The following is a 56370-nucleotide window of genomic DNA, read 5'->3' as shown; positions in this document are numbered from 1 at the left end:
GCGGTGATCCTGCTCGACGGTAACCAGGATTGGCTCACACCCTGTCTGCGTAAGCCCCTCGATGTGCGCACACGAGTGGGTGCCGACCGAGCCTGCGCGAGTGTTGCGGCGGCCTCGGTGCGGGCGAAGGTTGAGAGGGATTCGCTCATGCGCGAGGCGCACGAGGCCCACCCCGAATACGCGTGGGGATCCAATAAGGGTTACGGGGCAAAGGCGCACTACGAGGGGATCGAGGCTCACGGACTTACGGAGCTGCACCGGCACACCTGGATCAAAACCTCGCGGTAGGCTTATCTAGTGCGTACACGCGAGCTTTCACCGGATGCGCCGATCGGTGTATTTGATTCTGGTGTTGGTGGGTTAACTGTCGCTCGTGCGATTCGGGATCAGCTTCCCGGCGAGTCGATGATCTACGTTGGCGATACCGCCCGCACACCCTACGGGCCGCGGCCTATCGCCGAGGTGCGACGCTTCGCGCTGGAGATTCTCGACGACCTGGTGAATCAGGGCGTCAAGATGCTCGTCATTGCCTGCAACACGGCCTCCGCTGCCGTGCTGCGCGACGCCCGCGAACGCTACGACGTGCCGGTGGTTGAGGTCATCGCCCCGACCGTACGCAGCGCCGCCTCGATTACTCGAAACGGCAAGGTTGGCCTCATCGGCACAACCGGCACGATCCAGTCCCGCGCTTACGACGACCTGTTCGCCGTGCGGCCCGAGATCACACTCAGCTCGGTCGCGTGCCCGCGCTTCGTGGAGCTCGTGGAGGCAGGCGAGACAAGTGGCCCAGAAGTGCTCGCCATTGCGGAGCAGTACCTCGCCCCGCTCATTGAACGCGGTGTTGACACGCTTGTGCTCGGCTGCACGCACTACCCGTTTTTGCGGGGTGCGATCGGCCAGGTGATGGGCCGCAGCGTTGCTCTTGTGTCGAGCGATATTGAAACCGCCAACGAGGTGTATCGCACCCTCACCGACCTTGACCTGCTGCGCACAGAAACGGGAGATCCCGTGCTGCGTTACGAGGCAACCGGCGCAGACACCGCTGAATTTGTCGATCTGGCCCAGCGCATGCTCGGCATTGGGATCGAAACCGTAGACCTGCTTTCAACCGGGGCGATTCATTTGCCCACGAATCTCGGAGGATCCGAATGACCAACAGTGTCCGCGCCGATGGGCGCAGCAACGGCCAGATGCGCCCCGTTACAATCGAGCGGGGCTGGAGCTCGCAGGCCGAGGGCAGCGCGCTCATCTCGTTCGGCAACACGCGTGTGCTCTGCACGGCGTCGTTTACCCCCGGTGTGCCGCGCTGGCTCAAGGGGCAGGGGACCGGCTGGGTCACCGCCGAGTACTCGATGCTGCCGCGATCCACAAATGAGCGCATGCAGCGCGAATCCGTGCGCGGCAAGATCGGTGGCCGCACACACGAGATCTCTCGCCTGATCGGCCGCAGCCTGCGCGCCGTGATCGACACGAAGGTGCTCGGCGAGAACACCATCGTTATTGACTGCGACGTGCTGCAGGCAGACGGCGGCACTCGCACCGCTTCGATCACGGGGGCCTACGTCGCTCTCGCCGATGCGATCGAGTGGGGCCGGTCCGCCGGGTTTATCGCGAAGAAGGCTGTGCCGCTGAAGGACAGCGTTGCTGCGGTGTCTGTTGGGATCGTCGACGGCGTTGCGATGAGCGATCTCGCATACGTCGAGGATTCGCGCGCCGAGACCGACATGAACGTTGTGGTCACCGGATCCGGCGACTTCATCGAGGTGCAGGGTACCGCCGAGGGCGCGCCGTTCAAGCGTGAAGAGCTTGACTCGCTTCTCGACCTGGCACTCGTCAGCGCGCGGGAACTGACCGTGCTGCAGGGTTCGACCCTTGCCCAAGCGCTGACCGAAGGGCGATAACCATGGCTGCCGCACGCACACTCGTACTGGCCTCGCACAATGCCCACAAGCTCGAGGAGCTGCGGCGGATTCTCGGACCGCTCATTCCCGGCATCGAACTCATCGGTTACGACGGCCCTGAGCCCATCGAGGACGGCCTGAGCTTCGCCGACAACGCTCTGCTGAAGGCGCGCGCCGCGGCCGCCCACACGGGTCTGCCCGCGATCGCCGACGACTCGGGAGTGTCGGTGGACGTGCTGGGCGGCATGCCCGGCATTTTCTCGGCTCGCTGGGGAGGCCCCGCGCGCAGCGACCGCGCCAATGTTGACCTGCTGCTGTGGCAACTCACCGACGTGCACGATGACCACCGCGCAGCGGGGTTTGTGTGTGCAGCGGCCCTCGTGATCCCCGACGCAGACGACAGTGAGGTGTGCCGAGTCGCTGTCTGGCCCGGCAACATTGCACGCGAACCGCGCGGTGAGTACGGCTTTGGCTACGATCCTGTTTTCATCCCGGAGGGGGAGACCCGATCCGCCGCTGAACTGAGTTCAGAAGAGAAGGATCGGCTTTCGCACCGCACCCGGGCCTTTAGTGCGCTCGCGCCAGAGATCAGAGACCGGCTAACATAGGTCTCAGCAGTCTGGGCTTAACCAGATCTGAGCTTTGGCTTGTGGGCGTCAGCGCCCGGGCCTGTGTGCATTCGCAATTGCGAACCCGGCACCCAACACACGCTTGATTTCAATTTCACATCACGGAGATAGACGCCATGACGGAACAACAAGCGGGCGGTTTGGTGCGCCCTGAAGTATCTGAGACAGACGCGGTAACGATCGCGCGCGAGTGCTACGGGATCGAGGCAGAAGCCCACGAGCTCGGCAGCAACCAGGATCGCAACTTTGTGCTCCTTGAGGCAGATGGTCGGCGCAGTGTGCTGCGTGTCGACAACCCTGTGTTTGAGGACGCGGCGCGCGACGCGCAGCACGCCGCTCTTGACGCGTATCGCGCTGCGGGAGTTGCCGTGCCGAGTGTGTTGCCCGGTCTCGACGGCGCTCTGGTGCAGCGCTGGGGTGGCTTTGCGGTGCGCCGCAGCGAGTTCGCCGAGGGCGAGCCGATGGTTGATAGCGGGTACTTTGCGCCGGTGGTTATCGAAGAGTTTGGTGTGCTGGCGGCCGCGTCCGTAAACGCACTTGCAGGCCTGCGCCATGAGGGTCTCGAACGCGCCCAGATGTGGGACATGCGAGTCGCCTACGAGCAGACCGTGCAGCTCGCGCCGGCGATCACAGATGCTGAGCTGCGCGAGCAGGTTCTCGGGTGGGCCGCTGGTGCTCACGAGGCGCTTTCGCTCGTGAGCGCAGACCTGCCAGTGCAGGCGATTCACGGCGACCTCACCGACGACAACGTAATGGCGCGACTGGGGGATGACGCTCGCCTGCACCCGCACACCGTGCTCGATCTCGGTGATCTCGGTATGGGCTGGCGCGTCGCCGAGCTTGCTGTGACCGCCTCTTCGCTGCTGCACCACGACGCCGAGCGACCGTTGCGACTGCTCGACGCGATCGCTGCGTTCCACCGCGCGGCACCGCTCTCTGAAGCCGAGGCTCGGGCCGTGTGGCCGCTCATCGTGCTGCGCTCGACGCTGCTCGTGGCGAGCGGTTGGCGCCAGCTCGAGATCGACGGTGACAACGACTATGCGCGCGAGCGCATCGAGGGGGAGCAGGCCATCTTTGACGCCGCGACCTCGCTGCCGCTCGTCGAGGCAACCGAGCAGGTGCTCGCGCTGCTGGGGTTTGAGAGTGTTCACTTCGCGCCGCAGGCAGCCGCGGGGGATCCGCTTGTTTCGTTTTTGCCCGGCCTGTCCGGCGAGATTGTGGTGCTGGATCCCGGGGTCGAAAGCGAATACCTCGACGCAGGCCGCTGGCTTGAAGACAACGCTGAAGAAGAACTCATCGCTGATGCTCTCGCCGGTGGTGCAGACGCAGTTGTGCTGCCGTACGGTGTGTATCGCATGACTCGCACCGCCATCGACACAGCCGACGCCGCGGCAACCTGGCCGATCGCGAGTGAAATCTGGGTTGCGTCGGGTGCCGCTCGACCCGTCTTGTCGCCGGTTGCTGGTGAGATCGTCATGGTGACGGAGCGGGGTCTGCTCATTCAAGTGGACGGCACTTGTCTGTTCGCCCTCGATGGCGCCTCATCTGAGCTGACAGTCGGTGATCGTGTTGCCGTGGGAGCTGAGCTTGCGACGCTTGCCGAGAGCGCGGCCGCCAGGCCTGTCTCTGCCATGCTCGTCCGAGAGAACGCGCTCGTAGGCACCGACAGCCCCATTTTTTCGGTGGAGCTGTCTGAGCCGGGCCGCGCACAGCTTGTCACCCCCGAGCGTGTTCCGGCCTGGTCGCGCTTTACGCACGATCCGGCCGCGATCCTGGGCCTGCCCCAGCTTGCCGAGCGCGATGAATCCGTTGACGAGCTTTCGCGCCGCGAGCAGATCTTTGCGTCCGCTCAGGAACGTTACTACGACCGCCCGATGCAGATCGAGCGCGGCTGGAGGCACCACCTAGTTGACACCACGGCGCGCGCCTACATCGACATGGTGAACAACGTGACCGGGCTTGGACACGGCCACCCCGGCGTTGCAGACGCGGTAAACCGGCAGATCCGGATCCTCAACACCAACTCGCGTTTCCTGTACCGCGAACTCGCCGAGTACAGCGAGCGGTTGCTCGCGTTGCTGCCCCCGAACACCGAACTCGACACCGTACTACTGATCAATAGCGGCTCTGAGGCAGTGGATCTTGCGCTGCGGCTCGCCCAAGCCGCGACCGGGCGAAAGACCGTTGTCTCTCTGCGCGAGGCATACCACGGTTGGACAATGGCCTCGGATGCCGTGACGACCTCTGCCTACGACAACCCGTACGCGCTCGAAAACCGACCCGACTGGGTGCACGTTGCCGACGTGCCGAACCAGTTCCGCGGCACGTATCGTGGCGAGAACACTGGTGCGGCCTACGCGGCCGACCTGGGTCGAGATCTGGAACAGCTCGCCGCCGAGGGCCGCGAGGTCGCTGGTTTTATCTGCGAATCCGTTCTTGGCAACGCGGGTGGTGTTGTACTGCCTACGGGATATTTGGCCGACGCCTACGCCCGGGTTCGCGCGGCGGGTGGGCTCTGCATTGCCGATGAGGTGCAGGTCGGATTTGGCCGCATGGGCTCAAGCTTCTGGGGCTTTGAGCAGTCGGGTGTGGTGCCCGACATCATCACCATCGCGAAGCCCATGGGTAATGGCTTCCCGATCGGCGGTGTCATCACCTCGAAGAAGATCGCCGACGCGCTCGCCTCGCAGGGTCAGTTCTTCTCGTCGGCCGGCGGCAATCCGCTGAGCTGCCGCGTGGGCCTCGCCGTGCTCGACGCGATGGAAGAAGAAGGCCTGCAAGAGAACGCCCGCGTTGTTGGCGATCGACTCGCAAACGGCTTCCGCGAGCTCGCCACCCGCCACGACATAGTCGGCCCGGTCCACGGCGAGGGGCTGTACCTCGGGGTCGAGTTGGTTCGGGATCGCGAGACGATGGAACCTGCCAAGGCAGAGGCTGCCGCGATCTGCGAGCGCATGAAGGAACTCGGGGTTGTGGTGCTCACTACTTCCGAGCGTTCTAACGTGCTGAAGGTTAAGCCCCCGCTCTGCCTCACCGCAGAAAGTGCCGACTACGTGGTGTCGGCCTTGGACCGGGTGCTCACCGAGGGCTGGTAGTCACCCTTCTCCACTGTGCCCTTCCCTCCGAGTCCTTCCCACCCCGCCGAGAAGCTATGAACTCGTCGAGAGGCCATCGTGCAGGATGGCCTCCCGACGAGATGATGGCTTCTCGCGGGAAGGTGGGCCGGGGAACGTGGGACCGCGGATGGTGGGCCGGGAAACGGTGGGACCGCGGGATGGTGGGCTGGGGAGCGGTGGGACCGTGAGACCGTGGGACCGCGGGACCGCGGGCGGGCGCCGGGGCTACAGGTGCAGGATCGCGTGGGCGATCACGAAGTAGATGATCAGACCGGTGGCATCCACAAACGTGGTGATAAACGGGTTTGAGAACACCGCGGGGTCAACGTGGATCGCACGCGCCACCAGCGGCATCGCGCCGCCCACGGCCGCGGCCACCGTGCAGATAGCGAGCAGTGTCAGGCCGATCACGAGCCCAATCTCTGGGCTGAACACGATGCCCGCGATCCCGAACCCGATCAGCCCGAGCAGCATGCCGAGCAGGGCGCCCGTGCGCAGCTCTCGTGAGAGCACCAGCAATATGTCGCGTGGGCGAACATCACCGAGGGCCAGTGAGCGGGTCACCGTGGTCGCAGCCTGGTTGCCGGTATTGCCACCCGTGCCGATGAGCAGCGGCACAAAGAGTGCCAGCACGGTGACCTCGGCGAGCGTTGCCTCGAACGCGGAAAGCACCTGCACCGTGAGCGTCGCACCCACTGCGAGCACGAGCAACCAAACGACGCGCGAGCGAACGAGCGTGACAACCGGCGTTGAGAGGTAAGGGCGGTTCAGCGGCTCAGATCCACCCTGGCGAGCCGCGTCTTCGCTTTCCTCGTGTTCGAGGATCCGCACGGCATCATCGATGGTCAGCATGCCGAGCAAGCGTGACTCGCTGTCAACGATGGGCAGAGCGAGCAAACGCAGATCGGTGCACATGCGCGCCACCTTTTCTGCCTCGTCGGTGGCCTCGGCGGTGTACACCGGCTGCATGAAGGTCTCGACGAGAGCGTCCGGATCCTCCCCGAGCAGATCGCGCAGGCTGACAACACCTGCCACGTGTCGACTGTCGTCGAGTACGGGGATCGTGTACACGGTCTCGGCGTCTTTGAGACGTGCGCGCACTCGGTCGATCGACTCAGCGGCTGTCATGCCGATGTGGGTGGTGACGAACTCCGGCGTCATGCGACGGCCGACGCTGCCCTGCTTGTAGCCGAGCAGACCTGCGGTGAGGAGGCGTTCCTTTTCGGGGAGCCCGCGCAGCAGACGCGCCGCGAGTACAGCGGGCACCTCGTCGAGCAGCCACAGCCGATCGTCGGGGTCGAGTTCGGCAAACAAGGTCGATACGTCTGCGTCTTGCAGACCCGTCAGCAGGTCACTCTGCAGGGCAGGGGGCAGCATCTCGAAGACCTCGAGTGCGCGGTCCTTTGAGAGAAGTCGGTGAATAATGGCGCGTTCGCGCAGATTGAGTCGCTCAAGCACGTCGACGATGTCTGACGTGGTAAGCGGGGTGAGTTGCTCGGTGAGCGCGACGAGATCCTTGCGCGCAAGGAGCCCGTCAATGGTCTCGATAAGTTCGTTGAGATCGGCGATCTGCAGAGTCATGGCTTTGCTCTTTCAGCTGGTGCTCGCGGTATGGCGGGATAGCCGGGCAGCCACGAAGCAACAGCTCACCTCTTCGGCGAGCTAGCAAGCTAAAGCCTCAAAGAGAAAGATGAGCGACCGTGGTGACCGGCTGCGGACTGGTACTGTCACTTGACATTTCGGACACTCACCTCGCTTTCATCAACGCGGAACATTCATCACACGCACCATGAACTTAGCAGGCCAAGCTGCAAGTCACAAAGCAGAGCTCTTCATCAACCCGGTGGACGGTGCCCCATTCGGCCGGCGAAGAGCGCGTGGAGCAGAGGCAAAACCGATACCGACATGAGCACCGTGCCGAAGACCAGATCGTACCCGCGCAGCACAGCCCCCGCGATAAGCAGGGCGCCAAACAGCACCGCTGAGACGAGACGCCTGGCGGTGCGTTCGAGGTGCGAGATTCTGCGCTCAAGTTTGGGTGTCGAGACCGCCACCGAGCCGTCTTCGACTCGGTCGATGAGTGCGTCAACGCGCTTCGGAAGCCGCCAAGCAATGCTCGCGATTTGAACCGCCTCGCTCGCAAAGTCTTGGATGACGTTGCCGCCCTCTTCCTTCAAAAGCTGCGCGGCGTACGGTTCAACGGACTCCCAAAGATTGAATTCGGGATCGAGCGCGCTGCACACCCCCGAGGTGAGTGAGATAGCGCGCACCACAAGCAAGAAGTTCTCGGGTAACTGGAACGGGAGCGAACGAACGACCTCACCAAATTCGATGGCAAAGTCGTGGAACTCGCGCGGATCCACGTTGCGTAGCTCAGCGAAGCCCATGCCACCGAACCGCGAGAACAGCTGGGTCATGGCGCGCTCAAGTTCACTCGTGTCGGCGGACGGCATAAGAACACCAATATCGCGGATCGCGGAGACGAGCGCCTTGCCATCCCGCGATGCGATCGCGATGAGTAGTTTTCGCAGACCGCTTCGTGTGTTCGCCGGAACCTCACCCATCATGCCAAAATCGATGAAGGTGAGCTTCCACGCGGGGGAAGCCGCTGGGTCTTTCAACGGTGTGACGAAAATGTTGCCCGGGTGCGGATCCGCGTGAAAAAACCCGTTTGCGAACAGCTGGTCAAACATAACGTCGGCAAACGCCAGCGCAACCTGACGCGGATCGATCCCTGCCTCGCGCAGCGCGGCAAGATCGGTGATTTTGATCGCGGTAACATCTTCGAGCGTCAGAACACTACGAGTCGAGCGTTCCCACACGACCGCGGGCACACTCACTCGGGCGTCGTCCGCAAACTCCTGCGCGAAACGCTCGGAGCTCGCCGCCTCGTGCAGGTAGTCGATCTCTTCGTGGCTGGTCTGCGCGAACTCTTCGAGTAGCTGCGGCACGTCTACGCGCTTTGCGATGATCCTGACCCGGCTCAGCCATCCACCAACCTTGCGCAGCGCGGCGAGGTCGATGTCAACGATCACGTCGATGTCGGGCCGCTGCACCTTGACGACGACGTTCTTAAGACCTGTTTCTGCGGCATCGCTTGCGGTGAGCTGTGCACGATGCACCTGTCCCAGTGAGGCAGCCGCGATGGGCTGTTCATCGAACGAAGCAAACACGCGTTCGAGCGGCATGCCCAGCTCGGCCTCGGCGCGGGCGCGGATCGCTGCAAACGACTCCGCGGGCACCTCATCTTGCAGCCCCTCGAGTTCTTTAGTGATCTCGGGAGGCAGCACGTCGAGTCGAGACGACATGAACTGCCCGACCTTGATCATGAGGCCACCCAGCTCGATCGCGAGCACGTGGAATCGGCGAGCCACCTTTTGCATGCGGTTCGAGCGGGTGCGCTCGGCGACCTTGGCGAGGCCGATTCGAGGCAGAAAAAGCTCGAACCACCAGGTCACCACAAGATTCCAGGCCGCGAAGCGAAGTATGCGGCGATAGCGGCGCGATGCCGAGGCTGAACCTGACGACACGCGCGCTAGTCCTGGGCGAGGATTGAGTAGAGCCGCTTGCGGGCCTCGTCGATCACCTCGACAGCCTGCTCGATCTGCTCGGTAGAGCCCGAGCGGCCAATTTGGGTGGCCGCCTGAGCGAACTCAAACCCCGCTTTCGGGAGCGCGCCGAACCGCGGATCGTCGTTTGTGGGCGTCGATTCCCAGGGGGCGGTGCCAGCTTCTTCTTCGGCGACTTCGCGACCCGCCTCAGTGAGCATGTAGGTTTTGCGCCCGTTGGATTCTTCGGCCGAAATGAGCCCCTCATCGGCGAGCAGCTGCAGGGTGGGGTAGACGGAGCCTGCACTTGGCTTCCAGCTGCCACCGCTGCGCTCTTCGATCTCGCGGATGATCTGGTAGCCGTGCATGGGAGCCTCAAGAAGAAGGGTGAGCACCGCGGTACGGACATCGCCGCGGCCCATGCGGGATCCCGCGCGTTTTTCAAACTTCGAGCGCAGGTGGTCGAATGCCTGCCACATGTTTTCGGTGTGCATACCGCCGCCGAACGGACCGCCTGGGAAGGGGGTTCCGGGGAATGAACTGCTCATGATGTTCTCCACTTCGATTGTTCCAACGATACTTAACGATATATCGTCGAGTATCGTGAGCGATAGTGATTTCCGAAACTTTCAGGAAGCCCACAAGCTGTGACTGAGTGAGCCTAGGGGAGGTGGTGTTCGTGAATGGGTGAGCTCAGCGACGTATCGTTGAGCTCGAAATACATCTGCCCTTCAGTGACCGAGAGGCTGAGCGTGTTGCGACGTTCAAGCTTGGCAACTGCGTCGGAAATGAAGGCGGGCTCGAAACTGCGGAATCGGATCGCCTCGGCGTTGTAGATTGTCTTTCCCTCCCAGCTCGCGAGTAACTTCGCAGGATCTCGGTGCGTGTAGACCGCTGTGCGATCCGCGAGTTTGCTGCCGAAATGCAGCCGGGCGGCATCGGGGGCGCCAACTTCGATCCACGCGGTTATCTTGCCGGTGAGATCTCGCACAAGCACCGCCGGTTCGTCGGTGGTCGAGACGCCTCCACCAAATTCGATGCCTTCCTCGTACTCGAGGCAGTACGCGAGCAGCCGCGTCATCATAAACGCATCGGTCTCGGAGGGGTGGCGGGCCACGCGAATGTTGAAGTCTTCGTACACCCCGCGATCCACGTCTGCCAGTTGTACCGTAAATGTGTGCATCATTGAGCCGATTGCCATAGTGCTTGAATCCTATCTAGTAGGCGCCGGGGGCGGCGGGCCGGCCGCCTCCTCCCGCACACAAGCAAGCACAACCCCCACCGCCATCAGCCCAGACACCAGCGAGGTACCCCCGGCCGAGACAAACGGTAACGGCACACCCAAAACTGGAATAAACCCGAGCACCACCGCGATGTTGACGCATGCTTGCGCGCCAATCCACACGAGCAGTCCACCGAGAATCGAAGTGGCAAACGGTGTGGTGCAGCGCGCAAGCAACGCCAATAGAACAACGACGATCCCGACGATTAACAGGATCACCGCGACCGCCCCGAGAAAACCCATCTCTTCTCCGATGATCGCGAAGATAAAGTCGGTCTCAGATTCGGGTAACCACGACCACTTGGCCTTCGAATTGCCAACGCCAGCACCGAGCAGCCCGCCGTTCGAAAGTGCCCAGAATCCGTTGAGCGATTGCCAACACATACCGTGAGCGTGGGCGGCATCCGTAAGGCAATCAATCTCGAGAAATTGGATCACGCGGAACACCCGGTTTGGTTTCATCGCGGTCATGACCGCGACTCCAAGGGCGGCGAGTAGCGCGATCCCACCCAAAATTCGCCAGCGCACCTGAGAGAAATACAGACACCCAAAGACCAGGGCAGCAATGACCATGAGCGTGCCCAGGTCGCCGCCGAGCACATTGATGAACATAGACAGTGCCACAACTGGCAGGATCGGGATCGCCACGTGCTGCCACCGGGAAAGCAGCGGCTGCTTGTTGGCTATCACGGCAGAGACCCACACGAGCAGCACAACCTTCATAAACTCCGCAGGCTGCATAGACACTGGACCGACCCTGAGCCAGTTTCGATTGCCTCCAGCCTCATACCCGAGGGGTGTGTACACCAGTAGTTGCAGCGCGATCCCGAACAGCAGTGCGACCCACGAATACCGTCTGAGACGCGCTGTCGAAACTTGGCTGAGAAGGACCATGCAGCAGATCCCGATCAGGGCAAACCCGCCCTGCCGGAGCAGCCCGCTGAACGGGCTCCCGCCATTCGAAATTGCCACGACCTGGCCCGCCGACTGCACCATGATGACGCCCAAGCCGACGAGAAGCGTAATCATGGCGAGCAGCAAAATGGTGAGTCGCCGAAGTGGTGCTGGAGCAGCTGGAATGACCCTGAATCGAGCAGACCGTTCTGCGGGCAGCACAAACTTCGCCTTGGTAGGCGTTGACATCTGAACTCAGATCCTTGAACTCAGTTGACGCAGGGCATGGTGCCCGCCTGGATCGGATCGTCCGAAGATTCGTAGGTTGTAACCTCCGAGGCTCCCTTTTTCTTGGGAGCGGGAGTTGCGGGTGCCGGGGTAGCGGCCGGGGCTTCGGGATCCGTGGATGGCTCTGCAGCAGGATCCGTTGCGTCGGGGGTTGTCTCGGGATCCTCTGCGGGGGGAGCCTGGTTGAAGTAGCTGCCGTCAAGCACGGCGGCAACGATCCCTTGCACTTTTTCGACATCAACGATGTTCACCGAGGCGCCATCAATCGTGTCAAAAGTTTCGACCGGAAGTGTCACAAACTGCACGCCGTTTTCTGAGGCCTCGCGCGCAATGCCCAAGAACCCGATCGCGTCGAACCGCGTGTCGACAGCAACGTAGTTTTTCGTCACGTCCATGAGCGTGACCACTGTTTTCGGATTGGTGAGGGTGCTACGCTGCTTGATTTTGTCGGCCAGACTCACAAGGAACGCCTGCTGGCGGCGGGAGCGGTCGAGATCCGTGAGGTTTGGTCCATCAAAGCCGGTGTCGCGACGCTGACGCACGAAGCTAATTGCCTGCCTCGCATCAATTTCTTGAACGCCCGCGGCGAAGTCGGCACCAGAGTAGACGTCAGAGGTTGCCTGGTTCAGACACACCTGAATGGGCGCGACGGCCTCGGCGATGCTGTAAAAGCCGCCCATGGTCATCTCGACGAAGTGGTCAATGCGAATGTCGCCGAGAAAGTGTGAGACCGTTTCGATCTGCGCTTGGCGCCCCGCGGCGCGAGCCTGCTGATACGCGTCCTTCTCGGAGAGACCTTCTTCGCTGAGGAGCTCGTTCAGACGCACGTTCATGGCGCGCCCGTAAGCTTCCTTGATCTTGGCCTGTGTGCCGCCGACCAGGTCCCCGGACAGCTCCACGTAGTCATCGCGAGGGATCGCGATCCCGACCGCACGTGAACGGTCCGCGGGTATGTGCAGCAGAATGAGCACATTTGCGTTGTATCCGCCGTCGTCAGCGGTTCCTGCTTGGAGTGCGTCATACATCCAATCCGGAAGGGGATTGCCGTTCTGATCGAGACGGCTGTCCATGCCCATAATCAGAATATTTTGCTCGCCCGGGTCCAAATCCTCAGTGTCAACCTTGGGGAGTACAAAGTCTGAGCGAACGATGCTTCGCTCGAACTGGTGCAGCGCGATGGCCACAACGGCTACGGTCGAGGCAACAATGACCGCCATGCTGAGAGAGATTGTCGTGAGGAGCCGTCGGCGGCGTGAAATACGCTTTCTGTGCCGGAACGGCGGCGGGTCGTGAAGGGGGGTCAGTTGTGAGGGCATAGGTGCTCCAAATTCGTAAACGTGTAATCGTGCCCTGATGCGGGCGGAGTAGCGGCGCGGGGCGCCGCGCGTTCACGCTTGGGGTAACGGAGGGGTTGTCGGAACTTCTTGACTTGCCGAGGGAGGAAGTGCATCACGCAGATTGAAGTCGACCTGGGTAATTTGCATTGGTGGAGGCAGGATCACAGGATCCATTGACAGTGCCGTAGCGCTGAGCGGTACATGCGGTGGTGTCAGTGGAGTGAACGGGTCCAAATCATCGCTGCCCTCGTCTGCGACGCTCCAGGGCGCACCTGCAGCAGCAGAAGATGTCGATGGCTGATCCGAGGTGACGATCATGGCCTCGGGGGTCTGGGACTGAAAGACGTCGATCATCCAAAATGACGGCACAAACAGCGCAAAAGCCACTGTGAGCACAAGTGGGAGAATCACACTGCGTGTTCGCATGAGACCTCCTGAAGCTTGTGAAACGACCAACGAGGATCGAGCCTAACAGGGAAGGCTCTCTTGAAACGGGGTGGGTGCTGAGACAAAGGACAGGGCCCGCACCGTCGCGAACTGCGACGGCACGGGCCCCGAACTAAGCTGTGAATTAGGCCTCGGTGTTGCGACGGGTGAGTCGAGCGGCGACGAGGCCGCCCCCGACGAGCACAATGAGCGCAGAGGTGAAGGCGATCCACGACAGGTCTGGCGATCCTGTCTGAGCGAGCGACTGCGCAGCTACTGGCGTCACCTCGTTGGCCGTCGTGTTGTTGTCGCCGGGCTGTGGTGTCTCCGGGGTTACAGGGGCTGCGGGATCCACTGGATCTGTCGGCACGATCGGGTCAGTTGGATCCGTCGGGCCAACCGGTGCGGCAACGGACGACTGCGTGATGGTCCCGCTGAACGGACCGCTTGCAGCGCCGATGTTAAGTTCGGTCTCCCAGGTGAGCTCGTTTGTTCCTGCTGCGGTGTAGGTCCAGCTGTTGGCTGCCGCATCGACGGTTGCGGTCGTGGAACTCGGCGTAACGCCTGTGCCGTCGGACGACACAATCGGGTTGGCCTGAGGTTCGCCGACCGTGATATCTGGGAGACCAACGGTTTGCCCGTCAACATAGAGATCCTCGAGGGCGGAGAGCCCAGCAAGCCCGGAGACATTGCTGATGTGGTTGTTTGAAAGCTCAAGTTGCCACATCGTCGTGAGGCCCGAAAGCGGGGTCACATCGCTGATCGTGTTGTCGTTGAGCAGGAGCTGCTGCATGGCGGTTGCACCAGCGAGCGGGGTCAGGTCTGAGATGTGGTTTCCGTTGAGCACCAGCTGGCTCAGATTCGGCAGGCTCTCGACTCCTGAGAGCGAGGAAATCTTGCTGTCATCTGCCGCAAACTGCTGTAGCGAGGGGAGACCTGCCAGCGGCGTCAGATCGCTCAAGCCGGTGTTTCCAAGATAGAGGCCAAAGAGGCTTGGCAGATCTTTCAGGCCGCTGATGTCGTCAACTTCAGTGTTGTAGAGGAAGATTCGTGCCAGCTTCGAGTGTCCTTCGAGGCCAGCGGTGCTGCTTATCGGATTCTGCGCGAGTGAGACGTGGAGAAGCTCGTCGAGATCGGCGAAGGGTGTCGCATCGCTGATGCTGTTGTCGGTGAAGTGGGCGTACCGCAGTGAGGTGAGGTGCTCGGCACCAGCCAGCGACTCAATGCCCTGCGAACCGCAGGAGAGGTAGGTGATCGAGCCGGCTTGGGCCTCGGTGACAATCGAATCCGGAGCCTGGCCGATCTCGTTATTTACGCAGCTGCGCAGCTTGTCGTCTGCGAAGGCGACCTCATCGCCCGGCGCGGCCATCGCGGGAGCCCCGACAGCGAGTGAAAGTACAACTCCGGCAATACCGGAGGCAAAAAGTTTGTTCTTTGACGGACGACGGTTCATACAGCAGCTCCCCAAGATTCGTGTTGTATTCAGCACAAAGTAGGCGCGCATCTAAAAGTGATGCGCGCAGAACATCATTGATTCAGGCCTTGGTGACCGGCCAAGTTTCCCCAAGCGGCGGTCACAACGAAGACGTGATGAGACGAGGGCGCCCCTTGCACCCTCACAACAACCGTAGCTAAGCGGTCTGTGAGGGTGATGGAGTCTGCTGAGAATTCAGTGTGTGGTGCATCTACGAGCAGGAATCGAGCACACGAATCATCGCCGCCTTCTCCGCCTGTGTCACCCACAGCTTGTAGGCGGCCTTCACCGTAATCTGGCGGTCGACGTACTCGCATCGAAACGCCTTGTTCTCCGGCAGCCAGGTGGCAGCATCTCCGTCGCTCTTCTGCGCATTCGCTCTTCCAGACACGGCCTGCAGGTTGCGCGGATCGTTCGCGAAGGCGATGCGCTTATCCTGAGTGAGCTGCTGTGCGCCCTTCTGCCAAGCATCAGAGAGCGGGACGATGTGATCGATCTGCACCGCAGATGAGGTTTGCTGCCCGCGCACGAAGTTAATGGTTGAACCGGTAAGCGGATCCTCAAGTGTGCCCGACATGACCCTGCAGCTTCCGGAGAGCGTCACGTCGCTCAGATCCCTCGCCAGAATGTCGTTGCGGGTGTCGCACCCGTTCCGATCAACATCGGTCCAGGCCGCGCCGAACTGTGCGGTGCGATCGTAACCGGTCTTCGGTGCCCGGCCCTTGACCTCGAGCGTTTCGAGCACGTTTGCGGCGTTGCTCGTATCCGCAGCAGTGGCGGGTTTAGGATCAGCGCTTAGCGTCTCGTTGAACAGCGCCAGAATGCCCGATGCGGCAACGACGCACGCAACGAGAACGTACACAAACTTGTTGGTTTTCCGTTTTGTCACGTTGACCATTATGGCCGGACTGCGGTGTTGACCTCATGCCCGACCGAGTTCACCCAGCAGTTCGCACTCCTCGTCATCTGTCAGCCCAGAACGGGTCACGGTCGCAATGCCGCAGGAATTAGCCCAAGCGAGTGTGTCGCTCAGCGTGTCGGTGAGTGGTCTCAGAACGAGGCCGGTTGCGCGAGCGGACTCGTTTGAAAGCGCACCGATCCCACGTGCCTCAGGGTCGGCGAGCCAGAGAGGAAAGGACCGAGGCCCTGACCACTGCGCCACATCTTGCGAGGCAAGCCATTCCGGTGAAGCTCCGACGAGTGAACCTTTGTGGTCAGCGAGCCGCCGGGCGATAGCAAGGTGTTCTCCGAGTGGCGTTGGGTTGCCGGCGGCGTTGAAGATGCCGCTCACCGTCTGTTCAAGCAGCCGCATGATCCACGCTGCGAGATCCCGAACATCGATCACCGAGGTGAGTTGCTGAGCAGCGTCGGGAACCAGCACTTGGGCCTGCGGGTTTGACGGTCGAGCAAAGCGCAATGGCCAGTAGCTGCTGCGGCCAGTAGGATCTCCGGGCCCACCAATCAGCCCCGGTCTTATGATGATGGTGCGATCGGCGCCGAAGCCCGCGAGCACCGCTTCTTCGCAGGCCACCTTTGCGGCGCCGTATTCGTCAGGAGAAGCCATGACGTCCGAAGTCAGCGCGGTGTTCAGCGGCGCGGCTTCGTCAATTCCGTAGCTCGCAAGCGAGGCGTAAACGTTGCAAGATGAGATGTACACGTATCGCTCAGCGTGTGCCGCAAGATCATGAACGGCCCGCCGCACATACCCGGGTTGCCTGGCGACATCTATGACGGCATCCCAGCGCGCCGTGCCCGGTGCCGTGAGAGAAGCGAGTGCGTGATCCTCGTCACGATCCGCCTGCACGAGGGTTACACCCGCGGGCGCGTCCGTCCCTCGCGCCACGCACGACACATCGTGACCGGCCGCAACCGCGGTCTCAGCAATGGTGCGACCGAGCCAAGCCGTGCCGCCGAGGAGCAGGATATTCATGTGATCAGTCTCCCGAAAGAACTATCGGACTGCACGCCGTTCAGCTCGCAGGAAAAATCTGCCCGATCGGTTCGCGTTTTTCGGCCTGGAAACGGTCTTCTGAACGACCGCGAGCCCAATACCCCGACAGCGACAGCTGTGTGCGCGGCACTTCCAACTCGTTGACGAGCAGACGGCGCAGTGCCTTCATCGACTCACGCTCACCGTGAGCAAAAACCTGTACGGCTTCGTTTGGCCACGCATGGCTCCGCACGTGCTCCGCGAGGAGGTCGGGATCGGGGCTCGCGCTCACGATCCACTTCACATCAACGCCCGAGGGTGCGGCAAGGTCGAGAATCGCGTCGTCAGACTCGACCTCTATGAACGCAGCACCGACGGCATCGGCGGGGAGTGCCTCTAGCGCGGCCGCGATCGCGGGAACCGCTGATAGGTCTCCCGCAAAGAGATGCCAGGCTGCTTCAGGATCGGGCAAATAGCCGCCTCCCGGACCAACGAGGGTGATCTTGTCGCCGGGTTGTGCGGCCATGGCCCAGGGGCCCGCGAGACCGTCCGCGCCGTGCACAACGAAGTCGATATCGAGTGTGCGGCTCTTGGCGTCGACCTGACGAACCGTATACGTGCGAGTGACGGGGTGGGACTCTGGTGCAGGAGTAACGAACTTGAGCTTTACGTACTTGTCGGTTTCGGGTCGATCCTCAAACCCAGAAAAACCCTCGCCGCCAAGTCGAACCCGCACAAGATGGGGGCTTAAGAACTCCGTACTAAATACCTCAAGCTCGGTCGATGGGCGCGGGGCACGGGGAGTTTGGTTCATGGCCCAAAAAATATCGGGGCTACCTGATGGCTGGCGACTAGCAGGAATCGTCGAAACCGGGTAAGGGGCTGAGGCCCCGGGGGAGCGCAAAACCGTCACACGTGCGCGAGGGGGGACTTGAACCCCCACGTCCGAAGACACTGGAACCTAAATCCAGCGCGTCTGCCAATTCCGCCACTCGCGCGTGAGTGTGCCCGAAGGCACCGGTCTAGCTTAGCGGCAAAACTAGCGCGGGTGGTGCTCGACGACCTCGGCACCGTCGGGCAGTTGTGTGCCAGCGGGCAGCCGCACAGTAACAAAGCCATCCGCGGGGGCGGCCGGAGTGGCCGGTGCCGCGGCGACCGTCACGGCAACCTCGCGCGGGTGCATAAGCTCAGCCTCGATCCTGCCCGCCGTGACCTGCTCGTGGCTATCACCGGGGTGCTTTTTGCTCAGGTGATCGATCCAGGCGAGCGCGAGTGCCGAGACGATGAACGCGAGGTGGATCATGACCTCCCAGAACACGCCGGTGCTTGAGTAGATCACCGTTCCGGCTGAATCCTTCACGATGCCGTTATCCATGCGACCGACCTCGATAAAGGTCTTCAGAAGATGGATCGACGAAATCGAAATGATCGAGATCGCCAGCTTCACCTTCAGCAGGTTCGCGTTGACGTGGGAAAGCCAGTCGGGCTCGTCGTGGTGGCCGTCGACTCGGATCTTCGAAACGAAGGTCTCGTAGCCGCCGATAATTACCATGATCAGCAGGTTCGCGATCATCACGATGTCAATGAGCGCGAGCACACTGAGCATCACATCGGTTTCGTTGAACTTTCCGGTTTCGAAAATCTTCTCGAAGAGGTGCCAGAGTTCAACAAAGAACAACACGACATAGATGCCCTGCGCGATAATCAGCCCAAGATACAGCGGAGCCTGCAACCAACGACTCGCGAAGATAAACCCCGCGAGGGTGCGCGAAGCGAAACCCGGGCCGCGGTCGCCGCTGCGCTGAATGGAATTGTTGGATCGATTACTCACGGGTACCTCTCGTGGGTGGTCACGGTCGAGCCAATGCTAGCGCAGCGATCGAAACAGAAAACTGGATTCGGCGGCAAAACCAAGCGCGGCACAGTACACTTATTGCGAACGAGGGGGAGTATTCCTGCTTTCGTCAGTATCGTCAATACGCGTCGCTCAGTGGCGGCGCCGGTGCTGGCCGGTGTTGTGAAGGATCCGCGCGGATCCTCACCTCGCCGGGAAGAGACCTTCGGCAATCCGCGCACCCAAAAGTGCCTAGCCGAAAGAGTTACCGCAGTTGACTTCAGTTCTTCCTCTCGGGTTTGAAATTGGATCGATGGTCGTGCTGGTCGCGATCCTGATCCTCGACCTCGCCCTAATCATTCGTCGACCTCACGTGCCATCCATGCGCGAATCGAGTCTCTGGGTGGGTTTTTATGTCTTGCTCGCCCTTATCTTTGCGGGCATCATCTTCTTGCTGGGGGATGTGCAGCACGGCACCGAGTTCTTGGCGGGTTGGCTCACCGAGTACAGCCTGTCGATCGACAACCTGTTTGTGTTTGTGCTGATCCTTGGCGCCTTTAAGGTGCCGAGTGCCTACCAGCAGCGGGCTCTCATGATCGGCATCGTGCTCGCACTTATCTTCCGGGGCATCTTCATCCTCGCTGGTGCGGCACTTATCGAGCGCTTTATCTGGATCTTCTTCATCTTCGGTGCCTGGCTCGTGTGGACTGCTTGGCAGCAGGTCAAGCCGGGTGGACACGAGGATCAGGGCGACAGCTGGCTGATTCGTAAGGTGAAGCAGGTCTTGCCGTTCAGCGACGACTACGACGGCGGCAAGTTGCGCACGGTTGTTGACGGCAAGCGTATGTTCACTCCCTTCCTTCTGGTGCTCATTTCGCTCGGTGCGACCGACCTGCTGTTTGCGCTCGACTCGATCCCCGCGATCTTCGGTATCACCCAGAGCCCGTTCATTGTCTTTACCGCGAACGTGTTTGCGCTGATGGGTCTGCGCCAGCTCTACTTCTTGCTCGGTGGTCTGCTTGAGCGACTCGAGTACCTTAAGTACGGTATTGCTGCGATCCTCGCCTTCATTGGCGTGAAGCTGATCTTGCACGCTCTGCACGAAAACGAGCTGCCCTTTATTAACGGCGGTGAGCATGTCAACGTGCCCGACATCAGCACCATGATGTCTCTCGGGTTCATCGTGCTTGCGATGGCGGTAGCCACCATCGCGAGCGTCGTGAAGATGCGTCGCGAGGCTGCAAAGGCCGGCGAAACGCTGCATCTTGGAGCGAACGAGAAGGCTCACGGAGAGTAGCAGCGCCAATAGGTCCTTCGGCCAACACAGCCGTTGTCGGTGGTGCGGTGGTAGACTCCTTCGCATGCGTCAGTGGCAGCTACTTCTTCAAGGCCGCGACGGGGTTTAGCTTTAGGCCACCCGTCGCGGAGTGTTCACGTGGCCGTCCACCGCAGCACAATCCTCTGAAGCTGCGTGGAATTAACACCGCGCTATCGATGTTGAGAAACACGAGAGCGTCAAGACCTGAGAAGAGAACCACATGAGTGATCAAAACGCAGCTGGATCGAGTGCGCCACGCACCCTGGCTGAGAAGCTCTGGGACGACCACGTCGTCGTCAAGGGTGAGAACGGCGAGCCCGACCTGATTTACATTGACCTCCACCTGATTCACGAGGTCACGAGCCCGCAGGCTTTTGACGGCCTGCGGGTCGCAAACCGCCCGCTGCGCCGCGTTGACCTGATGATTGCAACGGAGGATCACAACACTCCGACGCTGAACATCACCAGGCAGATCGAGGATCCGACGAGCCGCCTGCAGATCGAGACCCTGCGTCACAACGTCGAAGAGTTTGGCGTGCGCTCGCACCCGCTCGGCGACAAGGAGCAGGGCATCGTGCACGTGGTTGGGCCGCAGCTCGGACTGACCATGCCGGGCATGACCGTTGTCTGTGGCGACAGCCACACATCAACTCACGGTGCATTTGGCTCGATTGCCTTCGGCATCGGTACCAGCGAGGTCGAGCACGTCATGGCGACGCAGACGCTGCCGCTGAAGCCGTTCAAGACCATGGCGATCAACGTTGAGGGTGAACTGCGCCCGGGTGTCACCGCAAAGGACATCATCCTCGCCGTGATCGCAAAGATTGGAACTGGTGGCGGGCAGGGCTACGTGCTCGAGTACCGCGGATCCGCGATCCGTGCGCTGTCGATGGACGGCCGCATGACCATTTGCAACATGTCGATCGAGGCCGGCGCTCGCGCGGGCATGGTCGCGCCTGACGAAACCACGTTTGAGTACGTTAAGGGACGCGAGCACGCCCCCAAGGGTGCGGACTGGGACGAGGCCGTTGCCTACTGGAAGACACTGCCGACCGATGAGGGCGCCGAGTTCGATGCCGAGGTCTTCATCGACGCCAGCGAGCTGGAACCGTTTGTGACCTGGGGGACCAACCCCGGCCAGGGTGTTGCCCTGAGTGAAAACGTGCCGGATCCCGCAGTCATTGCCGATCCCAACCAGCGTGCCGCCGCTGAGCGTGCGCTCGAGTACATGGACCTCACGGCCGGCACCCCGATGAAACAGATTCCAGTTGACGCGGTCTTCATGGGATCCTGCACCAACAGCCGCCTCGACGACCTGCGCACCTTCGCCAGCATCATCAAGGGCAAGCAGAAGGCCGACGGCGTTCGCCTGATGGTGGTACCCGGGTCAGCTCGGGTGCGCCTTGAAGCTGAAGCCGAGGGCATCGACAAGATCGTCGAAGAGTTTGGTGGCGAGTGGCGCTTCGCGGGCTGCTCGATGTGCCTGGGTATGAACCCGGATCAGCTCGCTCCCGGCGAGCGCTGCGCCTCCACGTCGAACCGTAACTTCGAGGGACGACAGGGTAAGGGCGGTCGCACGCACCTGGTGTCGCCGCTCGTCGCCGCCGCGACAGCGATCCGTGGCACTCTGTCGAGCCCGTGGGATCTGCAGACGGATGCCGCCAATGGAATCACGCACGAAGCTGTTGCTGCGCAGAAGGTCGAGGCCTAAATCATGGAAAAGTTCACCACGTTCACCGGCATCGCGGCACCGCTCAAGCGGTCAAACGTCGACACGGACCAGATCATCCCTGCCGTATTTCTGAAGCGCGTCACCAAGACCGGTTTTGAAGACGCGCTGTTCTACCACTGGCGACAGGATCCCGACTTTGTGCTGAATCAGCCGCAGTACGAGGGCGCTGAAATTCTCGTGGCTGGCGCCGATTTTGGCACCGGATCCTCGCGTGAGCACGCAGTTTGGGCTCTGCGCGACTACGGATTCCGTGTTGTGATCTCACCTCGCTTCGCAGACATCTTCCGGGGCAACTCGGGCAAGCAGGGGCTACTCGCGGCTCAGGTTGAGGAAGCTGACGTTGAGCGCCTCTGGGCGGCGATGGACTCAGCTCCAGGCGCTAAGCTAACTGTCAGTCTGGAAGACTGCACAGTCACGATTGGGGACTTGACCGTGCCTTTTCAGATCGACGACTACACACGTTGGCGTCTGACCGAGGGGCTTGACGATATTTCGTTGACGCTCCGTAGCGAAGACAAAATCACCGAGTTCGAGGCACATCGCCCGAGCTGGATGCCAACAACGACCCCGGTGGGAGCCGAGTGAATAATCAGAACACCCTTGAGGTTGATGAGCAGGAGCTGCAGGACATGAGCGTTTCGAAGAACGATGTGTTTGAGAGTGACGCTGAATTGCTGAAGCGTTCACCCGAGGAGCTCGAGGCCGAGGGGCGCAAACTCGACGCGCAGAAGGCTGGCGCTCGCGTCGGCCTGACCTCTGATGAGATCATCATCAACGGTGGTCGCCCCCTCAAGGGGCGTATCGAGGTGCGCGGTGCAAAGAACCTCGCGACCAAGGCAATGGTTGCGGCGCTGCTGGGCAAGACCCCCAGCGTGCTGCGCAACGTACCCAACATCTCGGACGTGCGTGTCGTCGCCGGGCTTCTGGCCCTGCACGGCGTGCTGATCACTCGCAACGAGGATCAGACCGAGTGGCGCCTCGACCCGTCAAACGTTGAGGTCGCCCACCAGGCCGACATCGATGCGCATGCCGGATCCTCGCGTATTCCGATCCTGTTCTGCGGCCCGCTGCTGCACCGTCTGGGTGAGGCTTTCATCCCCGATCTTGGTGGCTGCCGGATCGGCGATCGCCCCATCGACTTCCACCTCGATGCGCTGCGAAACTTCGGTGCGGTCATCGAAAAGCTGCCGAGTGGCATTAGCCTGACCGCCCCGAACGGGCTCAAGGGCGCGAACATCGAGCTACCTTACCCGTCTGTCGGGGCAACCGAGCAGGTGCTGCTGACCGCGGTGCTCGCCGAGGGCCAGACTGAGTTGCGCAACGCGGCCATCGAGCCCGAGATTATTGACCTCATCTGCATCCTGCAGAAGATGGGTGCGATCATCACGGTCGAGCCAAACCGCGTCATCTTCATCGAGGGTGTGCCTGAGCTTCGTGGTTACGACCACCGCGCCATCTTCGACCGCAACGAGGCCGCGAGCTGGGCTGCTGCCGCACTCGCGACCAAGGGCGACGTGTTTGTTGGCGGAGTGAAGCAGGAAGAGATGATGACCTTCCTCAACGTCTTCCGCAAGGTCGGCGGCGACTTCGACGTGCACGACGACGGCATCCGTTTCTGGCACCCGGGTGGTGCGCTCAAGCCGGTCACCATCGAGACCGACGTGCACCCCGGCTTCATGACCGACTGGCAGCAGCCGCTTGTTGTGGCGCTGACGCAGGCTGAGGGCACGTCAACGATTCACGAGACCGTCTACGAGAACCGCTTCGGCTTCACCGACGCACTCAACAAGATGGGCGCCGAGATTACCGTTTACAAGGACGGCCTCAACGGCGACACGCGCCGTGTCATGCGTCGTGAGTTCGAGCAGGCCGCTGTTATTACCGGCCCCACCCCGCTCACGGGTGCCGACATTGAGGTGCCGGATCTGCGCGGTGGCTTTAGCCACCTGATCGCTGCGCTGACGGCAGAGGGCCAGTCGAAGGTCACGAACCTCGGAATTATCTCGCGCGGGTACGAAAACTTCATCGAGAAGCTGCGACTTCTCGGCGCTGATTTTGTGTTCGAGAGCTAGGCCGCGGTCGAGCAATTCTGTGAGTTCCGACCTGTTATGCAGTTGCGGGACGCATGCTCCGAGATAATTGAGTTATGACTGAAACGGTGAAACTGCGGAGCCTGAACTCCGCGGAGAAACGACGCCCTAGCCTCTTCTGGGTGCTGGCCGGATTAATTCTTCCGGTGTGGTCGCTGATGGTGCGTTACCGCTTCACTCCTTCATCTCGCTTGCCGCAGTCGGGGCCGTTTATTATCGCGCCGAATCACTTCAGCGAGGTTGACCCGATTGCCATGGGCGCAGCCGTGTGGCATCTCGGGCGTGCACCTCGCTTTATGGCGAAGGCGAGCCTCTTTAAGGTGCCCGTGCTCGGTAGTCTCATGCGAGCCACAGGCCAGGTGCCCGTGGAGCGAGCAGGAACCATGCCAAGCCGCGACGGCCAGAAGAACCCGATGGGTGCCGCTGCGCAGCTGATTGAGCAGGAAGCCGCCGTTGTGGTGTACCCCGAGGGAACACTGACGCGCGATCCTGACCTCTGGCCCATGCGCGGAAAAAGCGGCGCGGTTCGTTTGGCGCTGGAGTCGGGTGTGCCGCTGATCCCGGCCGCGCACTGGGGCACGGAAAAGCTCATGCCCCGCTATGCGAAGCGGATCAAGCCGTTCCCGCGCAAAACCATTGAGGTTTCGATTGGTGAACCGATCGACCTGAGTAAGTTTAAGGATCGCCCGCTCGATCAGAAGACGATCAACGAGGCAACGAGTGTGCTCATGGACGCCATTACCGCACTGCTCGCTGAGTTGCGCGGTGAAACACCCCCTGCGGAACGCTGGGACCCGAGCAAACATCAGCAGAGTGAGACAGGGCGATTTTGAGTACCAGGTCGATTCCGGTCGTGACTTCTAGCAACGGGACCCGCAACCGCGGGCGCAAGGTGGCCGTGATCGGCTCGGGTAGTTGGGGGACTACCTTCGCGAAGGTACTGAGCGATGCCGGCTGCGACGTGACCGTGTGGGCCCGCAGGCCCGAGGTGGCGACCGAGATTCAGGTGGCGAAGCGTAATAGCCAGTACCTGCCCGGCATTAACCTGCCAAAGTCTCTAAAGGCGACGGACGATCTGGCGTTGGCCCTGAAGGGTGCGCAGCTCGTGTTTTTGGCGGTGCCGAGCCAGACGCTGCGGCAGAACCTGCTAGATCTTGAGCCGTTTCTCGACCGGCGCAGTGTGCTCGTCAGCCTTGTAAAGGGCGTCGAGCAGACCACCACCATGCGCATGTCTGAGGTGATTATCGACACACTCGACATTGGTCCGGAGCGTGTTGGTGTGATCTCGGGGCCAAACATTGCGCTCGAGATCGCGAAGGAGCAGCCGACGGGGGCTGTCGCCTCGTGCGTGGATCTGCAGGTCGCGCAGGAGATCGCGACGTCTTGTTCTGCTCCCTACTTTCGCACCTACGTCAACACCGACGTTGTTGGCACCGAGCTCGGTGGTGTGCTGAAGAACCTGATCGCACTCGCGATCGGCATCGTCGACGGTGTCGGCTACGGCGAAAACACCAAGGCCGCCATTATTACCCGCGGACTCGCCGAGATGACAGAGTTCGCTGTCGCCTCGGGGGCGGATCCCGTGACCCTTTCCGGCCTTGCCGGTCTCGGGGATCTGATCGCGACATGCCAGTCACCGCTCTCGCGCAACAACACCGCCGGGCGGCTGATCGGCCAGGGCTACTCGCAAGAGGAGACCCGCGAGCAGATGCAGCAGACCGCCGAGGGCATCACCTCGGTGCCGCCCGTGCTTGAGCTTGCCCATGAACGCGGCATTGTGATGCCGATCGTTGAGCAGGTGCAGATGGTGCTCAGCGGCACGATGGCACCAAAGAATCTTGGACCGCACCTCGCGACTGAAGACGATGTGCCCAGGCCGGAGCTTCGGCTCGGTGTGCCGCAGCCCGGTCGCTGGGAGCGGTTTGTAAACCTAATGAAGGGGAAATCGGCGTGACTTCTGTTGCCTCAGCCAAGAAGACCGTAGTGCTGCTGTTCGGCGGCCGTTCAAGCGAGCACGGCATCAGCTGCGTCACCGCGGCGGGTGTGCTGCGAGCGATTGACCGCTCACTGTTCGACGTGATTCTGGTGGGGCTCACCAAACAGGGCGCCACGGTGCTGATGCAGGAGAGCGACCTCGACGACTACAAGCTTGAAGCGGGTGCACTGCCCGAGGTGCACGACAACGGCACGCGCGTGCTGTGGCCCGCCTCAACCAATACTCGCGCTCTGACCGTGATTGATCAGAGCGGTTCACTGAGCACACTCGGACACGTCGATGCCGTCTTGCCGATGCTGCACGGACCCTACGGTGAAGACGGCACTGTGCAGGGCATGCTCGACCTGGTCGATGTGCCCTATGTTGGCAGCGGCGTGTTGGGCTCTGCTCTCTGCATGGATAAGCACGTGGTGAAGACGGTACTGGCTGATGCGGGGATCGCTGTTGCGCCCTGGAGAACCGTGACTCAGGATCAGATCTCGCGTGATCCCTCGCTGATTGATTCACTCGACGATGGCCTGCAGTACCCGCTGTTTGTGAAGCCTGCCCGCGCCGGGTCGAGTGTTGGCGTGACGAAGGTCTCCGAGGCCGCAGGCATTCCCGCCGCGCTCGAGGTGGCCTTTGCTGAGGATCGCACCGTGCTGATCGAGTCCGGGGTGACCGGACGCGAGGTTGAGATCGCGGTGCTTGAGGGCCGCGGCGATAGCGCACCGCGCACCAGCAGCGTGATCGGTGAGATTGTGTTCTCGGGGCGTGAGTTCTACGACTTCGAGGCGAAGTACCTGGGTGCTGCAGGTGTTGACCTCGAACTGCCGGCGAAGGTGACCGACGCCGAGTTTGCGGCGATCCGCGATGCTGCCGTGCTGGCCTTTGAGGTGGCGCAGTGTGCGGGCCTCTCGCGCATTGACTTCTTCTTGACAGAGGACGGCCCGGTGCTCAATGAGATCAATACGCTGCCTGGGTTCACACCGATTTCGATGTACCCGCGTCTGTGGGAGGCCTCCGGGGTCGGTTACACGGAGCTGATTACCGAGCTGATTGAGCTCGCGATTGAGCGGCCTGCGGCCTACTAGAGGCTCTGGGTGGTTTTCCAGTCGTTGGGTTTTCCAGCACTTGGGTGCCAGCAGTTAGGTTTTCCCATCTGGTCAGCCGGTACTGGCATGTCAGCCGGTTGAATAGGGCCATTTTGAGCCGGTTTGTGTGTGAATACCGGCTGGCTAGCGGGCCTTTGCCTCGCTCACAGGCTACGGATATTTTGCACTTTCCACAGATTCTCGCTTCGCCACCAAACGGTCGCGGGGGTGCGGCATGCTCGAAGCATGGTGGCAATCAGAAATCTATTGCGTGAGTGCGGCGGAATTGAGCGCACGACGCGGTTGCGTGAACGTGGAGTAACTCGAGCAGAGTTGGATCAGGCAATTGCGGCCAAAGCGATAGTTCAACCTCAACGCGGATGGATCGCACTCACTGATGCGGATTCTCTGCTCGTCCAAGCAGCCAAAGACCATGTAGTGCTGAGTTGCGTTACGCAAGCAAAACGTCTCGGTTTGTGGGTTCGTGAAACACCGAAGAACGTTCACGTGGCGCCACCGGGCAGAGGTGCGAAAGTGAGAAATAAGAGGCTGATCGTGCACTGGCGCTCTCCGCCGATGTTGAGGTCTCCGTTTCTGCTTGAGGATCCCATAGAGAATGTGCTCAACCACCTCGCTGAGTGCCAGCCTCGGGAGGATGCGCTGGTGATCTGGGAATCCGCGTTGAACAAACGAATGACTGACTACTCCAGCCTTGCGACGTTGCCGTTGAATGGTGCTGCGCGCCGACTGCTGGAGGTGTGCACGCCGTTCTCCGATTCGGGATTGGAGTCGTTAGTCTGCTCCCGTTTGAGTTGGCTTCCCTGTCCGATATCGCAGCAGTCGTTTGTCCTAGGTCACCGTGTGGACGTGCTGATCGGACAGCGTCTTGTTTTGCAGATTGATGGGGCAACCCACACGGGAGCGCAACGCACTGAAGACATCAAACACGACGCGGAGCTGAAACTGCGTGGCTATGAGGTGATTCGCGTGTCTTACGAGCAGGTGATGTTTCGATGGGAAGAAGTGGAACGGCAGATTCTGGGAGCGATTGCGCGAGGCAAGCACCTTGCACGGTGAGAGGAATCCTGACTGGGAATGGCTTAGTGGCTTAACGCGTCAGCGCTCTAACATGTCAGCCGGTGCGGGCAGCCCTGCCGGTTGAAAACAGTGAACTTCAACCGGCTGAGGTGTGAGTGCCGGTTGGCATGATGGCCTGAGTCAGGGCCTACAGCCCCAGCCCATCAGTAAGGCTCGTGCACTTGCGCTCCTGGGGGAGCTGCTTGGCGACCGCGCTGAGGTCGGTGACGACGTCGGTGCCGCTGACCTTCTTTGAGTCCACGAAGACCTCGAGCCCCGGGGTGCGGCCGTAGGCCTCGAAGCGGTAAATCGGGGCGGCCGACTCGTCGATTATCCAGTCGACACCGTTGACGTTGACGCAGGAATCGGTTGTTGGTCCGCTGGGCTTGATGCCGCACTTCAGCTGCACAGATGGGGGATCGCCCCAGGCTCCGGTCGCTTGCGCGTTCGTCGTGCGCTTGTCGAGACCGGCCACGGTCTTGGGCAGGCGAACCGTGACGTCGGCGCAGGCTGGGTTATTTGCGTCCTTCGCGGGTTCCATCGGAACCTCACCGGCGCAGCCTGTAAGCAGCGATGCAAGTGACACCGTGGCAAGTGACACGGCAACGGAGAGGATCAAACGACGGGACCTGGCCTTAGAGAAACTCACACTGCTAAGCCTAGCCCCGGGCAGTTGTGCGAACGGCGAACGCGCTGGGCGCGGTAGCGTTGACGCATGGGTAAAGATCCGTCGGTGACCGTGGGTGAGCTCGGCGAGGGCAGAGTATTGCAGCGAGTGCTTGCTCAGCTGCGGCCCGCCGAGACCGCGGTGCTGGGCCCGGGAGATGACTGCGCCGTGATGCGGGTGCAGGGAGATCTTGTCGTGACGAGCGACACGATGATCGAGGGCCCTGACTTTCGCCGGGCCTGGCACAGCGGATTTGAGCTCGGCTGGAAACTCGCGGCGACGAACCTCTCAGACGTCGCAGCGATGGGAGCCCGCCCGACAGGGCTGACCGTGTCGTTGGCCGTGCCGCGAGACACGCCCGTGATCCTGCTCGAGGAGATCGCCGCGGGTCTCACCGCGGCGTGTGACGCAATGGCTCCCGGCTGCGGTGTCGTTGGCGGTGACTTGGGTACCGCACCCGTCATTACCGCGGCTGTGACCGCCCTCGGAGACCTGGAGGGACGGCCCGCCATAACCCGGTCTGGTGCGAAGCCCGGAGACCAGCTTGCCTACGCGGGCGACCTCGGTCTCGCGGGGCTCGGTCTCTCGCTTCTCTTTGCAGAAGCCTGCGACGAGGGTGTTGCCCATAGCCGCACGCTCCCGGAACTCTGGCAACGGCAGCCCGAGATGCTCGCGGCTCAACTCGCACCCACTCCGCCTATCCCGCTCGGGATCGTCGCGGCTGGATCCGCAACCGCCATGATGGACGTGTCTGATTCGCTTTCCCTCGACGCAGAACGCCTCGCGAAGGCGAGCGGGGTCGCGATCCAGCTCGATTCCGCATTGCTCGCTGCAGCATTCGGTGACCAGGGGGGCGTGCCAGTGCCCGTCGCCGCGATGCTGACCGGAGGAGAAGACCACGGTTTGCTGGCGACGTTCCCGGCTGGGGCTGTGCTGCCCGCGGGCTTCCGTCGCATTGGTGTCGTGCAAGAGGTGACTGTCGGCGGAACAGCGTTGCAGCTCGACGCGGATGCCTACGAGGCAAAGGGCTGGGACCCCTACACTGTGCAGCTCCCCGGTCAGTAGTCCGCGGCGCTCAATGTCGCTTCGATGACCTCTGAGGAGTCGAGAATGCGGAAATGACCGGCATCAGAAACAGGAACGTTGGTGGCCCCGAGCAGGCTTGATCCGCTCGGAATATGCGGGTCAAACCTCGGAAATATTGAGACGATGCGGTCGTTCTGAACAGTTCGCGATGAAAGTCTGAGAATCGTGGGATCGCTGGGGCGCAACGCGCGAATTGTGCGTGAGGGAAACCAGGTCGCGAGCGAAGACCCAGCGTAGGGCGTCGCGATGGTGATCACCTTGCGCACGCGGTCGCTAGCTTCTCCCGACAGCAACTGTTTTGCGATCAATCCGCCTTTGCTGTGCGCAACGACAAGCACATCGCTCAGATTGTGGTCCCTGAGATAGTCCTCGGCAAGCTCCGCACCGGTCTCAATCGAAACGGTGTTGCGTTTGAGGGTGAGTAACACGTGAATCGGGTGCCCGTTTTTATTGAGCCTGTCTGCGATCGAGCGCATCATCGTCCAGTTCTCAAGCACTCCGGGGAGGATCAAAACGGGAGGCTTATTCCCGCGGCGGTATTCAGCCGGTACCTCATTGCGTGCCAGACCCTGAGTGATGGTGCGAATTGCCCACGCGTAATCAAGGCCACGGATCCCTAGATTTTGCAGGAGGCGGGGCCGCTCGAGAGTGACGTGTTCCACGCTGCGAGACTATCGCACGCATTATTGCTACTACAGAGCTCACCCGTCAAGTAGTCGCAGCGCGGCCCACAGCTCGGCTCGCGTGTCGGGGGAGTCGAGATCACTCTGCAGCAGGTTCGCTGCGGTCTGCACTCGCGCGCGCAGTGTGTGGCGGTGTACTCCCAGCTCGGCCGCCGCGGGACTGGTTTGGCCGTGGTGGGCCAGCCACGTACGCAGGCTTGCCTCGATACTGTCGCCGTGGCGTTGATCGTGGTTGCGGATGGGGGCCAGCAGCCCAGACGCCCGTTGCACCGCTTCCGGGTGATCCTCCAGTAGATGAAGCACTCCGTCGTGCAGCGCAGGCACATAATCAACCGGTGCATCGGCATCGTTGGCTAGGGAATGCTCGAGCGCGCGGTTCGCCTCGCTGAGCAACCGGGGGAGTTCGGTCAAAGGTCCGCGATCCGACACCCCGGTTGGCACGCGGTACGCGAGCAGCAATCGGCGCAAAGCGGGGAGATGTCTGGTCTCCGCGAGGATCACGGGGCCGTCTTCGAGGGTGGCGCGAATCAGCCCGGGGCTGCCCGCGTCGAGGGACTCGAGATCCTGCGCGAACGAAGAGGTCACGCCTTCCTGGGGTGCTAATCGGATCGCAACGACCGGCTCCCGTGGTACGCGCGCCAGCACCCCCGCGGCGAGTTTCTCGGCAAGTGGAAGATCCTGGGCGATGAGGAGCTGCACAATTGCCGTGCGTAGCGTGGCTGCGGCGGTGCCGATTCCACTCCTGTGTTCCAACTGCACGGTGGCGAGCGCGGCGACGAGGCCGAGCAGGGCGCGTTCCGCGTGATCTGGGGCACCATGGTCTTCGACAACAAGCACTCCGAGCACTCGGCCGTCTCGCCCGAGGGTTTGCATCTGGATGCCGGGCCCAGCCTCACCCTCATCTCCGCTCGCGGTGCCGATGCGCCCCGAGCTTACACCCCGCTCGATCAGGCGGCGGGTCTCGCGGCGAACCCACTCGGGCTGCACCCGTGATCTCGCCGATTGCGGCGCAAACTCGATGAGTCGGCCAGAGCGGTCCGTGATCCCGACCCACCTACCGAGGCGTGAAGCGGCCTCGCGGATCGCGGCACCAAGCCCGTTGCGGTGCATCGAGGCGTTGGTGACGGCGCGCTGCGAGTCGAGGGCCCAGATGTCACGCTCGCGCAGGCGAGCGTCAAGGAGCCTGGCGGCGGCCTGCACGACCGCGATGAACGAGGTGTCGTACGGGACGCGGAAGAGGGGGAGTCCGAGTCGGTCGCACGCGCTCACAAAGGTTGCGGGCACACGGTCCCAGTGCAGTCCGACGGCGATGCCGAGCGCCGTGGTGTCCGCGTCAATGAGGCGCTGGACGTAGGCATCGGCGGCCCGCTGATCGGCGATGTCGGAGAAGCGCGCGCCGGTGGTGAGCAACACTGTGCGAGGTGGCAGGAAGGGGGTGGGATCTTCGAGCTCGCTGCTGTGTACCCAGCGCACGGGGCGCGTCTCGGTGTCTTCGCCCGCGCCCGCGATAATCACGAGGCTCAGGGTGTATTGGTGCAGCAGCTCACCCAGCTCGATGGTGGGGTAAGTGGATCCGCTGAGGCTCGCGAGATGGGCTGCCTCTGTGCGCGGTGAAACCTGATCCATAATTCCCCTCGAATGTCGCAAAACACGCCGTGCCAGAGTGGTGAAACTCTTATCTGGTTGACTCCATTCTGGCACGGCTCGGGTTCAGTGTCTGCGGCTAGGCTGATCCGGTACCGCATTGGGTCGCATAACCGGCTCCGTGCTCACCCCCTCACTTAAAGGAGAACTCCATGACTGAACTTGTCGGCGGCCCCTCGCTTCCGCAGGAGCGCAAGCTCGTTACCTCGATCCCCGGCCCCAAGTCGCAGGAGATGATGGCCCGTAAGAACGCCGCCGTTGCAGCTGGTGTCGGTGTCGCACTTCCCGTTTCGATCGTTGCTGCTGGCGGTGGCGTCATGGTTGATGCTGACGGCAACTCGCTGATCGACCTCGGCTCCGGCATCGCCGTGACCGGTGTTGGCAACTCGGCTCCCGCCGTTGTTGAGGCCGTCATCAACCAGGTGCAGGCGTTCACGCACACCTGCTTCACCGTGACCCCCTACGACGGCTACGTTAAGGTTGCAGAGAAGCTCAACGAGCTGACCCCCGGCGATCACGAGAAGCGCTCGGCTCTCTTCAACTCGGGCGCCGAGGCTGTTGAGAACGCGATCAAGATCGCTCGCCACTTCACCAAGAAGAACGGCGTTGTTGTCTTCGACCACGCTTACCACGGTCGCACGAACCTGACCATGGGCATGACCGCGAAGAACATCCCCTACAAAGATGGTTTCGGTCCCTTCGCTCCCGAGGTCTACCGCGTTCCCACCTCGTACCCCTTCCGCGACGGACTCTCCGGCGCAGAGGCAGCCAAGGTTGCACTGACCCAGATCGAGAAGCAGGTCGGCGCGGGTAACCTCGCTGCGATCATCATCGAGCCCATCCAGGGTGAGGGTGGCTTCATTGCTCCCGCAGAGGGCTTCCTGCCCGCACTGCAGGCGTGGGCAACCGAGAACAACGTTGTCTTCATCCTCGACGAGGTGCAGACCGGCTTCGCTCGTACCGGCGACCTGTTCGCTGCGAACCACGAGGGTGTTGTGCCCGACATGGTCACCACCGCTAAGGGCATCGCTGGCGGCCTGCCGCTGTCGGCTGTGACCGGCCGCGCCGAGATCATGGACTCCGCACACGCGGGTGGCCTCGGTGGCACCTACGCGGGTAGCCCGATCGCCTGTGCAGCTGCACTCGCAACGATCGACACTTACGAGAAGGAAAACCTCACCGAGCGCGCCCGCGAGATCGGCGCGATCATCGATGAGTTTTTCGGCGAGATCGCAAAGAACGATGATCGCATCGGCGAGATCCGCGGTCGCGGTGCGCTGAAGGCGATTGAGTTCGTTGAGTCCGGTTCGAAGAACCCGAACGCTGCCCTCACCGGTGCAATCGCAAAGCAGGCTGGCGAGCAGGGTGTCATCGTGCTCACCTGTGGCACCTACGGCAACGTCGTGCGCTTCCTGCCGCCGCTCTCGATCTCCGACGAGCTGCTGCGCGAGGGCCTGCAGGTCGTCGCAGACGCACTGGCTGCCAACTGATCGACGACGTCGGTCATCCTGCGTGAGCGCTAGCGAGTCGCAGGATCCATTGAAGTTTTGAAAGGACATTGATCATGGCTTTGAAGCCCAACGAACAGGCGCTGCTCGACAGCGTGCAGTCCGGCCTCGGCATCGGCGGCAAGTGGGAGCCCTCCACCTCGGGGGCAACCCTTGACGTGCAGGATCCCGCAACCGGCGAGACCATCAAGTCGATCGCAGACGCGACCGTTGAAGACGCAGTGCGCGCCCTCGACGCAGCGGTTGCTGCTCAGGACGCCTGGGCAAACACCCCGACCCGCGAGCGCTCGAACATTCTGCGCCGCGCCTTCGACCTGCTCATGGAGCGCAAGGAAGACTTCGCGCTGCTGATGTCGATGGAGATGGGCAAGCCCATCGCCGAGGCACGCGGTGAGGTCAACTACGGTGGCGAGTTCTTGCGCTGGTTCTCGGAAGAGGCTGTGCGCGTGCGCGGCGACTACCGCGAGAACCCCGAGGGCACCGGCAACATGGTTGTCTCGCACATCCCGGTTGGTCCCTGCTACTTCATCACGCCGTGGAACTTCCCGCTCGCGATGGCAACCCGCAAGATTGCTCCGGCACTCGCAGCTGGCTGCACCGTCGTCATCAAGCCCGCAGCGCTCACCCCGTTGACCACCATCTTCTTCGCGCAGCTGCTCGAAGAGGCTGGCGTGCCGGCTGGTGTCGTGAACGTTGTCGCAACGTCGAAGTCGAGCGCTCAGTCGAGCGCGCTGCTCTCGGACTCGCGCCTGCGCAAGCTCTCGTTCACCGGCTCAACCCCGGTTGGCGTGAAGCTGCTCGAGGCAGCGGCTCAGAACGTGCTGCGCACCTCGATGGAGCTCGGTGGCAACGCCCCGTTCGTTGTCTTCGAAGACGCGGATCTCGACCGTGCGGTCGAGGGTGCGCTGCTCGCGAAGTTCCGCAACATCGGCCAGGCCTGCACCGCGGCAAACCGCATCATCGTGCACGAGTCGGTCGCTGACGAGTTCGCTCGTCGTGTTGGCGAGAAGGTCGCCGCCATGACCATCGGTCGCGGCGCTGAAGAGGGCAACGACATCGGCGCTCTCGTCGACGGCAAGGCAGTCTCGAACACCGCTCGTCTCGTGGCAGACGCCATCGAGACCGGCGCGACCATCGTCACCGGTGGCGAGACGATCGACGGACCCGGCAACTTCTTCCAGCCGACCGTCATCGACAAGCTCAGCCCGCAGTCGGCCATCATGCGCGAGGAGATCTTCGGACCCGTGCTCGGCATCATCCGCTTCTCGACAGAAGATGAAGCTGTCGAGATCGCGAATAACACCGAGTACGGTCTCGTGAGCTACGTGTTCACCGAGAACATCCACCGTGGTCAGCGCATGATCGAGAAGCTCGAGAGCGGCATGATGGGCCTCAACACGGGCCTCGTCTCGAACGCTGCGGCTCCCTTCGGTGGCCTCAAGCAGTCGGGTATCGGCCGTGAGGGTGGCTTCGAGGGGATCCACGAGTTCCTCTCGACCAAGTACACCCTGATGCCGCGCACCTAGTCTGCGCTGCTAGACAGAGGGGCTCGGGATCTGCGGATCTCGGGCCCCTGTGTGTTTGGGAGACTTTCGCAGATAGCCTGGAGAATTCGCGGCAGTAGCCTGCATTTGCGGTTGTCAGTCCCACTCGTGGCAAAGATACTCACCAGAGGCAAGGAAAAGCGACCGCGCGCATCCTTGCCGTTCGTCAGTTTCCTTGCCTCGAGTGGCTGGCTGGGGCTGGCTGGAGCTGGGGCTCGACGGCCGGCTTGCCCGCTACTCCACCCGCTCGGAGCGCTCCGCCCACCACAGAACGGTGTCGCCGTAGGCCTTCCTGCGCACAAGCGCGAGTCCCGCCGGCCAGGTGGGCTCGGGGGAGCGCGCGTCGCGTTCGACGAGCACAGCGGCATCATCGGTCAGGATCGGCGCCAGCGCGGTCAGGTTCGCCGCGAGTTCGGCCTCGCTGAGATCGTAGGGGGGATCGAGCAGCGCGACGTCCCAGAGCACCTCGCGCGGGGCCGCATCAAGAAACGCCTGCACGGACTGCCGAAGCACCTCTGCTCTGGGGGCGGGTGATCCTGAACCCGAAATTGCGGCGAGTACCTTCTTGGCGTTACGGCTCACGATCTGCGCTGCCTGCGGGTGCTTCTCGACGAGCGCGACCTCGGAGGCGCCGCGGCTCAGCGCCTCGAGTCCGAGTGCTCCAGATCCCGCGTAGAGATCGAGCACACGCGTGCCGTCGGTGAACCCCCAGGAGTCGAGCGTCGAGAAGATGGCCTCGCGCACGCGGTCGCTCGTGGGGCGGGTGCCCGACTTTGGCACCTCAAGTCGTAGCGAACCGGCGGCCCCGGAGATGATTCTGGTCACTCACAAATCGTAGCGCGAAGGGTCCGTGTCGGTGGTCACCGATAACCTTGACTCATGAGCACGGCAACCCTCGACACTCGCCTGGAAGGTGTGGTCGGTGCGCGCACTGCGAAGCCGCTCGCCAAGGCGTTTGGTGCTGAGACGGTTCGCGATCTGCTGATGCACGTGCCGAGGCGGTACTCGCGTCGCGGCGAGTTGACCCCGCTGCTCGGGTTGCCGATCGGAGAGCACGTGACCGTGGTGGCGCAGGTGCTCGATGTGAAAGAGCGCACAATGCAGCGTCGTCGCGGCAGCATTCTTGAGGTGCGCATTACCGACGGCACGGGATCGCTGACGCTCACGTTCTTCAACCAGGGCTGGCGGGCGAAGGATCTGCGAGCGGGTCGTCGCGGAATTTTTGCGGGCAAGGTGAGCGCCTACCGCAACCAGTTGCAGCTGCAGCATCCCGATTACGAGCTGTTTGAGAACCGTGACGATGCGCCAGACGGTGAGCAGCTAGATAAAGCCGCAGCGCTGGCTTGGGCGGAGACTCCGGTGCCGATTTATCCGGCAACGGCGCAGTTGACCAGCTGGATCATCCAGCGGGCCGTTGGGCTCGCGCTCGACGCGCTTGGGCCGATAGAAGACCCGTTGCCAGCCGAGATTCGCAACGCCGAAGAGGTGATTGCGCTCGGTCCGGCGTTTGAGCTTGTGCATCGTCCGCAGACTGACGCCGACTGGAAGCGGGCGAGGGAGAGCCTTCGTTTTCGGGAGGCGTTTGAGCTGCAATTGGCGCTGCTAGATCGGCGGCGTCGCACCGCACAGGAGTCGAGCACACCTCGGCCACTCGGCAAAGCCGGTGGTCAGCTGGAGCGTTTTGACGCCACACTGCCCTTCCAGCTCACGGGCGACCAGGCGAGTGCCGGGCAGACCATCGCCGCGGAACTCGCGGCGCCACATCCCATGCACCGACTGCTGCAGGGTGAGGTGGGATCGGGCAAGACCCTGGTCGCGCTTCGCGCTATGTTGCAGGTCGCCGAGAGCGGTGGCCAAAGCGCCCTACTCGCCCCCACGGAGGTACTTGCCGCGCAGCACTTCCGCTCCATCACCGAGGCGCTTGGCCCCGATATGACGGCAGAAATCGCCCCCGTTCTGCTCACCGGGCGCATGCCGACCGCTGAACGCAAGCGCGCGCTGCTGTCGCTGGCCTCAGGCAACGCTGCAATCGCGGTTGGCACACACGCGCTGTTAAGCGAGGGCGTCTCGTTCTACGACCTTGGCCTGATCGTGGTCGACGAGCAGCACCGCTTTGGTGTCGAGCAGCGCGAAGCGCTCCGGCGCAAGGGAGCCCAGCCGCACGTACTCGCCATGACGGCGACGCCGATTCCGCGCACGGTCGCCCTGACCGCGTTTGGTGACCTCGAGGTGAGCACGATTCGAGAACTGCCGCCGGGGCGCCTCGGTATTGAGACATTCACTGTGCCCGAGCTTGAGATGCCCAACCGCGCCGCGCGAGTGTGGGCCCGATCGGCCGAAGATATTGCCGCGGGCAGGCAGATCTATGTGGTGTGCCCCGCGATTTCTGCGAGTGAAAAAGAGTCGGATGCTGAAGAAGGCATCGAGCCCGAAACGACCGAAGACGGTGCTGGCCCCAAACGCCCCCTCGCGAACGTTACCGACACGGTCGCAGAACTGCGCGCCCGCCCCGAGTTTGCTGGCGTAACCATCGAGGCCCTCACCGGCAGCATGGCCTCCGCCGACAAAGACCGCGTGATGCGCGACTTTGCGGACGGCAAGATCCAGATGCTCGTCGCGACGACCGTTATCGAGGTCGGGGTCAACGTGCCCAATGCCACGATCATGATCGTGCGAGATGCCGACCGATTTGGCATCTCGCAGCTGCATCAGCTTAGGGGGCGAGTGGGGCGCGGATCGCACGCCGGGCTCTGTCTGCTCATGACCACCGCTGCTCAGGGCACGATCGCTCGCGAGCGCATTGACGCCGTCGCTGATACCTCCGACGGTTTTGTGCTTGCTGAGGTCGACCTCTCGCTCAGGCGCGAGGGCGATATTCTCGGCACAGCCCAGTCCGGGGGGCGTTCAACGCTGCGACTGCTCCGTGTCGCCGAGCACGGCGAACTCATTGCCCACACGCGTGATGTTGCTGCGGCCCTGCTTGAGCAAGATCCCGAACTCACCAATGCTCCGGGCCTTGCCCAGATCATCGCTCGTGAGCAAGAAGCGCGCCTGCTCGACAACCTTGCGAAGTCCTAGCGAAGCGCCCAACATAGTACTCAGGTACCCCGTCCCCGGCACCCCGGGTTGACGCGACGACCCCCTGCCAATCCCTAGCGTGGAACCATCGCCCCAATCGGCGAACTACGAAAGGGAGACATCATGATCGAGGCACGCGGTCTCAGCAAACAGTACGGCAGCAAACGAGCCGTCGATAACATCAGCTTTTCCATCGCCCCGGGTAAGGTTACGGGCTTCCTGGGCCCGAACGGCGCGGGTAAATCGACGAGCATGCGGCTCATGCTCGGGCTGGATCGGCCGACCGAGGGCACAGTGACCGTCCACGGCGAGTCCTACCGCGACCTCCCTGCCCCGATGGGCGAGGTGGGCGCGCTGCTCGATGCGAAGGGTGTGCACCCGGGTCGAAGCGCCCGCAGCCACCTGCGCTCGCTCGCGGCGACACACGGCATTTCCGACAAACGAGTCGACGAGGTGCTTGGCCAGACCGGCCTCTCCGAGGTCGCGGGCAAGCGGGTTGGTGGGTTCTCGCTCGGCATGGGGCAGCGGCTCGGGATTGCCGCGGCGCTGCTCGGTGACCCTCGCGTGCTGATTCTCGACGAACCAGTGAACGGGCTCGATCCTGATGGTGTGCTTTGGGTGCGGCACCTGCTGCGCGGTCTCGCCGCCGAGGGTCGTACCGTGCTGCTCTCGAGTCACCTGATGAGCGAGATGGCGCAGACGGCCGACCACGTGATTGTGCTGGGCAAGGGGAAGGTCGTCGCCGACGCCCCAATTGCCGAGTTCGTGGCGAACGGGCGCAGCGAACGAGTCACGGTGAGAACACCAGAGGCTGCAAAGCTTGCCGCTTTGCTGCTCGCTGACAACAACCCCAAGGTGCAGCTCGAGCCGCTCAGCGAGGGTTGCTTTGTGACGGTTGGACTCACCGCGTCAACCGTGGGGGGCATTGCTGCTCGCAACGGCATCGAACTGCACGAGCTCAGCCCGGTGACCGCGAGCCTCGAAGACGCGTACCTCGCGCTGACGCGCGATCACCTCGAATACACAAGCGCCTAATCTTTCGAACGACAAAGGATCAAGACCATGACTTCAACAATTGTTATTGACGCGAGTAGCGCCCCGACGACGGGGCAGACCTCGCGAGCAGCCAACCCGCATCGCTCGAACGAACCGCGCCCCAAGCTCACGTTCGGGGGAGTCGTTCGTTCGGAACGACTGAAACTCACTTCGCTCCGCGGAGTCCGCCTCACGATCCTCATCTCGATACTCGCGGGGCTCGGGCTCAGCACGCTGATCGCCGCGCAGTGGACTGGAAACACCGACGTGTCGAGCGCGAGCGGTGACGCCGCGCTGCAGAACTACCTCCTGATGGTGTCGACTGCTGCCGCCTCGTTTCTCGCACTGGTGTTTGGTGTGCTCGGTGTTTTCGCGGTGTCGAGTGAGTATTCGAGCGGCATGATTCTCTCGACCCTCACAGCCGTGCCAAAGCGCATGCGGGTCGCTGCGGCAAAGAGCATTGTGCTCGGAATCATCGCCACCGTCACAGCACTCATCGTTGTGGCCGCGGGACTGCTTGTAGCGGTCGCCTTTGCGCCGGACGCGCTCGGGCAACTCGGATCCTCTGTTGTGATCTCGGGTGCCCTCGGCACTGTGGCCTACCTCGTACTATTCGCGCTGTTCGCGATGGGAGTCGCGGGTCTTCTGCGCTCTGCCGCTGGCGCGATCGCCGTTGTGACGGGCGTTGCGTTTGTTCTGCCGGTGGCGTTCCAGATGATGTCAATGACCGGGTGGGAGTGGGTTGTCAACGCGATGAACTACCTCCCCGTGATGCTCGGCAACACCCTGTCACAGGGCGTCGTTGAGGCAACCTCTGGGCCCGGCTACTGGGGTGCGCTCGTCTCCATGGTGATCATGGCGGCGGTGACACTCGTTCCCGCGGCGGCGATCTTTGCGCGGCGAGATGCCCGCTGACACCGTGTGTAGTTAGGCTGACATGGTGACCCAATCCATGGCAACCCCGCAGGACGCCGCAGAGGTGCGCCTGCCACGCCCGCCGGGAGTGATCCGGCGGGCGTTTGCCGCGCACCCCAAAGCGGTCGACATCACGATTGTTGTGACGTACTTCTTTGGGGCCACAGTGATGACGCTGTTCGATGCGGCTTCAAACTACGACGGCAACGCGCTCGGGTATCTTGCTGGTCCCGTCGCGATTCTGAGTGTACTGCGCGTTCTCGCGGTGGGAGCCGCACTGTTCTTTAGGCGCAGGTTCCCCTTCGCAGGGCTCATCGTGGTGTCAGTCGCGCAGTTCGGCGATCACGGAGCCCAGATGGTCGCGACTTCGGTCGCCCTCTACTTTTTGCTCTATGCAGTTCCGGTGTATCGCAGTGTGAGAGCCGGCTGGCTAGCATTAGGGATCGCGCTGACCTCTACGGTGCTTTCTACCCTTGTGGCGCGCAACCTTGAGGCACTGGGTGCACCGAGCGTGTTGGTTGCATCGCCGGTAACCCTCGGCGAGAGCATTTCAATCACCGTGATGAGTGCGGTCTGGCTGCTCGCGGTGCTCATGCTCGGCATTAACCTCGGAAATCGACGCCGTTATCTGCAAGCAATTATCGACAGGGCGCATCAGCTTGCCCGCGAACGAGACCAACTCGCCCAGCTGGCGGTCGCCGAGGAGCGCAGTCGTATTGCGCGTGAGATGCACGATATTGTGGCGCACTCCGTTTCAGTGATGATCGCTCTCTCTGAGGGGGCATCGCGCACCATGGAAGCTGCCCCGGAGGCAGCCGCGGATGCGATGCAGCGCAGTGCTGAAACTGGTCGAACCGCCCTCGCCGAGATGAGGCGACTCCTGGGTGCTCTGCAGGAGCCCGGGGCAGAATGCGTGGAACTTGCTCCACAACCTGGCACCGCCGAGATTCCGGACTTGGTGCGTGGCTTCAGTGATGTTGGACTCAACGTCAGCCTTGAAATTGATGGTCAGATTGTTGGGGACCAGAGCAAAGAACTCGCCATTTATCGCATCATTCAGGAGGCACTCACCAACGTGCTGCGATACGCGGGAACCGCCACCAACGCGTCAGTGACCGTTCGAAGCAACACTGTCGAGACCGTCGTAGAAGTACGCGACTCTGGTGCGGCGCCCGGGGTCGTCTTGCCCACCACTGGTTTGGGGTCTGGTCGGGGCCTTGCCGGGCTAGCAGAGCGTGTACGCGTGTTTGGTGGCAACTTTGAATCCGGAGCCCAACAGGGAGCGCCGGGATGGTTTGTTCGAGCCACACTTCCAGTGAGCCCGCCTAATCAACAGAATGAGCATTGAGGAGTCGAGTTAGATGAGTGAACCCCAAATTCGAGTCATGCTGGTCGACGATCAGGAGTTGATCCGGACCGGCTTTCGGCTTGTTCTGCTTTCAGAACCGGGCATCACCGTTGTTGCGGAAGCCGGTGACGGCCAGCATGCTCTCGATGAGTTGACGCGTTTGCGCGCGGAAAGCCAAGCTGATGCTGGCTGCGACATCGTGCTGATGGACGTGCGCATGCCAGGCATGAACGGGATCGCCGCGACGGAACAGATCGTCGCCCGTCATCCCGATGTGCGAGTGATCGTGCTGACAACCTTTGACCTGGACGAGTATGCGGCTGGAGCTATTCAGGCCGGCGCTAGTGGCTTCCTGCTCAAGGACGCAAGGCCGACCGAACTGGTGGATGCAATCCGCCGTGTCGCTGCGGGAGATGCTGCGATGGCCCCGAGCGTAACCAAGCGGTTGCTCGAACAAATTCGCGATGGTGGATCGGCGGACTCGCTCGCAGCCTCGGCCGCAGCAGCGACTGGGGAGCCTGCGGCTGATCCATCCACCGAGGCGTTCGCGGTGCTTACTGAGCGCGAGCAGGAGGTGCTGCGCCTCATAGCCGAGGGTATGAACAACGCGGAGATTGGTGGCACACTCTTCCTCTCTGAATCGACGGTAAAAACGCACGTCGGTCGTGTGCTCTCGAAGCTGCAACTTCGCGATCGTGTGCACGCGGTGATCTTCGCCAAGCAAAACGGGATGTAGCTCAGGGTGAATTGACGGGGATCTAAACCCTTCACCCAATAGGCTGGACGCATGAGCAAGATAGCGGTAGTGCCCGGATCGTTTGACCCGGTCACACTTGGACACCTAGACGTGGTTCGTCGCGCGGCCAGCATTTTTGATGAGGTGCACGTGTTGGTGGTGCACAACCCAGGAAAAGACGCGATGCTGCCAATTTCAGAGCGCCTGAATCTCATTCAGAAGTCGCTCGACGAAGACCCGGACATGCCAGATAACATTCGTGTTGCCTCGTGGTCCGTTGGGCTTCTGGTTGATTACTGCACCGAGGTTGGTGCTTCCGTCCTTGTGAAGGGCATCCGATCCCAGATCGATGTTGCGTACGAGACCCCCATGGTGCTCATGAACCGCAGTCTTGCAAACGTCGAGACGGTGTTCATGCTGCCTGACCCCGAGCACGCTCATGTTTCGAGCACACTGGTGCGCCAGGTCGCAGCGCTCGGCGGAGATGTGAGCCCATATGTTCCCGCGCCCGTGGCGCGTTTTCTCGCGAAGGTGAGGCCCGCATAATGACTGAGGCTAAGGGCGCTTCGGCGCGCGTATACGAAGAGAACATCCGGGACATTCAGAACCGTCCCGGTGAGATGCGTGAGCGATCCCGCACCTTTGCCGTCCCGGAGAAGCTGGGGGAGGCGCTCGCTGAGATTCCAGAGGGCACTGAGATGACCCTCGACGTGCGTCTCGAGTCGGTGCACGAGGGCATCCTGGCGTCTACGAAAGTGCAGACGACCATGTCCGCCGAGTGCGGTCGCTGCCTGAAAAATTTCACCACGCCGTTTCAAGTCGAGTTTCAGGAGCTTTTCGCGTATACTCCTACGGAGGCCGAAGAGTATGGGGTTCACGGTGATCACGTGGATCTTGAACCCCCGCTCCGAGACGCGGTAGTGCTTGCACTGCCGTTTCAGCCTGTGTGTCGCCCGGACTGTCCGGGACTCGATCCCGAGTCCGGTGAGCTGCGCGAGGCCGAGGCTGTAGTGGTGCCCAACGTAGATATTGATCCGCGGTGGGCAGCGCTGGCAGGCTTTGAAGCTGAAGATGAACCTGATTCGGGTGGTACGCCCGAGTCGACACGCAACTAGGAAAGAGAACATCATGGCTGTTCCCAAGCGGAAGATGTCGCGCTCGAACACCCGTCACCGCCGTTCGGCATGGATCGCCGAGGCCCCGAAGCTGGTTAAGACCGTTGAAAACGGTAAGACTGTTTACAGCCTCCCGCACCGCGCCCGCGTGGTCGAGGATTCGCAGGGCACCCCCCTGTTCCTCGAGTACAAGGGCCGCAAGGTCGCTGACGCGTAAATTGGCGCAACGCGCTACTGAACCGTCGGGCACGTCACTGAATACTCAGGGCGGGCCCGACGGTTTTCTTTCGTCGTTTGGGGTCTCGATTGATCCCGAGCTGTTTTCGCTTGCTCTCACGCACCGATCGTGGGCATACGAGCACGGCGGTGCGCCTCACAACGAGCGCCTTGAGTTCTTGGGTGACTCGATTCTTGGCCAGGCTGTCACGGTCAAGCTGTACCGTGACTACCCAGAGCTGACCGAGGGCGAGCTTGCGACACGTCGTGCGGCCCTCGTATCCACCGTTGCGCTTGCAGAGGTGGCCCACGGTCTCGGACTCGGGTCTCACCTGCGCCTCGGCAAGGGCGAAGAGCTCACCGGCGGCCGTGAGAAGGACTCGATTCTCGCCGATACCGTCGAAGCGATTATCGGGGCCGTGTACTTGTCAACGGACACCGAGACTGCCGCTGCATTCGTGCGCGCATTGATTGAGCCACTGCTGGCTGATCCCGATCGATTTACTGCCTCGTTAGACCCGAAAACCTCTCTGCAGGAGGCTGCGGCGGCCCGCGGGCTGCCACACCCACCGTATGAGACGAGTGGTACCGGGCCAGACCATGCGCGCCGGTTCACCTCGCGAGTGACGCTTGACGCCGCTCGCGGCCTTGGTGCTGTGACGGGACTCGGGCGTGGCACGAGCAAAAAAGCGGCCGAGCTTGCTGCTGCGCGCGACGCAATGCGGCAGTTGCGCGACAGCGCATCTTAGCGAGTCGTCGTGCCTGAGCTACCCGAGGTAGAGGTCGTTCGCGCGGGACTCGCACCCGCGGTGACCGGAGCCACGGTTGCTGGCGTTGAGGTGCGGGATCCGCGTGCCCTCAAGCGGCACGTGCCCATTGGCGGATCCGCCAGCGATGGCGGGCACGGCGTGACACTTGAAACCGCAGAGGGTGTGCGCCGCGCCGCCGACTTTGAGCGACGAGTCACGGGACTCCGGCTGCTCGCACCGCAACGACGGGGCAAGTTCTTGTGGGTACCGATCGAAGGCGGTTCTGAGCAAGCGTTACTGGCGCACCTCGGCATGAGTGGCCAGATGCTGTTGCGAGCGCTGGACGCGCCCGATGACCGTTTCGTGCGGATCCGGCTGTGGATCGAGCACCCCGAGCACGGTGAAATGCGCCTCGACTTCGCTGACCAGCGGCTGTTTGGATCCCTCGCGCTTGACTCATTGATTGCTGACGGGGGAGAGCCAGCCTCTTTGCCCGCCCAGGCGAGTCACATCGCGCGCGATCCGCTGGACCCGCTGTTCGATGATGCCGTGTTTGTTGCTTCGTTGCGGCGCCGAGGCACTGCCGTGAAGCGCGCCTTGCTCGACCAGACGCTTCTGAGCGGCGTCGGCAACATCTACGCAGACGAGGCATTGTGGGCCGCGCGGATCCACCCCGAGACTGCGGGGTCTGCGCTCAGCGAGCGCAAAGCGTTTGGTTTGCTGGCTGAGCTTCGAGCGGTGTTCGCGAAGGCTCTCGCTGAGGGTGGCACGAGCTTCGACGAGCAATACGTCAACGTGAATGGCCAGGCGGGGTATTTCGCGCACTCACTGAACGCCTACGGCCGCACGGGAGAGACGTGCCCACGGTGTGGTGAGCCGATTCGCCGCATCCAGTTTGGTGGACGATCTTCGCACTTCTGCCCGCGGTGTCAGCGTAGGCGTTGATCCCGAGAAACAAGGACCTGCCTGCGACGGCTACTGGGCGAGCGGAGCCCAGCCGAGCTTCCACAGATCGCTCGGCGTGATGCCCGCAATGCGACAGAAAAATTCAAGGTGCGCGTCTTCTGGGTCTTCGATTTCATTGAAGACTGCCTCGGCAGGCAAGGGCTCACCATCGTCTTCTTGGAGTTCGTGCTCGGAGAAAACGCGAAGACGGGGGTTATCGTAGTGAACTGAGATCACGTAGGTATCGGAGGCGCCAGAGAGTGTAACGATGACTGTTCCTGGCACTGGTGTGAACGGGGGTACGTCGAGCATCAGCATGGTGGGGTCGACCAGAAGCGTGTGGGGTCCGTGGGCGGCGGCGGAGGGGCCTTCCTTCGTGCTGCTGCTGGCTTCATCGAAGGAGGCAACTGCGGAGGATGAAGCCCCGATCATCGAGGGTGCAGTGTTTGGAATGAACGCGAGGGCAAAGTTGTAAGACACGCTGAAATCGTATGTTGTTTTGCTCGAGCAGAGCAAGGTTGAGGTCGGGTTCGGGGCCGCCTTGCCTTGAAGTGTGCTCATTGAGTGACTGGTGTGCTAGGCATGGTCGCTGTCTAAGCGGTCGAGCAGATCAACCGCGGCGTTCATATACCCGCTAATCCACCGATCGTAAATGTGCTTGATTGGAAGTGGTGCAAGTGAGAGGTATCGCTCCCGTCCTACTTTGCGCCCGGTGACGAGTTCAGCGCGTTCTAGCACCCGCAGGTGTTGCAATACTGTGGTGCGGTCCAACTCGGGCAACTGGGCGCAGAGTGATCCCGTGGTGTGTTGGGAAATCTTTAGCTCGTCGAGCATTCGGCGGCGAACGGGGGAGGCGAGTGCCCTGAAGACCCGGTCGTCATCGAAGCTATTGTCGTCGTCACCATTCACGTTGTAATATTACAACATGAATACACATTCTGAGCTCGCTGATCTCTCATTCACCGTCTCCGGTCGTATCGCTCGTCCGTGCGCGGAGGTATACGAAGCCGTAGCCGATCCCGAGCAGCTTTCGCGCTACTTCACCACCGGCGGCGCAAAGGGGCGTCTGAAAGCTGGAGAGCAGGTTCAGTGGGACTTCGCCGATTTTCCCGGCGCTTTCCCTGTGACCGTGATCGAAGACGTGCCGCCGCGCAGGATTGTCATCGAGTGGGGCAATGTTGCCACGACTAGCGAGAAGGGTATGACCAGGGTCGTCTTTGAGTTTGAGCCCATTGACGCTGGTTCTCGAACGCTGGTGACAATCACCGAATCTTCATGGCAGCCGAACCGCGAGGGCGCTAAAGCGGCGTTTGGTAACTGCGAAGGATGGACCGGCATGCTTGCAGCGCTCAAGGTCTGGCTGGAACACGGTATCAATCTGCGCGAAGGGTTTTATAAGTGAGTGCCGATTGAGGGTGGCTATCAACCTCGCTCGACCGGAAGCCATAGCTCGCACGTGGCAGTGCTGAAATCAGCGACACGATCTAACACTGCAACAAGTGACGGACCGGGTCGCAAACGCCAGGGGTTTGATGGGAACCAATCCGTCGCGGTGGCCGCCCAGGTTTCTTGCAGAGCTTCGGGATATGCCCCTTCGACGCGGAACACAGCCCACTCACCCGCGGGCACTTCGATGACGTCGAGATCCTCCGCCACGAGCGTTGCGTCGGTGACGGCTACTCCGTGCAAGTAGGTCAGCTCGCTGCCCTCTGCATAATCTGGATCAACCTCGGCGCTGACCTGCAGTAATCCGGTGGGTTCCGTGTTGCTCAATTCTTTCAACCGAGTGTGCTCGGTTGTTGGCAAGGAGGCGATGTGCACTTTGATGTGGGGATTTGGTCCTTCGTGGATGAGCGGAACGCGGGCCGCGTGTCCGATGAGTTGAAATGCGGGTTGATCGGCGATGCGAGTGTCCATGGTGTCTTTTCCTTCTACGCTCAGGCGAAACCTGAGTTGCGATTGTGGGTGAAGGGGACCGCCATCTCGCCGCACATCTCCCGGACTCACACCGTGCACCGAACGAAACACTCGGCCGAACGCTTCGGTCGATCCATAGCCGTAGCGCACTGCAATGCCCAAGAGGTTGTCGCCTTTGGTGACCTCGGCTGTTGCCACCGTCATGCGACGGCGTCGAATGTATTCCGAGAGCGGCATGCCCGCTAGAGACGAAAACACTCGTCGCAGGTGGTATTCCGTCGTGCCGAGTTTGGTGGACAACACGGCCACGTTGATGTCTTGCGTCAGGTTGTCTTCGACAAGACCGACAAGTGTGTTCAGTTCAGCGATCACGGTTCTCCCTTCGTCATCTACTATCCAGGTGCGCTTCGACTTGCACCCTACTATTGCGGCCCGATTGGATCGCGTGCAGAGTTTCGTATGAGTGCGTCCTTCTGTGAAAAGGCGAGCAAGATCACGACTCTCCGTCGGAAACCCGTTTCTTACCTTGATACTTCATCAGTATCGCTGTAACGCCCATACCGCCAACTAGTGTGGGACAGATGGCGAGCGGGCAACCCGTCCCGAATGATCGCCCGTGCACTGCGCTGCTCACCCACTACCGTGCGGAACCACATTGCACTCTCCGGCGGTATCCGCCCCAGACCCAGAAAGCGATCCCCGTATCGTTTGTCCTTCCAGGAACGTGAAGGGATCTCACGCGATATCACCGCAGGGGTCTTCGCCAGAACTATCAGTACACGCTTAGGGCGTCCCGCATCAACCATCTCCCGTGAGATCCGTCGGAAGGGCGGCAGATCCTCCTACTGTGCCAACATCGCTGACATTCAGGCTTGGGAACAAGCGAAACGGCCGCGTGTGACAAAGCTTGACCTTCATGAAGGACTCAGAGAATTGGTATGTCTCAAGCTCGCTGAGGATTGGTCGCCGCAGCAGGTGGCGGTCTGGCTGAAATCTGCGTTCCCCGACGAGCCAGAATGGTAGCTCTCGCATGAAGCGATCTATCGATCCCTCTACAGGCCAAAAAGGCTGGCGCTACCTTCACTAATAGGGAAACGTCGGAGCATGGGCAGATTGCGAAAGCTCTCGGGAGCGAGGTCTACTTCTCTGCTCCAGGTTCTCCCTGGCAGCGCGGCAGCAACGAGAACACGAATCGGCTCATCCGTCAGTACCTCCCCAAGAAGACAGACCATTCCCTTCTCACCCAGGCTGAGCTGGATCGTATCGCGGAACGCATCAACACTAGGCCGATCAATGAATCTAACGGTTTTGTGAATTCAGACCGGTCGTGGAGAAAACTAGGCCGCGAGTTCGCAGGTTGGCAAGCGCTCGTCCTGGTTCAGCAAGGCCGAGGTGGCGTATCCCTCAACCGGGTAGCGAAGTCGTTGAGCGACTACCTCTAGAGCCTGTCTGACAGATTGTTTGAGGACTTCGTTATGGGTCCCCGTGGCCTCATTGGGTTGGTCGGTATGTCTCGCGCATGTGTGTGTTTAGGAGAATTGCCGCTGCGGTGATCATGCCGATGCTGAACAGGATCTGTTCGATGATCATCCATGTTGGGTAAAAGCCGGGGATCATCGCGATCAGCATCGTGATGATTGGTAGCCCGATGGTGAGGGCGCGGAGTCTACGGTAGGCCCAGATTGATCCCTGTGATGCCTTCCATGCGTAGTAGAGAGTGAGGGCAGTCAAGAACAAGCCGATCGCGGTGCGCACCCAAACCGCGGTGGGCTGCGGTGTCCCGGAAGTGGCAACCACCATGGCGATACCGAGTCCGGCCAGGCCGAGGAGGAGTTCGAACGCGAGGATCCATCTGATCCAGGCGTGGGCCCGGCTGGTTTTGGGGTGAACCCGCATTGCCGGGGTGATGGTTAGGGTTCGCTTGCTACGGGAGGCCCTTTTCTTGGCGGTCGGAGTATTGTATAGCGAGTTTGACATTGATTCCTTTTCTGTGAGGGGACAGCGCACTCCTCAACGATTCTCATCTGAAAGCGTCACGATAATTTACGTCTCCAGCTAGTTGCGGTTCTACCTGCTCCGCTCTGCAATTGAGAGATTCTGCGCAGGCAAGCTTCTCGTGCAACTAACCGTTCGATGGGCTACAGCCCAGATAGAGAACCTTAATTCATCACGAAGAGAATTGAGTTTCCATGTCGTGTACTGCCATAAAGCTGGCGGAAATTAGGAGCCTACCCTCGTGCTTCATACTGTCCGAGTCGGCGTGACGGCGTTTGCCGCAGCCGTGAAATTCGAGATGGTTTCTGGCCTCAGGCCGGTCAACGGCTCTAGCGATGGGGGACTGTCAGCGGGTACCGGCGGTCGAGACGGGCCGACAGAACGCTGCTGACAAGGAAGCGCAAGATAAGTGCCCCACCTGCCCAGTATGCACCAGCGATGATGAAAAGCGTCGAGGGGAGACTCCCGAGTGTGACGAGGGCTGAAATCAGAATTGTCACGATCACTCCGATTCCGATGTACAGCAAACGCCATCCATGGATCTCACGGGCACGGCCTGCTACTTGTTCTCGTTTCCTGTTCTCAAAATCCGATGCCGCTTTTACTGCCCCTTCCGCCGCAACGTCAGTGAATAGCTCCTCGACACTCACATCTAGTGCGTCCGCGATGAGCGAAAGAGTTTCGAGACTCACGTCATTCCCGGCTTCAAGGCGCTGGATGGTGCGTGTCGCAACTCCGCTCTCAGAAGCGAGGCGCTCCTGACTCCAGCCGAGATTCTGTCTAAGCTCACTAATTCGTGTATTCATAATTCAATTAAGCCACGCAGCCTCACGACTCCGCTACGACAGCAACCTGACAAGTACACGACAACCACCCGACACCTACACGACAGCTAGGCCCACGGCCCTGGTGTGCATAATTGAGGGGTGCGTGAACTTTACTCGAATACGTCGCCACCATCCAAAAGCTCATCCACACACGAATATGCCTTGCCATCTTAAATAGACCAATATCGGGCCAGGGTGGTGCGATGGTGGGTTGAGACCACCAACGCTATATGCGATGTTGTTCGCACAGTTTTCACGACTGAATCACTCTTCACGGCGGTGCATAATGTGACGCACGAGCATGGTGATTCCAAGCGTTCCAAGGCCTCCCCAAACCAGCAAAGCGAGCACCCATACTGGAACTGATTTGCTGACGCCGCCTACTAAATAGCCTGGGCCGTAACCAAACAGCATAAAACCGACCCCAATCGCCCAACACGTCGCAGTGACGATCGACGGAATGATCAGGAAATAGTGCCGGGACGAGGCCTCCGAATTGCGAGTGGTGGTGCTCCGCCGCCTTCGTAGTTCAGTAATTGGTTTCTCTTGGGATAAGTCCTGCTGGGCAGCGTCTACGATTTTTCGTCTGCTCTCGTGCGCATTGGTCGGAGCTGATCGACGAGCGGCGCGCTCTTCAAGGTACTCGAGGTAGTGAACGACGTTGAGGCCGAGTAAGCCGACGCCCAATCCTAGCGCCATGAGCGCGAATCCAAATGCACCACCATCTCGAACTGTGACTGCCTCAGCCATCATCAGTAGTCCGACGACGGTGAAGACAACTGCGACCAGAGGGAGTGCGATAAGTATCTTGAAGGCCTCCCAACGGTCGACACGGCAGGTGCGACTTTGCTCTTGACAGCGCTGTTTGTTAGATTTTCGCTGTCTCTTTTGCCGTACGAGGCTATTTGCCGAAACCTCATCATTCTCATGTGCAGTTCGCCCGCCGGGAGAACTGTGAGAATAAGGTTCTTGAATCATCTAAACCACACTCTACGCTCGCTTGTCAGGGCTTTCCAGATCCGCGTCTGACATTTCAATATAGAGGTCGCCGCTTCGTCTTCGCTGAACTTGCTTATGCATCACGTGTTCAGTCGGACGGGTAACATGAGTGATAATCATGGGCAGGGAGGGCGTGTTGCACGTAGCAATCTCCGGCACTCACGGAAGTGGAAAGAGCACTCTGTTGAGCGATTTCACCATGTCGCATCGAGGCTGGGCGATGCTGCCCGATCCCTTTGAGTACCTCGACGGAGCAGAGCAAAATCCTGGAGCCTCCGTGTTCTTTCAGCAGCTACAAATCGCGGCGGATCGCCTGTCCGAACCGATGACCAAACCCGTAATTGCGGAGAGATGCCCGTTAGATTTCCTCGCGTATCTTCACGCACTCGATGTACTTGGTAGGTCGGGGGCGTCGGCGGGACTCTTTGAGCGTGGCTACGAACTCACGACTCAGGCCATGACGAATGTTGATCTTCTGATCCTGCTTCCCCTGAGCGGCACCGACTCGATCGACATCGGGGCAGATGAAGTCCTTGAACTTCGAGACGCCATGAATGAGTCTCTGCTCGAACTGGTCGACGAGCTCGATCTTGCCGAGAGACGGCCTGTGGTGGAGGTAACCGGAAACCGAGCTCAGCGACTTGCTCGGCTCGAAGGCGCGATCCGAGATCTAGGCCAAGGCCTGACGAACCTCGTCTGAGGCCAGCGCGCCTCCGAATTTAGACGGGTGAAACTCGATCATCGTGTGGCGAGCAAGCCCAAGCGTTGCAAACGGATCATTTGAGATCGCAGCTTCGATATCCGACCTAGATCCCGTTGCAAAGATGAGCCCACCAGTGCGAGGTTCTTGGCGCCCAGAGGCAAGGAATAATCCAGCGTTGTACTGTTCCTCGAGCCACGACACATGGGAGTCGAGAGCCTCGTCAATTTGGGCAAGCTCTGCGAGATAATCGATCACGATAACGTACACGCCGCAAGTTTAGCTTCTCGGACGGCATTGATTAGTTCAGGATCTCGCCCCGCTCGTGCGGGGGAATCGAAATGAGGCGATCCCGCCACAACTGCAGAGCCTCAGGGGAAAGACGGGTCCAATCCGTGATCTCGCGAACGATGCGAAGCGGAGCAGCGCTGCGGTAGGAGCGGGTCGGGTTGCCGGGAAACTTCTTGTCGGTCACGTTCGGATCGTTCTCAAACCCTCCCGTCGGCGCGACCTCGTAGACGTGCGGGGTCGCGCCGCCGCCAGAAAGTTCCGCGGCGAGCTCTGCCGCGAGGCCTGCACCGTCGACCAGCGCGGTGAAATAGACGTGGTTCATCACGACCTCTGGGCGATAGTTCGAGCGGTGCCCGGAGGTGAGAACGTCTCCCGCTTTCAAATCAGCAGTAGTGCCGTGAAAGAACGGACCTTCATCGAGAGCCTTAGTCATCGGTTTCACCTGCCCCTCACGACCCGAGATGCCGAAGGAACCGCTCGGGTGCATCGAGAAATAGCTTCCAGTTCTGGACCAATTCTAGGTCTTCGTAGTTTCTGCGCTGAAGGCCCGAGTCGCTGAGCTCGAAGATTGTGGCCTCGGGGAGAGACGCGAGGATCGGCGAGTGAGTCGACATTAGAGGATCTCTCGAACCGCCGGAATTGTCGCGGGCCATTCATCCCTCGGAGTGGGGGCGAGAGCATGCTCCTCAACTCTCCGTAGGGGGAGGTTGGAACGGCTCGACTGCAGATTCATTGGTTCAAGCCAGCAAATTGAGGTCAGGATCTTGCCACGTGCGCAGGGTTTTAACTAGCTCATCGAGAAACCGGTCGACTTGCTCGGAGTTGTAGCCGTCACGCCACTTGGTCTGCCGAAATGCCGCGTTTTTGATGGTTTTTGCGATGACCTCAGCGCGAGGTTCGTCACGCAATTGCCTAGCTACCGTGTCGAGAAAATCGTCGACGTCATTCAGGTCGTATCCTGCCTTGAACTTTGTGGTCGCGAAGCGTGAATTGATCACTTTATTTGCGAGGTCAGTTCGCTCTTGAGTGGGGTTGCTCATGTTGTCCTTTTGTTAGACCGTAAACGAAACAGTGTGCCAGCCCGTCGCGCCGTCGGGTGCAGGGGGAGCCTCAGTCTTCGTCTGAGTCTTACCTGACTTGTCGGTGGCCCGCACTCGGGCGGTGTGTGATCCTGGTTCCGCCGTCCAGGGGAGACTCCACTGCACCCAGGTGTCATCAGAGATGGGAGTTGCGAGGGTCGCCTCCTGCCACTCGCCGTCATCGATCTGCACCTCAACGCGCTTGATGCCGGTGTGCTGAGCCCAGGCGACACCCGCGATTGGCACGGTGCCAGCTCCTACGCGCTGAGAAGCACGGGGTGTGTCGATTCGTGAGGCGGTCTTCACCGGACCAAGCGCAGACCAGCCGCGCGGCGTCCAATAACCCTCTGCGTCAGCGAATCTTGTGACCTCTATTGTGGTGATCCACTTTGTCGCCGACACGTAACCAAACAGACCCGGCACGATCATTCGGGCCGGAAACCCGTGCTCCGGCGGCATCGGCTCCCCGTTCATGCCAACGGCGAGGATCGCGGCTCGCTTTGGATCGGTCAGTGTTTCAATCGGCGTGCCAGCGGTAAAACCATCGGGCCCCGAAGACAGCACCATGTCTGCGTCTGCAGCTGGACCGGCCTTGGCGAGCAGATCCCGAATCGGATACCCCAACCAGGTCGCGTTGCCGATGAGATTGCCACCCACCTCGTTTGAGACGCACGCGATGGTGGTCACGTGCTCTTCGAGGGGTAACGCAAGCAACTCGTCGTAGGTGATTGAGAAGGGGTGATCGACGAGACCCGTGATCTTGAGCTCCCAATCGGCCGACTCAATGCGCGGCACCTGGAGTGCGACGTCGATGCGATAAAACTCGTCATTGGGTGTGATCAGGGGAGTGATGCCCTGCACATCGAGTTCGGCTCCAGCGGGCACGGGCGGCGCGGGTACCGCCGGCTTCGGCAGCCTGATCGCTGATCGGGCCGCCGTTACGGCCGCCGAGCTCGCGTTCATGAGGCGTGCGCCAACTCCGACGACCACCGCCGCCGCAGACGTGAGGGCCGCGAATGTGACGAAGCTGCGGCGAGAGAGTGATTCGGCGGTTGTGGAGTTGCTGGCTGCAGGCACTTCGGTTCGGGATCCGGCAGCCTCGATCCACGCTGCCAGCAGGCGCCGGCCGCGAAGCATCACGAGGATCCCGGCTCCCATACCAAGCAGGGTTGGTAGCGCCCACACTGCCGAAGCCTCCGCGCGGGTCGTGACTGCAATGATCGAAAGTGCCGTCACCACCACAAGAACCAGAACGCCTGCGTAGCGCCGTTTCATCTCGAGGATGCCTGCAACCGCGGCGACGACAAGCAGTGCGATCCCGAGCATCACAAAGAGCGCGACTTTGTCGCCCGTGTTGAAAAGTGCGATCATCGCCTCTTTGAGCCACAGTGGGGCCAGATCAATCGCAAGGGACCCCATCGCGAACAGGGGAGATGACTGGGGTCCCACAAATATGGCGATGAGTTCAGCGGTGGCGAGTACTGCGGCAGCCGCGGTAATCCCGAGAATCGCAGCCCAGAGTCTTTCTCGCATTGCTCCACTCTAGTTGTTGAAGTGCAACGTCTGCCCGGAGTTCGGGTGCAGGATTATTTTCTAACTAATAGAAAAACAACGATATTTCACCCCCGAAAGTGCCCGCCTGGCGGTTGAAACGGGTGCAGAGTGAGAAGTAGCCAACGATTGGTCACAACGAACGTGGCCGGATCGCACCTACGAAAGAGAGACACCATGACCGCATATCAGGATGACATCGAAGCCGTTGAAGCAGTCAAGGCGGAGTACGGCTCGAGCTGGGCTCGCATCAATCCCGAGCATGTCGCCCGAATGCGCACTCAGAACCGCTTCAAGACCGGACTCGAGATTGCCCAGTACACCGCTGACATCATGCGTCGCGACATGGAAGAGTACGACAACGACTCCTCCGTCTACACGCAGTCTCTCGGTGTCTGGCACGGCTTCATCGGGCAGCAGAAGCTCATCTCGATCAAGAAGCACCTCAAGACCACCAACAAGCGCTACCTCTACCTCTCGGGCTGGATGGTCGCGGCTCTCCGCTCGGAGTTCGGTCCATTGCCCGATCAGTCCATGCACGAGAAGACCTCGGTGCCAGCGCTCATCGAAGAGCTCTACACCTTCCTGCGTCAGGCAGACGCGCGTGAGCTCGACCTGCTCTTCACCCAGCTCGATGATGCCCGTGTTGCGGGCGACGAGACCGCTGTCGAGTTCGTGCAGTCGCAGATCGACAACTTCGAGACCCACGTCGTGCCGATCATCGCCGACATCGATGCGGGCTTCGGTAACCCCGAGGCAACGTACCTGCTCGCAAAGAAGATGATCGAAGCCGGTGCGTGCGCGATCCAGATCGAGAATCAGGTTTCGGACGAGAAGCAGTGCGGTCACCAGGATGGCAAGGTAACCGTGCCGCACGAGGACTTCCTCGCGAAGATCGCGGCGGTGCGCTACGCGTTCCTTGAGCTCGGCGTTGACAACGGCATCATCGTTGCTCGCACCGACTCGCTCGGAGCAGGCCTCACCCAGAAGATCGCCGTCAGCCAGACTCCCGGCGACCTGGGGGATCAGTACAACTCCTTCCTTGACGTCGAAGAGATCTCAGAAGAAGAACTCGCCAACGGTGACGTTGTGATCAAGCGCGATGGCAAGCTGCTGCGCCCGAAGCGTCTCGCGAGCAACCTGTTCCAGTTCCGCCCCGGTACCGGTGAGGATCGCTGCGTGCTCGACTGCATCACGTCGCTGCAGAATGGTGCCGACCTGCTGTGGATCGAAACCGAGAAGCCGCACGTCGCCCAGATCGCCGGCATGGTGGATCGCATCCGCGAGGTGATCCCGAACGCGAAGCTCGTTTACAACAACAGTCCGTCGTTCAACTGGACGCTCAACTTCCGCCAGCAGGCGTTCGATAAGCTCGTGGAGCAGGGCAAGGACGTCTCGGCCTACGACCGCGACAAGCTGATGAGCGTCGACTACGACACCACCGAGCTGGCGCAGATCGCCGACGAGATGATCCGCACCTTCCAGAGCGAAGGATCGGCCCGCGCCGGTATCTTCCACCACCTCATCACGCTGCCGACCTACCACACGGCCGCACTGTCAACCGACAACCTCGCCAAGGGCTACTTTGGTGACGAGGGCATGCTCGCCTACGTTCGCGACGTGCAGCGCCGCGAGATCCGCGAGGGGATCGCGACCGTCAAGCACCAGAACATGGCCGGTAGCGACATCGGAGACAACCACAAGGAGTACTTCGCAGGCGACGCCGCGCTCAAGGCCGGTGGCAAAGACAACACGATGAACCAGTTCTAAGCGGTTCGCGGGTTTTGAGTGGGGATC

58 protein-coding genes and 1 tRNA gene (1 of these 59 cut by a window edge) are annotated in these 56370 nt (G+C 61.4%); 31 read left to right on the top strand and 28 right to left on the bottom strand.

The annotated features are described in order from the left end of the window. The 5 genes from G7068_RS02475 to G7068_RS02455 all read left to right on the top strand — a co-directional run. On the top strand, positions 1 to 288 hold the 3' end of the coding sequence (locus G7068_RS02475) for a ribonuclease HII (RefSeq protein WP_244304626.1). Its footprint begins 381 nt before the window's first position; the window shows 288 of its 669 coding nt (coding positions 382-669); the start codon falls outside the window, past its left edge; the stop codon is at positions 286 to 288. Between the two features lie 9 nt (positions 289 to 297). Next, positions 298 to 1152, top strand: a complete 855-nt coding sequence (gene murI, locus G7068_RS02470; protein ID WP_166288381.1) for a glutamate racemase — start codon at positions 298 to 300, stop codon at positions 1150 to 1152. Then, on the top strand, positions 1149 to 1901 hold the full coding sequence (gene rph, locus G7068_RS02465; protein ID WP_166288378.1) for a ribonuclease PH: 753 nt from the start codon (positions 1149 to 1151) through the stop codon (positions 1899 to 1901). Before murI ends, rph begins: the two co-directional genes overlap by 4 nt. 2 nt (positions 1902 to 1903) lie before the next feature. Further along, positions 1904 to 2509: an RdgB/HAM1 family non-canonical purine NTP pyrophosphatase gene (gene rdgB, locus G7068_RS02460; protein ID WP_166288375.1), complete on the top strand. Its 606-nt coding sequence runs from the start codon at positions 1904 to 1906 to the stop codon at positions 2507 to 2509. A gap of 137 nt (positions 2510 to 2646) precedes the next feature. Next, positions 2647 to 5625: an aminotransferase gene (locus tag G7068_RS02455; protein WP_166288372.1), complete on the top strand. Its 2979-nt coding sequence runs from the start codon at positions 2647 to 2649 to the stop codon at positions 5623 to 5625. Positions 5626 to 5871: 246 nt separating this feature from the next. On the opposite strand, the gene mgtE is transcribed toward G7068_RS02455, so the two are convergent. The 13 genes from mgtE to G7068_RS02390 all read right to left on the bottom strand — a co-directional run bounded on the left by mgtE (position 5872) and on the right by G7068_RS02390 (position 18656). Beyond that, positions 5872 to 7227, bottom strand: a complete 1356-nt coding sequence (mgtE, locus tag G7068_RS02450; RefSeq protein ID WP_166288369.1) for a magnesium transporter — start codon at positions 7225 to 7227, stop codon at positions 5872 to 5874. 254 nt (positions 7228 to 7481) lie between these two features. After that, positions 7482 to 9176 carry an ABC1 kinase family protein gene (locus tag G7068_RS02445; RefSeq protein ID WP_166288366.1) on the bottom strand — a complete coding sequence of 565 codons (1695 nt, stop codon included), beginning with the start codon at positions 9174 to 9176 and terminating at the stop codon, positions 7482 to 7484. Positions 9177 to 9181: 5 nt separating this feature from the next. Further along, positions 9182 to 9742 carry a PadR family transcriptional regulator gene (locus G7068_RS02440; RefSeq protein WP_166288363.1) on the bottom strand — a complete coding sequence of 187 codons (561 nt, stop codon included), beginning with the start codon at positions 9740 to 9742 and terminating at the stop codon, positions 9182 to 9184. Positions 9743 to 9855: 113 nt separating this feature from the next. Then, on the bottom strand, positions 9856 to 10395 hold the full coding sequence (locus tag G7068_RS02435) for a YaeQ family protein (RefSeq protein WP_166288360.1): 540 nt from the start codon (positions 10393 to 10395) through the stop codon (positions 9856 to 9858). Positions 10396 to 10407: 12 nt separating this feature from the next. After that, a complete protein-coding gene (locus G7068_RS02430; RefSeq protein ID WP_166288357.1) occupies positions 10408 to 11619 on the bottom strand; it encodes an FtsW/RodA/SpoVE family cell cycle protein in 1212 nt (403 codons plus the stop codon). A 20-nt stretch (positions 11620 to 11639) separates the two neighbouring features. After that, positions 11640 to 12875: an LCP family protein gene (locus G7068_RS02425; RefSeq protein ID WP_244304624.1), complete on the bottom strand. Its 1236-nt coding sequence runs from the start codon at positions 12873 to 12875 to the stop codon at positions 11640 to 11642. Positions 12876 to 13046: 171 nt separating this feature from the next. Then, positions 13047 to 13421, bottom strand: a complete 375-nt coding sequence (locus G7068_RS02420; RefSeq protein ID WP_166288351.1) for a hypothetical protein — start codon at positions 13419 to 13421, stop codon at positions 13047 to 13049. Positions 13422 to 13566: 145 nt separating this feature from the next. Beyond that, positions 13567 to 14874 carry a hypothetical protein gene (locus tag G7068_RS02415; protein ID WP_166288348.1) on the bottom strand — a complete coding sequence of 436 codons (1308 nt, stop codon included), beginning with the start codon at positions 14872 to 14874 and terminating at the stop codon, positions 13567 to 13569. Positions 14875 to 15106: 232 nt separating this feature from the next. Next, positions 15107 to 15793, bottom strand: coding sequence for an HNH endonuclease family protein (locus tag G7068_RS02410; protein ID WP_166288345.1), 687 nt, complete (start codon positions 15791 to 15793; stop codon positions 15107 to 15109). A gap of 24 nt (positions 15794 to 15817) precedes the next feature. Continuing rightward, positions 15818 to 16825, bottom strand: coding sequence for an NAD-dependent epimerase/dehydratase family protein (locus G7068_RS02405; protein WP_166288342.1), 1008 nt, complete (start codon positions 16823 to 16825; stop codon positions 15818 to 15820). A gap of 40 nt (positions 16826 to 16865) precedes the next feature. Beyond that, positions 16866 to 17639, bottom strand: a complete 774-nt coding sequence (locus G7068_RS02400; RefSeq protein ID WP_166288339.1) for a siderophore-interacting protein — start codon at positions 17637 to 17639, stop codon at positions 16866 to 16868. 102 nt (positions 17640 to 17741) lie between these two features. Continuing rightward, a tRNA-Leu gene (locus G7068_RS02395) sits at positions 17742 to 17823 on the bottom strand. Positions 17824 to 17864: 41 nt separating this feature from the next. Further along, positions 17865 to 18656: a TIGR00645 family protein gene (locus G7068_RS02390; RefSeq protein ID WP_166288336.1), complete on the bottom strand. Its 792-nt coding sequence runs from the start codon at positions 18654 to 18656 to the stop codon at positions 17865 to 17867. A gap of 277 nt (positions 18657 to 18933) precedes the next feature. Between G7068_RS02390 and G7068_RS02385 the strand changes: the two genes are divergently transcribed. The 8 genes from G7068_RS02385 (at position 18934) to G7068_RS02350 (ending at position 27945) form a co-directional block, all read left to right on the top strand. Next, the gene (locus tag G7068_RS02385; RefSeq protein WP_205881332.1) at positions 18934 to 19956 is read left to right on the top strand and encodes a TerC/Alx family metal homeostasis membrane protein; all 1023 of its coding nucleotides are present in this window, start codon (positions 18934 to 18936) and stop codon (positions 19954 to 19956) included. A 241-nt stretch (positions 19957 to 20197) separates the two neighbouring features. Further along, positions 20198 to 21688 (top strand): 3-isopropylmalate dehydratase large subunit, encoded by a 1491-nt coding sequence (gene leuC / locus G7068_RS02380; RefSeq protein ID WP_166288333.1) that lies wholly within the window; start codon positions 20198 to 20200, stop codon positions 21686 to 21688. A gap of 3 nt (positions 21689 to 21691) precedes the next feature. Then, entirely contained in the window at positions 21692 to 22294 is a 603-nt protein-coding gene (gene leuD, locus G7068_RS02375) for a 3-isopropylmalate dehydratase small subunit (protein WP_166288330.1), read from the top strand. 44 nt (positions 22295 to 22338) lie between these two features. Continuing rightward, positions 22339 to 23781, top strand: coding sequence for a UDP-N-acetylglucosamine 1-carboxyvinyltransferase (gene murA, locus G7068_RS02370; RefSeq protein ID WP_425280498.1), 1443 nt, complete (start codon positions 22339 to 22341; stop codon positions 23779 to 23781). Positions 23782 to 23855: 74 nt separating this feature from the next. Then, positions 23856 to 24632, top strand: a complete 777-nt coding sequence (locus G7068_RS02365) for a lysophospholipid acyltransferase family protein (protein ID WP_166288327.1) — start codon at positions 23856 to 23858, stop codon at positions 24630 to 24632. A gap of 20 nt (positions 24633 to 24652) precedes the next feature. Beyond that, positions 24653 to 25753 carry an NAD(P)H-dependent glycerol-3-phosphate dehydrogenase gene (locus tag G7068_RS02360; protein ID WP_244304620.1) on the top strand — a complete coding sequence of 367 codons (1101 nt, stop codon included), beginning with the start codon at positions 24653 to 24655 and terminating at the stop codon, positions 25751 to 25753. Continuing rightward, a complete protein-coding gene (locus G7068_RS02355) occupies positions 25750 to 26868 on the top strand; it encodes a D-alanine--D-alanine ligase family protein (protein ID WP_166288321.1) in 1119 nt (372 codons plus the stop codon). Before G7068_RS02360 ends, G7068_RS02355 begins: the two co-directional genes overlap by 4 nt. A gap of 246 nt (positions 26869 to 27114) precedes the next feature. Further along, the gene (locus G7068_RS02350) at positions 27115 to 27945 is read left to right on the top strand and encodes an endonuclease domain-containing protein (RefSeq protein ID WP_166288318.1); all 831 of its coding nucleotides are present in this window, start codon (positions 27115 to 27117) and stop codon (positions 27943 to 27945) included. A 148-nt stretch (positions 27946 to 28093) separates the two neighbouring features. On the opposite strand, the gene G7068_RS02345 is transcribed toward G7068_RS02350, so the two are convergent. Next, entirely contained in the window at positions 28094 to 28594 is a 501-nt protein-coding gene (locus G7068_RS02345) for a DUF3515 domain-containing protein (RefSeq protein ID WP_166288315.1), read from the bottom strand. Between the two features lie 66 nt (positions 28595 to 28660). On the opposite strand from G7068_RS02345, the gene thiL reads away from it, so the two are divergent. Continuing rightward, positions 28661 to 29677 carry a thiamine-phosphate kinase gene (gene thiL, locus G7068_RS02340; RefSeq protein WP_166288312.1) on the top strand — a complete coding sequence of 339 codons (1017 nt, stop codon included), beginning with the start codon at positions 28661 to 28663 and terminating at the stop codon, positions 29675 to 29677. Here thiL and G7068_RS02335 read toward each other — a convergent pair. Further along, on the bottom strand, positions 29671 to 30360 hold the full coding sequence (locus G7068_RS02335) for an esterase/lipase family protein (protein WP_166288309.1): 690 nt from the start codon (positions 30358 to 30360) through the stop codon (positions 29671 to 29673). The two genes, thiL and G7068_RS02335, sit on opposite strands and share 7 nt — an antisense overlap. A 39-nt stretch (positions 30361 to 30399) precedes the next feature. Continuing rightward, a complete protein-coding gene (locus G7068_RS02330) occupies positions 30400 to 32007 on the bottom strand; it encodes a PucR family transcriptional regulator (RefSeq protein WP_166288306.1) in 1608 nt (535 codons plus the stop codon). Between the two features lie 170 nt (positions 32008 to 32177). Between G7068_RS02330 and gabT the strand changes: the two genes are divergently transcribed. Then, positions 32178 to 33515, top strand: a complete 1338-nt coding sequence (gabT, locus tag G7068_RS02325; protein ID WP_166288303.1) for a 4-aminobutyrate--2-oxoglutarate transaminase — start codon at positions 32178 to 32180, stop codon at positions 33513 to 33515. A gap of 74 nt (positions 33516 to 33589) precedes the next feature. Continuing rightward, positions 33590 to 35059: an NAD-dependent succinate-semialdehyde dehydrogenase gene (locus G7068_RS02320; protein ID WP_166288300.1), complete on the top strand. Its 1470-nt coding sequence runs from the start codon at positions 33590 to 33592 to the stop codon at positions 35057 to 35059. Between the two features lie 252 nt (positions 35060 to 35311). On the opposite strand, the gene rsmD is transcribed toward G7068_RS02320, so the two are convergent. Continuing rightward, a complete protein-coding gene (rsmD, locus tag G7068_RS02315) occupies positions 35312 to 35902 on the bottom strand; it encodes a 16S rRNA (guanine(966)-N(2))-methyltransferase RsmD (protein ID WP_166288297.1) in 591 nt (196 codons plus the stop codon). 54 nt (positions 35903 to 35956) lie between these two features. Between rsmD and G7068_RS02310 the strand changes: the two genes are divergently transcribed. From G7068_RS02310 to mutM, 10 genes are all read left to right on the top strand, one after another. Beyond that, positions 35957 to 38155, top strand: coding sequence for an ATP-dependent DNA helicase RecG (locus G7068_RS02310; protein WP_166288294.1), 2199 nt, complete (start codon positions 35957 to 35959; stop codon positions 38153 to 38155). A gap of 123 nt (positions 38156 to 38278) precedes the next feature. Further along, the gene (locus G7068_RS02305) at positions 38279 to 39190 is read left to right on the top strand and encodes an ABC transporter ATP-binding protein (RefSeq protein ID WP_166288291.1); all 912 of its coding nucleotides are present in this window, start codon (positions 38279 to 38281) and stop codon (positions 39188 to 39190) included. Positions 39191 to 39217: 27 nt separating this feature from the next. After that, the gene (locus G7068_RS02300; protein WP_166288288.1) at positions 39218 to 40105 is read left to right on the top strand and encodes an ABC transporter permease; all 888 of its coding nucleotides are present in this window, start codon (positions 39218 to 39220) and stop codon (positions 40103 to 40105) included. A gap of 25 nt (positions 40106 to 40130) precedes the next feature. After that, entirely contained in the window at positions 40131 to 41453 is a 1323-nt protein-coding gene (locus G7068_RS02295) for a sensor histidine kinase (protein ID WP_244304619.1), read from the top strand. Between the two features lie 13 nt (positions 41454 to 41466). Further along, a complete protein-coding gene (locus G7068_RS02290; RefSeq protein ID WP_166288285.1) occupies positions 41467 to 42189 on the top strand; it encodes a response regulator in 723 nt (240 codons plus the stop codon). A 51-nt stretch (positions 42190 to 42240) separates the two neighbouring features. Then, positions 42241 to 42735: a pantetheine-phosphate adenylyltransferase gene (gene coaD / locus G7068_RS02285; RefSeq protein WP_166288282.1), complete on the top strand. Its 495-nt coding sequence runs from the start codon at positions 42241 to 42243 to the stop codon at positions 42733 to 42735. After that, positions 42735 to 43304, top strand: coding sequence for a YceD family protein (locus G7068_RS02280; protein ID WP_166288279.1), 570 nt, complete (start codon positions 42735 to 42737; stop codon positions 43302 to 43304). The genes coaD and G7068_RS02280 overlap by 1 nt, the downstream gene beginning before the upstream one ends. Before the next feature lie 13 nt (positions 43305 to 43317). Next, complete coding sequence (gene rpmF / locus G7068_RS02275; RefSeq protein ID WP_166288276.1) at positions 43318 to 43521, top strand: 50S ribosomal protein L32; 204 nt, start codon at positions 43318 to 43320, stop codon at positions 43519 to 43521. A 37-nt stretch (positions 43522 to 43558) separates the two neighbouring features. Next, a complete protein-coding gene (gene rnc, locus G7068_RS02270) occupies positions 43559 to 44269 on the top strand; it encodes a ribonuclease III (RefSeq protein WP_166292956.1) in 711 nt (236 codons plus the stop codon). Positions 44270 to 44278: 9 nt separating this feature from the next. After that, positions 44279 to 45214: a bifunctional DNA-formamidopyrimidine glycosylase/DNA-(apurinic or apyrimidinic site) lyase gene (gene mutM / locus G7068_RS02265; RefSeq protein ID WP_166288273.1), complete on the top strand. Its 936-nt coding sequence runs from the start codon at positions 44279 to 44281 to the stop codon at positions 45212 to 45214. A gap of 30 nt (positions 45215 to 45244) precedes the next feature. Here the strand turns inward: mutM and G7068_RS02260 are convergent, their stop codons facing one another. Both G7068_RS02260 and G7068_RS02255 read right to left on the bottom strand, forming a co-directional pair. Continuing rightward, on the bottom strand, positions 45245 to 45694 hold the full coding sequence (locus G7068_RS02260; protein ID WP_166288270.1) for a hypothetical protein: 450 nt from the start codon (positions 45692 to 45694) through the stop codon (positions 45245 to 45247). Between the two features lie 96 nt (positions 45695 to 45790). Further along, positions 45791 to 46123, bottom strand: coding sequence for an ArsR/SmtB family transcription factor (locus G7068_RS02255; RefSeq protein ID WP_166288267.1), 333 nt, complete (start codon positions 46121 to 46123; stop codon positions 45791 to 45793). 16 nt (positions 46124 to 46139) lie between these two features. On the opposite strand from G7068_RS02255, the gene G7068_RS02250 reads away from it, so the two are divergent. Next, positions 46140 to 46616 (top strand): SRPBCC family protein, encoded by a 477-nt coding sequence (locus G7068_RS02250; RefSeq protein WP_166288264.1) that lies wholly within the window; start codon positions 46140 to 46142, stop codon positions 46614 to 46616. Between the two features lie 20 nt (positions 46617 to 46636). On the opposite strand, the gene G7068_RS02245 is transcribed toward G7068_RS02250, so the two are convergent. Next, positions 46637 to 47503 carry an AraC family transcriptional regulator gene (locus G7068_RS02245; RefSeq protein WP_166288261.1) on the bottom strand — a complete coding sequence of 289 codons (867 nt, stop codon included), beginning with the start codon at positions 47501 to 47503 and terminating at the stop codon, positions 46637 to 46639. 234 nt (positions 47504 to 47737) lie between these two features. Here G7068_RS02245 and G7068_RS16640 point away from each other — a divergent pair, with 234 nt between their 5' ends. Then, on the top strand, positions 47738 to 48154 hold the full coding sequence (locus G7068_RS16640; RefSeq protein WP_166288258.1) for a helix-turn-helix domain-containing protein: 417 nt from the start codon (positions 47738 to 47740) through the stop codon (positions 48152 to 48154). 23 nt (positions 48155 to 48177) lie between these two features. After that, positions 48178 to 48573 (top strand): IS30 family transposase, encoded by a 396-nt coding sequence (locus G7068_RS16635; protein ID WP_166292955.1) that lies wholly within the window; start codon positions 48178 to 48180, stop codon positions 48571 to 48573. A gap of 49 nt (positions 48574 to 48622) precedes the next feature. Here the strand turns inward: G7068_RS16635 and G7068_RS02230 are convergent, their stop codons facing one another. The 3 genes from G7068_RS02230 to G7068_RS02220 all read right to left on the bottom strand — a co-directional run bounded on the left by G7068_RS02230 (position 48623) and on the right by G7068_RS02220 (position 50931). Beyond that, entirely contained in the window at positions 48623 to 49027 is a 405-nt protein-coding gene (locus G7068_RS02230; RefSeq protein WP_166288255.1) for a hypothetical protein, read from the bottom strand. 428 nt (positions 49028 to 49455) lie between these two features. Further along, positions 49456 to 49932 carry a helix-turn-helix transcriptional regulator gene (locus G7068_RS02225; RefSeq protein WP_205881331.1) on the bottom strand — a complete coding sequence of 159 codons (477 nt, stop codon included), beginning with the start codon at positions 49930 to 49932 and terminating at the stop codon, positions 49456 to 49458. Between the two features lie 285 nt (positions 49933 to 50217). Beyond that, positions 50218 to 50931: a hypothetical protein gene (locus tag G7068_RS02220; RefSeq protein ID WP_166288252.1), complete on the bottom strand. Its 714-nt coding sequence runs from the start codon at positions 50929 to 50931 to the stop codon at positions 50218 to 50220. Between the two features lie 205 nt (positions 50932 to 51136). On the opposite strand from G7068_RS02220, the gene G7068_RS02215 reads away from it, so the two are divergent. After that, a complete protein-coding gene (locus G7068_RS02215; protein WP_244304618.1) occupies positions 51137 to 51652 on the top strand; it encodes a hypothetical protein in 516 nt (171 codons plus the stop codon). Here G7068_RS02215 and G7068_RS02210 read toward each other — a convergent pair. The 5 genes from G7068_RS02210 to G7068_RS02190 all read right to left on the bottom strand — a co-directional run bounded on the left by G7068_RS02210 (position 51623) and on the right by G7068_RS02190 (position 54555). Then, on the bottom strand, positions 51623 to 51922 hold the full coding sequence (locus G7068_RS02210; RefSeq protein ID WP_166288246.1) for a YciI family protein: 300 nt from the start codon (positions 51920 to 51922) through the stop codon (positions 51623 to 51625). The genes G7068_RS02215 and G7068_RS02210 overlap by 30 nt on opposite strands. A gap of 31 nt (positions 51923 to 51953) precedes the next feature. Continuing rightward, positions 51954 to 52376, bottom strand: a complete 423-nt coding sequence (arr, locus tag G7068_RS02205) for an NAD(+)--rifampin ADP-ribosyltransferase (RefSeq protein ID WP_166288243.1) — start codon at positions 52374 to 52376, stop codon at positions 51954 to 51956. Between the two features lie 16 nt (positions 52377 to 52392). Then, the gene (locus G7068_RS02200) at positions 52393 to 52557 is read right to left on the bottom strand and encodes a hypothetical protein (protein WP_166288240.1); all 165 of its coding nucleotides are present in this window, start codon (positions 52555 to 52557) and stop codon (positions 52393 to 52395) included. Positions 52558 to 52680: 123 nt separating this feature from the next. Then, entirely contained in the window at positions 52681 to 52983 is a 303-nt protein-coding gene (locus G7068_RS02195) for a DivIVA domain-containing protein (protein WP_166288237.1), read from the bottom strand. Positions 52984 to 52995: 12 nt separating this feature from the next. Further along, positions 52996 to 54555 carry a molybdopterin-dependent oxidoreductase gene (locus G7068_RS02190; RefSeq protein WP_166288234.1) on the bottom strand — a complete coding sequence of 520 codons (1560 nt, stop codon included), beginning with the start codon at positions 54553 to 54555 and terminating at the stop codon, positions 52996 to 52998. Between the two features lie 195 nt (positions 54556 to 54750). On the opposite strand from G7068_RS02190, the gene G7068_RS02185 reads away from it, so the two are divergent. After that, complete coding sequence (locus tag G7068_RS02185) at positions 54751 to 56343, top strand: isocitrate lyase (RefSeq protein WP_166288231.1); 1593 nt, start codon at positions 54751 to 54753, stop codon at positions 56341 to 56343. Positions 56344 to 56370 lie beyond the last annotated feature (27 nt).

Source organism: Leucobacter viscericola (genome assembly GCF_011299575.1).
GTDB classification, from domain to species: Bacteria; Actinomycetota; Actinomycetes; order Actinomycetales; family Microbacteriaceae; genus Leucobacter; species Leucobacter viscericola.
Note: the sequence above shows the minus strand (reverse complement) of the source record. Positions and strands in the feature narration are given on the sequence as shown.

What these genes read in the sequence shown, in the direction of transcription:
- G7068_RS02430 (WP_166288357.1), bottom strand. Translation starts at nt 11,619, where the DNA reads ATGTCAACGCCTACCAAGGCGAAGTTTGTGCTGCCCGCAGAACGGTCT.
- leuD (WP_166288330.1), top strand. Translation starts at nt 21,692, where the DNA reads ATGGAAAAGTTCACCACGTTCACCGGCATCGCGGCACCGCTCAAGCGG.
- arr (WP_166288243.1), bottom strand. Translation starts at nt 52,376, where the DNA reads ATGACTAAGGCTCTCGATGAAGGTCCGTTCTTTCACGGCACTACTGCT.
- G7068_RS02415 (WP_166288348.1), bottom strand. Translation starts at nt 14,874, where the DNA reads ATGAACCGTCGTCCGTCAAAGAACAAACTTTTTGCCTCCGGTATTGCC.
- rph (WP_166288378.1), top strand. Translation starts at nt 1,149, where the DNA reads ATGACCAACAGTGTCCGCGCCGATGGGCGCAGCAACGGCCAGATGCGC.
- rdgB (WP_166288375.1), top strand. Translation starts at nt 1,904, where the DNA reads ATGGCTGCCGCACGCACACTCGTACTGGCCTCGCACAATGCCCACAAG.
- rpmF (WP_166288276.1), top strand. Translation starts at nt 43,318, where the DNA reads ATGGCTGTTCCCAAGCGGAAGATGTCGCGCTCGAACACCCGTCACCGC.
- G7068_RS02365 (WP_166288327.1), top strand. Translation starts at nt 23,856, where the DNA reads ATGACTGAAACGGTGAAACTGCGGAGCCTGAACTCCGCGGAGAAACGA.
- coaD (WP_166288282.1), top strand. Translation starts at nt 42,241, where the DNA reads ATGAGCAAGATAGCGGTAGTGCCCGGATCGTTTGACCCGGTCACACTT.
- G7068_RS02230 (WP_166288255.1), bottom strand. Translation starts at nt 49,027, where the DNA reads ATGCGGGTTCACCCCAAAACCAGCCGGGCCCACGCCTGGATCAGATGG.
- thiL (WP_166288312.1), top strand. Translation starts at nt 28,661, where the DNA reads ATGGGTAAAGATCCGTCGGTGACCGTGGGTGAGCTCGGCGAGGGCAGA.
- G7068_RS02410 (WP_166288345.1), bottom strand. Translation starts at nt 15,793, where the DNA reads ATGGTCAACGTGACAAAACGGAAAACCAACAAGTTTGTGTACGTTCTC.
- G7068_RS02420 (WP_166288351.1), bottom strand. Translation starts at nt 13,421, where the DNA reads ATGCGAACACGCAGTGTGATTCTCCCACTTGTGCTCACAGTGGCTTTT.
- G7068_RS02455 (WP_166288372.1), top strand. Translation starts at nt 2,647, where the DNA reads ATGACGGAACAACAAGCGGGCGGTTTGGTGCGCCCTGAAGTATCTGAG.
- murA (WP_425280498.1), top strand. Translation starts at nt 22,339, where the DNA reads ATGAGCGTTTCGAAGAACGATGTGTTTGAGAGTGACGCTGAATTGCTG.
- G7068_RS02190 (WP_166288234.1), bottom strand. Translation starts at nt 54,555, where the DNA reads ATGCGAGAAAGACTCTGGGCTGCGATTCTCGGGATTACCGCGGCTGCC.
- G7068_RS02330 (WP_166288306.1), bottom strand. Translation starts at nt 32,007, where the DNA reads ATGGATCAGGTTTCACCGCGCACAGAGGCAGCCCATCTCGCGAGCCTC.
- G7068_RS02200 (WP_166288240.1), bottom strand. Translation starts at nt 52,557, where the DNA reads ATGTCGACTCACTCGCCGATCCTCGCGTCTCTCCCCGAGGCCACAATC.
- gabT (WP_166288303.1), top strand. Translation starts at nt 32,178, where the DNA reads ATGACTGAACTTGTCGGCGGCCCCTCGCTTCCGCAGGAGCGCAAGCTC.
- G7068_RS02185 (WP_166288231.1), top strand. Translation starts at nt 54,751, where the DNA reads ATGACCGCATATCAGGATGACATCGAAGCCGTTGAAGCAGTCAAGGCG.
- G7068_RS02250 (WP_166288264.1), top strand. Translation starts at nt 46,140, where the DNA reads ATGAATACACATTCTGAGCTCGCTGATCTCTCATTCACCGTCTCCGGT.
- G7068_RS02225 (WP_205881331.1), bottom strand. Translation starts at nt 49,932, where the DNA reads ATGAATACACGAATTAGTGAGCTTAGACAGAATCTCGGCTGGAGTCAG.
- G7068_RS02280 (WP_166288279.1), top strand. Translation starts at nt 42,735, where the DNA reads ATGACTGAGGCTAAGGGCGCTTCGGCGCGCGTATACGAAGAGAACATC.
- G7068_RS02305 (WP_166288291.1), top strand. Translation starts at nt 38,279, where the DNA reads ATGATCGAGGCACGCGGTCTCAGCAAACAGTACGGCAGCAAACGAGCC.
- G7068_RS02220 (WP_166288252.1), bottom strand. Translation starts at nt 50,931, where the DNA reads ATGATTCAAGAACCTTATTCTCACAGTTCTCCCGGCGGGCGAACTGCA.
- G7068_RS02195 (WP_166288237.1), bottom strand. Translation starts at nt 52,983, where the DNA reads ATGAGCAACCCCACTCAAGAGCGAACTGACCTCGCAAATAAAGTGATC.
- G7068_RS02300 (WP_166288288.1), top strand. Translation starts at nt 39,218, where the DNA reads ATGACTTCAACAATTGTTATTGACGCGAGTAGCGCCCCGACGACGGGG.
- leuC (WP_166288333.1), top strand. Translation starts at nt 20,198, where the DNA reads ATGAGTGATCAAAACGCAGCTGGATCGAGTGCGCCACGCACCCTGGCT.
- G7068_RS02435 (WP_166288360.1), bottom strand. Translation starts at nt 10,395, where the DNA reads ATGGCAATCGGCTCAATGATGCACACATTTACGGTACAACTGGCAGAC.
- G7068_RS02400 (WP_166288339.1), bottom strand. Translation starts at nt 17,639, where the DNA reads ATGAACCAAACTCCCCGTGCCCCGCGCCCATCGACCGAGCTTGAGGTA.
- G7068_RS02405 (WP_166288342.1), bottom strand. Translation starts at nt 16,825, where the DNA reads ATGAATATCCTGCTCCTCGGCGGCACGGCTTGGCTCGGTCGCACCATT.
- G7068_RS02440 (WP_166288363.1), bottom strand. Translation starts at nt 9,742, where the DNA reads ATGAGCAGTTCATTCCCCGGAACCCCCTTCCCAGGCGGTCCGTTCGGC.
- G7068_RS02290 (WP_166288285.1), top strand. Translation starts at nt 41,467, where the DNA reads ATGAGTGAACCCCAAATTCGAGTCATGCTGGTCGACGATCAGGAGTTG.
- G7068_RS02310 (WP_166288294.1), top strand. Translation starts at nt 35,957, where the DNA reads ATGAGCACGGCAACCCTCGACACTCGCCTGGAAGGTGTGGTCGGTGCG.
- G7068_RS16640 (WP_166288258.1), top strand. Translation starts at nt 47,738, where the DNA reads ATGATCGCCCGTGCACTGCGCTGCTCACCCACTACCGTGCGGAACCAC.
- G7068_RS02425 (WP_244304624.1), bottom strand. Translation starts at nt 12,875, where the DNA reads ATGGCGGTCATTGTTGCCTCGACCGTAGCCGTTGTGGCCATCGCGCTG.
- mgtE (WP_166288369.1), bottom strand. Translation starts at nt 7,227, where the DNA reads ATGACTCTGCAGATCGCCGATCTCAACGAACTTATCGAGACCATTGAC.
- G7068_RS02320 (WP_166288300.1), top strand. Translation starts at nt 33,590, where the DNA reads ATGGCTTTGAAGCCCAACGAACAGGCGCTGCTCGACAGCGTGCAGTCC.
- G7068_RS02350 (WP_166288318.1), top strand. Translation starts at nt 27,115, where the DNA reads ATGGTGGCAATCAGAAATCTATTGCGTGAGTGCGGCGGAATTGAGCGC.